Origin of the sequence: Bacillus sp. AFS055030 (assembly GCF_002574545.1) — a bacterium.
Classification (GTDB): Bacteria; Bacillota; Bacilli; order Bacillales; family Bacillaceae_G; genus Gottfriedia.
Genome location: NZ_NUGT01000082.1, coordinates 1 through 57,290 on the forward strand (window position 1 = coordinate 1; position 57,290 = coordinate 57,290).

Consider the following 57,290-nt stretch of genomic DNA (forward strand, 5'->3'; position numbering starts at 1 on the left):
TTTTCAAAGTTCACTTCATCGCTCGCAAGCGACTTTTTAATATTATCATTTTACATCATAGCCTGTCAACACTTTTAAAAATTTTTTTTAATTTGTTGAATCAGTTTATGTTGTCGTTGAAGACAAGAAATAATATACCACGTATCCAAATATAACGTCAACACAAAAATTACTTTTTTTTAATCTTTTTTATGAATTAATTAAAAAAGCTCACATGATTGCGAAAGTAAACAGTAATAATGCTTATTACTCTCCATACATTCATTAAAGAGAATTTACCTATAGCGGTAATCTATTATACACGTCATATAAGATTTTCTTCTTTTGGACCATTTCATTTTTTACTCTTTCATTTAAATTATTTGCTGATAACTCTTTCTCTAATTCATATAGTGAGCGAATTATGAGCGATTCGATCTCTAATACATGCTCCTTTTTTAGAAGTATTCCAAACATAAACCCCACTCCATTGTACTTTCGAATACTGCAATTTTAAAAAGTCCCAATTTTATTGTGCTAATACTTAAAACATTTAATCTTTCTTTTTATAGCATACAAGCTTACTTAATCTCATATCCTTTATATAAGAACTTGGACAAGAAAGAAGGCGATTTTATGCTTTTTTACTTTTACATCACTTCAAAAAGAAAACTAAAGCAATTTTCTTTAATTACTATTATTGCATTTTTCACAGCTTGCTTAGTTTATATACAAGCACCTAAAACATTTTCAACTTTTTCTACAAACAAAGGGCCAATGGCTATTTACAAAGGTGATGCCACACAAAAAAATGTAGCTCTTACTTTTGATATAAGTTGGGGCGATGAAAATGTACTTAAAGTATTAGACGTATTACGAAATCAAAACATTACGAATGCAACTTTTTTCTTATCGGCATCATGGGCAGAGAGACATCCAGAAATTGTTGAAACGCTCGTTAAGCAAGGTCACGAAATTGGGACACTTGGATATCGTTATAAAAGCTACACCCAATTAACTCCAGTTGAAATGCAAAGAGATTTAAATCATTCGGCAGAAGTATTTAATCGTCTAGGCGTAAAAGACGTGAAGTTATTTAGACCCCCAAATGGAGAATATAATAAAGAAGTTATCAAGCTTGCTGCACGGAACAACCTTTCTGTCATTCATTGGAGCATTAATACTGAGGACTGGAGAAATCCTGGAACAAATAAAATTGTGAAAAGCGTAGAAGACAATACCGACCCGGGAGACATCATATTGCTTCATGCAAGTGATTCAGCACTTCAAACACCAAAAGCTTTGCCATTAATTTGGTCCTATTTAAAAGACGAAGGATATAAAAACATAACTGTTTCTCAAATGATATCTAATACTAAAACAAATATTAAAATTGTTAAATAAAAAAGCTAAGAGAAATTCCTCTTAGCTTTTTAGTATTTTGTGTAGAGTTAATAACTGATACGTATTACAAATAAATAATGGTACTAACATTAGAATTAACCACGAAAGATCATTCTGTCTTAATGCAGGAACCCATTCAACGATTGTAACGACAATCATAAAAAATAATGCTGGGATAAACGCCCCTTTGTTCGTTTCGTTCATTTTTATATAAGAAACAATCAAGCTACCTACAAAAAGCACTATTGGAAAAATTAAATAGACAGTAAAAGCTTCTCCATTCGCATACTCTTTAAATCGAAAATATGCTAAATCAAATAACGCTAATATAATTAATATTATTTGAACAGAATTCCATAATGATTTAAATAAGCCTAATCCGAATCTATGTATTGTCAAATATGCAAAGAATCCCATCTGACTTACTGCACTGAATACTAATCCCAATATAAATAAAAATGATACTTCAACTAGTATTTTAATAAATCTACCATCTTGAATGTAACTTAAATACTCCTTATACCCATAAAGAATACCCGTTATGATTGTTGCAATTCCACCAACTAGTAAAGTTGTAAAAAATAATCGAACCAATTTCCGACTCGTCATTCGTTTCTTAATCCCCCGTTTTCACAAAGCTTCTGCTTTTCTTCTAAAATTAACGATTCATATAAAACTTTATTAACTATTTAATCAATATAAATACCCTTATAATTTATTTCATGTCTAAATATTAGCAATGGCCATACGATCACCATCGCTAACAAAAAACAAGCATACAAATTAAAAGGGTATAGTTTATTATTTATTTAATACGATTTTCTCGACTACTTGCTTAGCAATCGACGTATAGATTTTACCAGTTGGGTGGTCTTTATCATATATTGAAGGAGCAAAGTCCTCTTCATCCCAATCAGGCTGTTGTAAAGGTAATTGTCCTAAAAGAGTAGTTTGAAGCTCTTTTGCAAGCCTTTCTCCTCCACCTTTACCAAAAACATACTCTTTTTCGCCAGTTTTTTTACTTTCAAAATAACTCATATTTTCTACAACACCAATTATTTCATGATCTGTTTTTAATGCCATTACTCCCGCTCTAGCTGCAACAATTGAAGCTGTAGGATGTGGTGTCGTAACAATTATTTCCTTACAAGATGGTAACATACTATGAACATCTAATGCTACATCCCCAGTACCTGGTGGTAAATCTAGTAATAAATAATCTAAATCTCCCCATTCAACTTCTGTGAAAAACTGTTGAAGCATTTTACCAAGCATTGGACCTCTCCAAATAATTGGTGAATTATCTTCTACAAAGAATCCCATTGAAATGACCTTCACTCCAAAACGATCAACAGGAATGATACGCTCTCCTCTGATTACAGGTCTTGTCGTAATTCCCATCATATCCGGTACACTAAAGCCATAAATATCAGCATCGATTATACCTACTTTTTTACCTAATCTTGCTAAAGCAACTGCTAAGTTCACAGAAACAGTAGATTTACCTACTCCACCTTTTCCACTTGCGATTGCTAAAAATTGTACTTTTTTATTATCTAATAGTGAAAGTGTTGAGTTATCTTGGTTGTCTCCAATAAACTGACCTTTTTCTTCATCTGTAAATTCAGTAAATCGAATTCCAACTGTATCAGCGCCATTCTGCTTTAATAACTGAACAATTTGTGTTTGAATTTGCATTTGTTCTGCTGTGCCAGTTTTCAATAACGCAATTTTAACGCTTACATGTTTCTTCTCTTCTTTTATCGAAATTTCTTTAACAGCATCTAATTCTTCTAATGATTTATTTAAAAATGGTTCATTAATCGTGCCTAAAAGTGATAATACTTGTTCATTGGTAAGCATATTTACACCTCGTTATCTTAATATACTAAATAGTATAACACATGTAACATAGTAAGTCCTAAGTAAGATGAATTAGTTAGTAAAAATGAAAACCACCGATTAATTCGGCGGTTCATTTTTATCTGTATAATACCTAATAACCCCTCTATATATAGCTGCAGCAAGTTTATCTTGATATTCATCATCTCTTAACTGCTGACTTTCTTCATAATTTGATAAAAAGCCCACTTCTACAAGCGCACCTGGTACTTTAGCATATTTCATCAAGTAAACATGATTGATAATTTTCGCTAATCGATGAGTATTATTTAGACTTTCTCTTAACTCAGCTTGGACGTATTTTGCAAATCGTTCATTTTCAATTAATGAACCATAAAAGAATGTTTGTGCACCTTTTGAAGATGTTCTTGGTAAGGAGTTTAAATGAATTGATATGTATAGGTCTGCGTTCGATCCATTAATAATTTCTACCCTTTTCCTTAAATCCACGCTTTTTCTCCTACTATACCCTTTCATTCCATCCTCTGCTAGATCGTAATCTCCATCTCTTGTCATAATAACCGTTGCACCTTGACCTTGTAAATAATCCCTCAGTTTGTTTGTTATTGATAGAGCAACAACTTTTTCAATAACATCTCCACCAGAAGCACCTCCATCTGGTCCACCATGCCCAGCATCCAAAACAATCACTTTTCCGTCTAAAGGTAGTCCTCTAAAATTCCAGGTCTTTGAAGTTTTTTGTAGAAAAGGTATACTCAAAATCAAAAAAACAAAGGTTACAATGATAACGATTAAATGCCATCTTTTCATTTTTTCTCCCCCTGATTGTCCTATAAAAAATATATGGGACAACTAGGAAGAATATGACTTACTTTGATAAACGAAGTCTGTGTCTTCTTTCTCCTTTTACATATCCATCTAACCACCAATTATTTAAAAAAGACTTACATTTATCAAACGGTTCTGTTTGAATATCATCCTTGCGACCAAATACGGATGAATAAAATAAATACGCTAACCATTCAGATTCTTTAGCTGATCTTCTTTTAACATTTTCGATTGGTTCACCGTAAAAACCAAATCGGCTATATCTTGCACCCAATAAGTATGTTTCCACCGCTAACTCTAAACAATAATCTTCTCTTGCTTTTCTTTGGTTAATGTCTGCGTCTATACAGTAGGAAAATGAATCCTTTAACTGGGTTTTTAATTGCATTATTTTTAGTTCTTTTAATAAGCTCTTTTCAAATTTAATTTGCTTTTCTCTTCTTTTTTCTCGGAAATTTGTTATTAGATTCATGATGAAACCTCCCCGTAGCCATAGTCTAAGACGAAAAGGTGTGCTTCATTCAAAAACTACATACTTAATTTCTTCCATAAAAAAATAAAAACTTAAGCTAATAAAAAAAGAGGGGTCACAAAATTCCCTCCCTCTTCATTTTTAATCATTGAATGATTTCATTCTTTGTAAAAGTAAACCATCACTTTTTTCATTTTCTCCGTATACAAACTGCGGCATATGATATTTTAAATACTGACCATATTTGCTATTTGTATTTAGTACTAATTCATCTACAAAGTAGGCACCATTTACTACAGTATCCAAACATAAACTAGCAACTCCTGCATATACTCCACATGCGACTTGAAGATAGGTTGCATTTGTACCGTAATTTGCAAATGAATCTTTATTGTTCATTACATTATAGATATAGCGCTCTTTATCTTCATACACGAGTAAAACTCCAACTACGTCCTCTCCTACTAATGGAGCTGTTGAAGGATCTAGAAGCTTTTTATCAAAACCCAATATTTCGTCAGTGTTTTTTAAATTATTTCTAATTAGATTCGTTGTATGCTCATTAACACGATACACAAAACCACTTTCTATGTTAAACAATTTGCCAATAATAAATACTTCTTCATGTGGCATAAGACAGCCATAAAAGACTTTTTCGCCCAATGTTACTTTAAATTCGACAGAATAAACATCATCATACAAGAAGATTGGAATATTTTGTTTAACAAACATAGGAAAGCTTGTGACTGCCTCTTCTAGGAAGCAATCTGGGGACCAAGTGGTGTATATTGTTTCTTTTTGAGCTAGTGAAGGGTTTTCATAAAAAGAATTATCATGTTCAACAATATAACATGCAAGAGGTTTTTCGGAAGGAAATTGGTTCATTAAATCGATTGCCATCCATTGTACAATTCCAGGATTCATCCCTGAACCAATAATGGCTGTAGTATTTTTAAACTTTCGTTTATTTTCCTCGAAGATACGTAAACGTTCTTTAAGCGGGAACCCGGAACTAATACTTTCATCTTCATCTACTATTTCACTTTCTAAAGCTGTGTTGACATACTTCACACCAAACTCATTACAACAGCGCAACATTTCAACAGAATCCGCTCTAGAAACATCAACTACAATAACTGTATTACTCTCTATAAGATGTTTTTTCATTAATTCACTATTATTAACATTCATTTCATGAAACGTAACTTTTTCTATTAGGTTAGGGATAATCCTTTCAAAATAAGTTATATCTTTTTGTTTCAAATCAATTAAATGAAACTTGGCATTTTTCATTATTAGATAAATCGGATCATTTTGATCCTTTGCCGCTTTATTAAATATAGAAAGTACTGCCTTTGCTACTCCGCCAGAACTACCTAATAGGGTAATAATCGCATCTTTTTCAAACATATAAACAACTCCATAAATTGGTTTAATTTTAGCTATTACTTTACTATATGAACCAATAGAAAAAGTGTTCGGACAAGTATCCTGTCGATCTATAACCTATGTTATCTTTTTAATTGAAAAAAAGCCTAACTAATAACTAGTTAAAAGCTTCTCATTTTTCTATTTAAGTATTTTTATCGTCTGGTTCTGGTTTCTCTAAAAGTTTCTTTTGTTCTTCCATACAAAACTCTTTAAATTTTTTGCACTCTTCTATACACTCTTGTCTGCATTTTTCAATTTCTTCTTCGCGTTTCTTTTCTCTTTCAACACGTAATTCAAATTCCCTATCACGTTCTTTTTGATCGATTGGGGCAGTATCATTTTTAAGAAGTGGAACGTTTCCTCTTTCAATTGGCCCAAGCCCCATCAAAGAGCGCCATTCGTTAGGTGTTAGAGAAGCTCTTTCTACCATAACTGTAAAGGCTAATTTTGTTGTGATAGATGCAAATTCTAAATTAGATGCTTCAAAAACAATACGATTACCATTTTTTCGTTCTGCAGGGGTAAAGAATTTGCGTGTAAACTCATTATTTAGCTGGATGACTAAAGGATTAATTACGGCTTCATTGTAAGTATTCCATTCAACCTCATTAAATGTACTTTGAACAATTTTTTCGTTCGTATTAAAAAAACTATAGATTCGTCTGATTGCATCATTCGTTCTTTGTGCCTCTGGAGCATAATTACTTACGGGTACTTGTTGTAGTGTATAGATTGGCTCTGAAAAACCTGCTTTTACACCATCTCCAGTAAATTTCATATAATTGTTTACAAACTCATTCGTATTCGTAATCATATCTTCTTGATCTAGTACTTCTTTAAAGTTTAATAACCAGTATATAAAGCGGTTTTTACTTACATTTTCAACAATACTGTCATCTACCGAATCAATCACTTCTAATAACGGTAGTAAAGGATCATACGGGGGCGTGCCAAATAGATCATTACTATTAAAATCTTGTCTTAAATGAATGATATCGCTATAAGGTAAAATTAATACATTTTTCGTTTTGAATGTGAATTTTAAAAATATTAATCCCTGATTATTTTCGAGCACTTCAACTTTTGTACAAGGAATAGGAAAAATAGCGGTAGGATAACCAAAATCATTTCGCTTAATAAATGCAAACGCATTACTGTTTAAATCAAGTTGCGTTACCATCTTCTCTAAAAGTAATTGTCTAGACATAAAGGGATTTGGTTCTTGCAGTACATTATAAATCCAGGGGTCAGGGTTAATCTTGCATTCTCTATTGTTTTCTCTAACATGTGTTACTTTTAGTTTACCAATCGCATTAGCTTTAGGTCTAATACATGCCCTGATCACATCATTCTTAAATAATGTATCGCCTAATGTTAATTGGCCATCCCCTTCATCATTTAATAACTCAAAAGAACTAGTACTTGATTGAAAATTCATTTTCCCCATTATCCAATCGATTAAGCCAATATAAATCCCCCCTAACTAGATGGCCATTGGTATAATTTATTATGGTATATTATTTTATTCTTTCAAAACTCTTCTATGCTACATTTTAGAATGAATTATTAAAACTCTTTAATTTTTATCGTTTTAAGATATGAGTTTACTATTTAGTTTATTCTAGAAAGTAATCGTGCACAAAAAGACCCTCACTAAAATCATATGAGGGCTAACAAAATTTATTTTTAATATCTTTCAACTAAAAGCTGTTTTGATTCAAAGTATAAAACTTGTATAAATTTCTTTGCATTAATGCGAGTGTGTGATGATGAAGTCAAGGATGCTTGTTTCAATTCACTCATTCTTTGACGAACTGTTTCAAAATCAAAAAATTTTGAAGCATAATTTTCAAATTTAGGGTTTGCAAAATCTGTCAGTCCTATTGATGCCATATGGTTTAAAGATTGGTAAATCGCTCTCCGAACTCGTTGTTCTGATGATTTTCTTTCCCGCTCAACGTCTTCTTGAGAATTTACAATCCCTAGCTTTTTCAAACTGATATGAGTGTATATATCCTTAAGTGTAGGAAATCCTGCCTCTAGACCATAATTCGTTTCATATTCATATAGGTAATTGAGCATATCAAGTAAATCCTTGCTCCCATTTTCTCCAGCTATACCAAGTTCCGATAATAGAACCTGTCCCCAATCCGTAATCTTCTTTTTATCAGTCATCGATTTAGGTTGATTGATTGCATTTACATTGAAAACATTACTTAATGATTTTTGAATATCAAAAATCGATTGTTCTAGTCGAATACGCTCCAAGACCTTTCTAACGACTGATATTACTTCAATTTTGTTCAAAGGCTTAGTAATGTAATATTCAATTCCAAGAGAATAAGCTTCTCCAATTAATTCTTTAGACTCCACTTGGGAAATCATAATAATCTTACCTTTGAATGAAGATCCCATTCTCCTAATTGTTTCTATACCGTCCTGAAGAGGCATTAATAAATCGATAAATAAAATATCAACTTGATTGACTTCAAGCGTATTTGCATCTAAAAAATATCCGTCTTCCGCCTCACCAACAACTTCACCTAACTCTTCATCTTCTATGATCTGTGATAACATCGATCGAAAGACTTCATCATCATCCGTGATATAAAATTTCATAAATTCACCCTTTCTAAGGCGAGAGCTCCAATAGGTAGTCGAATCGTAAAAATGCATTCACTCTCTTTTTGATTGAGAACAACTTCTCCTCCCAGTTCTTCTGCCATTTCTTTAATATAGGATAAACCGATTCCCGTTGATGGGTTTCCATCTTCGCTATATTTAGAAGTAAATCCAGGTTTAAAAATAAGCTTCATATTTTTTGACGGAACTCCTGGTCCATTATCAATCACCTTACATTCAATCCAATCTTCAACTCTTTCAATTGATAAGACAACCGTCCCTTTTTGTTCTATGGCTTCAACTGCGTTCGCAACTAAATTATTAATAAATGATAGCATTAGGTAGATATGGTAGTGCGGATGCTGTCCCTTTATTTGAGAAACAAATTCAATTTTCTTTCCTAGCATACCTGCATATTTTTGATTAATCCGGATAATCATTGTTACTAAATCATTTACATTCATATATTCAGGTAAACTTTCACTTGTAATCAGTTTAGAAAGACCAGCGAAAATTCTTTGGTTATCTTTTTTTATTTCATGTACCTCTCCTGCAATCCTTAAAGATTTGCTCCCCCATTCTTCAATCGGAACTCCTAAATCTTGTTTATACTTACTCATGTCTCGATATAAATTGTAGGATTCTTTTGTGATTGTTTCGGCATTTTGTAACGTCTTTTTCAAATAAACAGACTCTACATACAAATTAGATAAATGCATAAGCATATTTTCATTTTCTTTACGTATTTGCGATTCCTTCAGTTTTAGCTCGTAAAGTTTCATCATATTGATAAATGCTAATACAAAAAAACTTCTAAACACAGCAATAATGATGATTTTGTTTAACTCTTCTATAGTAAGTGAAGCTCCTACACCATAAAGTTGAAGTATTAACTCGATTAAACTAGAGGTAATCTCAATCGTAATACCAAAAATCCCTATTAGTATCGGGTGCTGAAACCGATTTACCTTCAATAAATAAAAGAAAACAGAATATGAAACATAATATAAAAAAGTTGGAAATCTGACTGAATAAGCTGAGGCAAAATTAAAATCTGGCAATACTAACCAATCTAGCCCAACTCGGAATACGAAGACAGATATGCCTATTAAGAGTCCTATTAAAACAGAATGATACTTCCTAAAATATAATAAAGAAAAGAAAAAAATTGGGGTTCCAAAACTAACTCGAAATATATTATCAAATGGATGAAAGTTCAGTTCACCCGCTATCGGAACAATAACCATAAGTGCAATAACAATCCAAAAATCTTTACCTTGCATTCCTTTTGATCCCAAATCCGCCACTTCCTGATTTTTGCTACTAGTATATCGCCTTGTTGTTATTAACACAATGATCCTCCATACTACTAAATTTCATAAGAAAATACAGCTTGATGATACAAGCTGTATTTTTGGTTTTTATATAGTGACCAATTCTTTAGTAGCTTTAATCGGTCGATATGCAGGTTCCCACATTGCGTTTCGTACAGCTTGCTCAATATCGTCGTGTACAACACGAGCTACACCGTCAGCAACTGCTGCTTTTGCTACTTCAATCGCAACTACTTCTGAAATAGTACGTAGATTCTCGATTTGTGGTAGTAATGGTGCACCTAATTTACTTACATCGATCATTTCCGCTACAGCTTCGGCAGCCGCTGCAAACATTCCATCAGTAATAATACTAGCACGTGAAACATTTGTTCCAAGTCCTAGACCTGGGAAAATAAGCGCATTATTTGATTGACCAATTACATAAACTGTTTTGTTATAAGTTACTGGAGCAAAAGGACTTCCTGTTGCTACCAAAGCTCTTCCTTCAGTCCACTTGATTAAATCAGATGGTTTTGCCTCAGCAAGTGGTGTAGGATTTGACATCGGTAAAATGACAGGTCTTTCAACATGTGCCGCCATATCTTTAATAATCTCTTCAGTGAAAGCACCGGCAACAGTTGAAGTACCAATTAAGATCGTAGGATGAACTTCGCTTACTACGTCAGCTAGGCTTGCACCTGAATTATTTTCCTCGATTGGGCGTGCATACGGTTGTTGGAAGTCGAATAACCCTTCCATATCCTCTGCAATCAATCCATTTCGGTCAATGCACCAAAATCTACGGTTTGCTGATTCGAATGAAAGACCTTCACGTACCATTGCATCACGAACTTGATCAGCGATCCCGATACCCGCTGCTCCTGAACCAAATACAACTACACGATGTTCGCTTAATGGAATACCAGATGCCTTTACTGCTGCTAGTACGGCTGCTAGTGATACAGCTCCCGTGCCTTGAATATCATCGTTGAAAGTACAAACTTGGTGACGATACTTATCTAATATATTTCTTGCATTTTTAGAGCTAAAATCCTCCCAGTGAAGTAAAGCACTTGGGAATTTCTCTACTGCAGTTTTTACAAACTTATCAATGAACGCTTCATATCGACTGTCGCGAACGCGAGGATGACGGTTACCAACATAAAATGGATTATTTAATAGCTCTTCGCGATCAGTACCAACATCTAAAATGACTGGCAATACTCGTGCTGGATCAATACCCGCAGCAGCTGTATAAACTGCTAATTTACCAATTGCGATATTAATTCCGCCAACTCCCCAGTCACCAATTCCTAATATTCCTTCACCGTCAGTAATAACGATTAAATCAATTTCATCTGCATTTGCCCCATAATTATCAAATGCTTGCGCAATACCATCTTCTTCGTTAATAGAAAGATACAAACCACGAGGTCTTCTATATTCATTACTATAACGTTGAATTGCTAAACCAACTGTTGGCGTATAAACAACCGGAAGCATTTCAGGTAAGTGATCAGTTAATACTCGGTAAAATAATATTTCATTACGATCATGCAAAGCTGATAATGCAACATTTTTATGCAAATCAGTAGGTTGTGACGAGAATTGCTCGTAAGCTCGTTTTGCTTGCTCTTCTAGCGTTAGTACAGCTGGCGGTAATAATCCTGTTAAACCTAATTCATTTCGTTCCTCTTGAGTAAATGCAACTCCTTTATTAAGCATTGGAACACCTAATAATTCGGCACCTCGCAAGGTAGTCTCCACTTCTCCATTCGAACCTACCTTGAATTTATGCATATAAATCCCATCCCTTTTCCATATTATTTATGTTTATCTTTTTTAGTTAAGCAAAAAAGGGCTATTCGCCCTTCACTTTGTAATCATTAATTGTCAGACTGCCAAAAAGTAACCTACTTCCTACGTGCAATACTAGTAGCAGCGCTAAATTTATATACATGGCAGTATAAGCACTGCAAACAAACAAAGCAGCATAAAAAGTAAGCATTTATCAGCAGTCTGACTAAATGATTTATTGACGTTCTAAAAGAACTGCACCAGCAATACCAGGGTGAGTCATTTCAAACGGATCTAAAATTAGATCAAGCTCTTCTTCTGATAATACGTCATATTTTAAGCAAAGTTCACGTACTGGCTTTCCTGTTAGAATTGCTTCTCTCGCTATTCTTGCAGCAACTTCATAACCGATATGTGGATTAACAGCTGTTATTAGACCAACGCTCTTTTCTACATATTCCTTCATTCTGTCTTCATTAGCTTCAATTCCTTTTAAACAATTATCTGTAAATACACGGAATGCGTTATTCATAATGCTAATTGATTGAAGTAAATTAAATACTAAAACAGGTTCCATAACGTTTAATTCTAATTGCCCTGCTTCAGACGCTAAACAGATTGTATGGTCATTTCCGATTACTTGGAATGCAACTTGGTTAATAAGTTCTGCCATTACGGGATTTACTTTACCTGGCATAATTGATGATCCAGGTTGACGTGCTGGCAATGAAATTTCACCAAGACCTGCACGTGGGCCTGAAGCCATTAAACGTAAATCATTCGCAATTTTAGACATATTCATCATACATACTTTTAGAGCAGCTGATACTTCTGTGTAAGCATCAGTGTTTTGAGTAGCATCAACAAGATGCTCAGCTCCAACAAGTGATAGGCCGCTTATTTCAGCTAATTGTTTTACAACTAATTCAATATAGCGAGGATCTGCATTTAAACCTGTTCCAACCGCTGTAGCCCCCATATTTACTTCATATAAGTGCTGACGAGATTGTTCAATACGTTTTATATCACGACCAAGAACACGAGAGTATGCTTCGAATTCTTGTCCTAAACGAATTGGTACTGCATCCTGTAAGTGAGTACGGCCCATTTTAATTACATGGTCAAATTCTTTTGCCTTTAAATCAAATACATCACGCATATAATTCATTGTTTTTAATAATTTTTCTAACATATTTAAAGTCGCAATATGAATTGCAGTTGGGAATGCATCATTTGTAGACTGCGACATATTTACATGGGTATTTGGACTAATGCAGAAATAGTCACCTTTTTCTTTACCTAGTATTTCAAGCGCACGATTTGCAATTACTTCATTTGCATTCATATTCATTGATGTACCTGCTCCACCTTGGATAGGATCTACAATGAACTGATCATGCCATTTACCTTCAATAATTTCTTGAGCTGCCTCTGCAATCGCATTTCCATTTCCCTCATAAAGGCGTTTTGTTTCTACGTTAGCAAGTGCTGCTGCCTTCTTTACAATTGCTAAAGCTTTAATTAGTTCTTCGTGAATTTTATAACCAGTAATAGGGAAATTTTCAACTGCGCGTAATGTTTGGACACCATAGTAGGCATCTGCAGGAATTTCTTTTTCCCCTAAAAAATCTTTTTCAATGCGTATGTTTGGTTTAATTTCAGTAGCCGCCATTTGTTTTTTCTCCCATCTTTACGCAACTTTTGATTCTTTAACAGAATCAATATATTGTCGCGCTTTATCTTTATCGTATTCGCCTTCCCATTTCGCCATCGTAATGGCTGCTAATGAGTTTCCTAATACATTTACTGCAGAACGAACCATATCTAAAATACGATCAATACCTGCAATTAATGCGATACCTTCTAAAGGTAATCCCATTGAACCTAGTGTAGCTAGTACTACTACGAACGATGCACCAGGGACACCGGCCATACCTTTTGATGTAAGCATTAGTACAAATAACAATGTTACCTGCTCCATAAACGACATGTGAATATTGTACATCTGAGCAACAAATAATGCAGCAAGAGCTTGGTAAATCGCTGAACCAGTTAAGTTAAACGAGTACCCTGTCGGTATAACAAACGATACAATTGCTTTTGGACAACCCATTTGCTCCATTTTTTTCATAATGTTAGGTAATACTGCTTCTGAACTTGCTGTTGTAAAAGAAAGAATCAACTCTTCCTTTAAAATCTTCATTAGTGTAAAAATATTCGTCCCTGTCATTTTAGCATTAATACCTAAAATAACAATAGCAAAAAATGCCACTGTGATATAAACAGCTACAACAAGTTTACCAAGTGGTAATAGAGTACTTACTCCGAACTTTGCAACTGTTACTGCAATTAATGCAAATACCCCAAACGGAGCAGTTTTCATAACTTGATTTGTAACCCAAAACATCGCTTCTAATACACCTTCAAAAAATCCAAGAACAGGCTTTCCTTTTTCTCCAATCGCTGCTACACCTAAGCCAAACAGTACAGAGAAGAAAATAATCGGTAGTAGATCACCTTGTGCCATTGATTCAAACACATTTTTTGGGAAAATATGAACCAGTGTCTCTGCAAAGCCACTTTTTTGTGTTGCAGTTGCTGTTTGTTCATATGCTGAAATATCACCTTTTTGCAGATGACTCATATCTACTCCTTTTCCCGGATGGAATAAATTTGCTGCAAGCAATCCAATTGCTAGTGCAATCGTCGTAATGACTTCAAAATAAAGAAGTGTTTTTCCTCCAAGTTTTCCTAACTTCTTTATATCCCCTACACCTGCTACGGCAACTATAAGAGCTGAAATTACAATTGGCATAACGATCATTTTAATTAAATGAATAAAGATATCACCAATCGGTTGAATATAAGATATTGCCTTTTCATTTCCGTATACTAAAGCTCCTACAACAATACCTAATATAAGAGCAACGAAGATCTGTGTAGCTAAACCAAATTTCTTCATATAAATCCCCCTTGTTAACGCTTTCATACATTGTAATGAAATACTTAACTAATTCTATATGCAAACCTACAAAACAATACAAAAACCTACAAACACATTTAAAATAATTATAAAAAGTTTCAAAAACGCTAAATAATTGACAATTTTATACAATGGGAAGACCTACTGAAAAGAAGTGCATGTAAAAACGCGGTATTCAAAAATAAAAACGGACAGACAACAATTATAAAGAAAAGGAAGTAAGCTGAGAGGGAGGGATTAAAATTTGTGGAATTCAAATAGAAAAAAACTCCTGTCCACAAAGTGGAGAGGAGTTTTGAACGTATAAATAAAAATTAACGTTTTGAGAACTGAGGAGCTCTACGTGCACCTTTAAGACCGTATTTTTTACGTTCTTTCATACGTGCATCACGAGTTAATAATCCAGCGCGTTTTAATGTTCCGCGGTATTCAGGATCAACTTGTAATAAAGCTCTAGAGATACCGTGACGAATTGCACCAGCTTGACCAGTGTATCCACCACCGTTAACGTTTACTAAAATATCATAGCTACCTAAAGTTTCAGTTGCAACAAGTGGTTGTTTAACAACTTCTCTTAATGCAGCGAATGGGATGTAATCTTCAAAATCACGACCGTTAATGATAACGCGTCCTTCGCCAGGAACTAAACGTACACGAGCTACTGAGCTTTTACGACGTCCTGTGCCATAGTATTGTACTTGTGCCATGTGAATGCCCTCCTTTTATAATTATCCGCGAAGTTCGTAAACTTCTGGTTTTTGTGCTTGGTGTGGATGCTCGTTACCAGCATACACGTGTAATTTTTTAATTTGAGCACGTCCAAGACGTCCTTTTGGAAGCATACCTTTAACAGCTAACTCAAGCATTTTAACTGGGTAGTTAGTACGCATTTCTAAAGCTGTACGCTCTTTTAAACCACCAGCATACATTGTATGACGGTAGTAAATTTTATCGTTTAATTTGTTTCCTGTTAATTCAACTTTCTCAGCATTGATGATGATTACGTTATCACCTGTATCAACGTGTGGTGTGAAAGTTGGTTTGTGCTTACCGCGAAGTAAAGTAGCTACTTCAGTTGCAAGACGACCTAAAGTTTTTCCTTCAGCGTCTACAACAAACCACTTACGTTCAACTTCGCTAGCTTTTGCCATATAAGTTGTGCGCATTCTAATTTTCCTCCTAATACAATATACATAAAGTAAAATTGTTTTTATTGTTTATCTTTAACACGACTGGTTCCGGGGCTAATCGTGGTTCTTAAAACAATACCGTATTTAATATTAAACTTTATACCTTCTAATGTCAAGCAAATGTTACACCAGGATTAGTTGTTATAATCAACTTTCCATAAAAATAGTCCATTAGGCGGTGAAGTCTTGCCAGCTTTGGCTCGGTCACGTGCTAATAATGCGTTTTTAACACTTTTTACATCACGCTTTCCTTGCCCCACTTCAATTAATGTTCCAACAATTATTCTCACCATATTATAAAGAAAACCATTTCCTTCAAGAGCAATGACAATCCCCTGATCAGTTTTATTAATAGTTCCTTTATATATCGTTCGTACTTTGTCCTTTACATCGGTATTTGATGCACAAAAGGAACTAAAATCATGAGTACCTAGTAAGCAATCTAATGCTTCTTGCATTTTTATAATATTTAGCTCATGAGGAAAAAAATAATGATGGTTTCTAGAGAAAACATTTTCGTCTTTTTCATTCCAAATAAAATAACGGTATTCTTTTCGAATAACGTCAAATCTCGAATGAAAATTATCATCGACGATTTCTACACATCTAACATATATATCTTTAGGCAATTGTGCATTTAATGCTTTTTTCCATTGTTCTGGTTGCAGTACATATTCACTATCAAAATGAATTACTTGTCCTACTGCGTGCACTCCCGTATCTGTCCTTCCAGATGCATGGATTCTTATTGGATTACCTTTGTGCATCTTTGTTAGAACTGTCTCAATACTCGTTTGAACTGTTCTCTGATTAGGTTGTACTTGGTAGCCATTAAATAATGTGCCATCATATGAAATTATACATTTAATTCGATTCATAACGTATCTCCATTACTTACGTAAAAACAATAATAATAAAAATAATAAAAGTAATACAACTAAGCATGCTGTATCCCGTAAATGCCACTTCATAACACGAAACTTTGTTCTTCCATCTCCGCCTTGATAACCTCTGGATTCCATCGCAACTGCTAAGTCCTCAGCTCGTTTAAATGAATGAATAAATAATGGGACAAGTAAAGAAACTAATGCCTTTAACCTGTCTTTTATAGGTCCTGAAGAGAAATCCACTCCTCGAGACGATTGTGCCTTCATAATCTTTTCGGTCTCTTCCATAAGCGTTGGAATAAATCGTAGTGAAATTGACATCATTAAAGCCATTTCATGCACAGGTAGGCCAAACCTTTTAAATGGATTAAATAATGACTCAAGCCCATCTGTAATTTCGATTGGATTTGTTGTTAATGTCAGTAAAGTAGTAATTGAAACTAATAGAAAAAATCTCAAAGATATATAAATACCTTGAATAATTCCTTCTTTATGAATCTCAACCCATCCAAAATGATAAATAAGTGGTCCCTCTTTATTTGTAAAAACATGTAATAAAAATGTAAACACAGCTAACAACCAGATTGCTCTTAATCCTTTTAAATAATAATTAAGAGGTACTCTTGATAGCAATACTGATCCGATTGAAAATAAAAATAAAATACCGTATGTTATAAAATTATTTGCAAAGAAAACGATACAAATAAAAATGAACATTGTTAGAAGTTTTGCTCTAGCATCTAGACGATGAATAAGTGAATCGATTGGAATATATTTTCCGATAATTAGACTATTCATTTTGTTTCCCCATTATAAAGATTCGCAATGTAATTAGCGAGTTGTTCGATTGTTAAACTTGTAGCTTTTTCATTAATGCCTAATTTTTTATTTAGCTCTTGGTGAAATTTTAACGAAAGTGGAATTTGTAATCCTATTTCCTCTAGTTCCTTTTCATAGGAGAACACTTCTAAAGGACTTCCCTTTAAATACGTGGTCCCTTTTTGGAGCACATGGATCGTATCAGCATATCGCGCTGCATCTTCCATACTATGAGTCACCAAAATGATCGTCAGACCCTTTTCTTTATGCATCTGGTAAAACATATCCATTAAAGCCTTTTGACCACTAGGATCAAGACCAGCAGTAGGTTCATCCAAAACTAAAACTTCTGGTTCCATTGCTAAAACACCTGCAATAGCAACCCTTCTCATTTGACCACCACTTAATTCAAAAGGTGACTTCATTAAATATTCTTCACTTAAGCCTACTTTTTCAATTAAATCTTTCGCTCTTTTTTTAGCTTCATCTTCAGATACACCAAAATTCATTGGACCAAAGCAAATATCTTTCTCTATCGTTTCTTCAAATAATTGCTGCTCAGGAAACTGAAAAACTAATCCTACTTTTTTTCTTAATGACTTCAAATTCTTGTTTTTCTTATCTGAAAAAAGGGTAATATCATCTATTTTGGCAATGCCCTCTGTTGGTTGTAAGAGGCCATTTAAATGTTGAAGAAAAGTAGATTTACCTGAGCCTGTATGACCAATTACAGCATAATATGACCCATCAGGTATCGTAACATCAATATCATAAAGAGCACGATGCTCGAAAGGTGTTTTCGGCTGATAAGTATAGCCTACTTTTTCAAAAGTAATTTGCATAATTCGCTCACCAAGCTTTCTTGCTCTAGATGGTCTTGTCTCAAAGGTAAACCTTTTTCAATTAATAAACTAGAAAGGTTATTTGTAAAAGGAGATACTAATCCAAGCGACTCTAAAGAAAATTCTGTTTTTAATAGTTCTTCTGGAGTAACGCTTTGAACTAAATGACCATCATGCATAATTAAAATACGGTCTGCATGTATTGCTTCTTCTATATCATGAGTAATTGAAATAACAGTCATATTAATTTCTTTATGTAAATCACGAATGGTCTCGATTACTTCTTTTCTACCAAATGGATCTAACATCGATGTAGCCTCATCTAATATTAATATACTTGGTTGAATTGCCAAAGCACCTGCTATTGCTACTCTTTGTTTTTGACCACCCGAAAGAGAGTGTGGCTCATGAAGTACAAATTCGCTCATATTAACAATGTTTAAAACATCCTCAATTCGACGATCCATTTCTTCTTTCTCAATCCCGTGATTTTCTAATCCGAATGCAATATCATCTATTACTGTCGTACCTACAAACTGATTATCTGGATTTTGAAATACCATCGCTATTTTCTTTCGGACGTCCCAAATTGTCTGTTCTGATAAGCTAACTTCCTCATCAATCACGATTTGACCATCTTCAGGTAATATTAGCCCATTTAAAAGTTTAGCCAATGTTGATTTTCCAGAACCATTTCGACCTACAATAGCAACCCATTCATTTTCTTTTATATTAAATGATACAGAATGAACTGCATTTGTTTGTGCCTGTGGATATTTAAAAGATATGTTATCTACTTTAATACTATCTTTTCTCATTTGTTCACCTATAATTTCTCATTGTTTATAGATATATAATAGTCTAAAAGTAAACAGAAAAAAAGGGCAACGACATGTTTACAAGAAACGTCGAGCCCTTTTGTATACGAATATTAAACTAATTCGATAACAACCATTGGTGCTGCGTCTCCACGACGAGGACCAATTTTTGCGATACGAGTGTATCCACCTTGGCGCTCAGTGTAACGAGGAGCGATGTCAGCAAATAATTTTTGTAAAGCGTCTTGACCGTTTTCAGCGTTAGCAACTTCATTACGGATGTAAGCAGCAGCTAGACGACGAGCGTGTAAGTCTCCACGTTTACCTAATGTAATCATTTTTTCAACAACTGAACGTAACTCCTTCGCACGAGTTTCAGTAGTTTGAATACGTTCGTTGATAATTAAATCAGTAGCTAAGTCACGTAACATAGCTTTACGTTGTGAACTTGTACGTCCTAATTTTCTGTATCCCATTTCTAGTTCCCTCCTTTGTAAGTAGTATCAAAATTGGGTCATATAGACATGAAGAGAACGCCTCTCCCTTTATCGAAGCTACAATCAGTCTTCTTTACGTAGGCCAAGACCTAACTCTTCTAACTTATGTTTTACTTCTTCTAAAGACTTACGACCTAAGTTACGTACTTTCATCATGTCTTCTTCTGTCTTATTCGCAAGCTCTTGTACGGTATTAATACCAGCTCGCTTTAAGCAGTTATATGAACGAACAGAAAGATCAAGTTCTTCAATCGTCATTTCAAGGACTTTATCTTTTTGATCTTCTTCTTTTTCGACCATGATTTCTGCATTTTTAGCTTCGTCAGTTAAACCTACAAAAATGTTTAAGTGTTCAGTTAGAATTTTTGAACCTAGTGCAATTGCATCTTTTGGTCCAATACTTCCGTCAGTCCAAACATCAAGTGTTAACTTATCGAAATTTGAAACCTGTCCCACACGTGTATTTTCAACTTGGTATGTGACACGAGACACTGGAGTGTAAATCGAGTCGATAGGAATAACACCTATTGCTTGATCCTCTCTCTTGTTACCATCTGCAGGGATGTATCCACGTCCACGTCTAGCAGTTAGACGCATACGTAAATGAGCATCTTTAGCAAGAGTTGCAATATGAAGATCTGGATTTAGAACTTCAACATCGCTATCATGCGTAATATCGGCTGCAGTAATTGGCCCCTCACCGCGTACATCAATTTCTAATGTTTTTTCTTCGTCTGAATAAATTTTCAGAGCTAGTTTTTTAACATTAAGAATAATTGTTGTAACGTCTTCTACAACACCTTCAACTGTAGAGAACTCATGTAACACGCCATCAATTTGGATAGCTGTTACAGCGGCACCAGGAAGTGAGGATAAAAGGATACGACGTAAGGAGTTACCTAGCGTTGTACCATATCCACGCTCAAGTGGTTCAATAACGAATTTACCATATTTGGAATCGTCACTGATCTCAACCGTTTCGATTTTCGGCTTTTCGATTTCAATCATTTTTTAAACCCTCCTTCAAAACGTCGAAACCCTCGGTTAGACGATGCTAACCGAAAGTCCCTATTAGGCAGTTCCTAATTGTGCACAACAAGAGATGTCTGTTAATATTTGCCAAACATATATCATAATCCATTATAGACAATTTTAGAAAATTTATACAGACAAATTATACACGACGACGTTTTGGTGGACGGCATCCGTTATGTGGAACTGGAGTAACGTCTCTGATAGCAGTTACTTCAAGACCAGCAGCTTGAAGAGCACGGATAGCAGCCTCACGACCAGCACCCGGACCTTTAACAGTTACGTCAAGAGTTTTTAAACCGTGTTCCATAGAAGCTTTAGCAGCAGTTTCAGCAGCCATTTGTGCAGCGAATGGAGTAGATTTACGAGAACCTTTGAAACCTAATGATCCCGCACTTGACCAAGAAATTGCGTTACCATGAACATCAGTGATTGTTACGATTGTGTTATTGAAAGTTGAACGAATATGAGCTGTACCAGCTTCAATATTCTTTTTCACACGACGTTTACGTACATTTGTTTTACGTGCCATGTTGAATACCCTCCTTTACTTAAAAAATATTATTTCTTCTTGTTCGCTACTGTACGGCGTGGGCCTTTACGAGTACGAGCATTGTTTTTAGTGTTTTGACCACGAACAGGTAAGCTACGACGGTGGCGAATACCACGATATGAACCGATTTCGATAAGACGTTTAATGTTTAAAGAAACTTCACGACGAAGATCCCCTTCAACTTTCAACTTGTCGATTAATTCACGAATTTTACCTAATTCTTCTTCTGTTAAATCACGTACACGAGTGTCTTCTGAAATACCAGCTTCAGCTAAGATTTTTTCAGAAGTTGCACGACCGATTCCGTATACATAAGTTAAAGAAACAACCACGCGTTTGTCGCGAGGAATATCTACACCAGCAATACGAGCCATTCTAGTGCACCTCCTTCTTTATTAACCTTGTTTTTGTTTATGTTTTGGATTTTCACAAATTACCATTACTTTACCACGTCTGCGGATAACTTTACATTTTTCACAGATTGGTTTTACTGATGGTCTCACTTTCATGATTTCAACCTCCTTGTAGATTACGGAGTGCATATTTATTATTTAAAACGGTACGTAATACGGCCACGAGTTAAATCATATGGAGATAGTTCTACAGTAACCTTGTCACCTGGAAGAATACGAATGAAGTTCATACGAATTTTACCAGAAACGTGTGCAAGAACGACATGACCATTTTCCAATTCAACCTTGAACATCGCATTCGGAAGTGTTTCCGTAACGGTACCTTCAATTTCAATTACATCATCTTTCGCCATTAGGGCATTCTCCTTTCTTCAAATCAGTAGCTTGCTTGTAGGCAAACATACGCTTAGGAACATTAAGCCAAAAGTGCTCTGATATGTTGGAGATTTTTGGCCTACTAAAGACCTATATTATATCTATCGTTCCAAGCCAAGCTATGTTTAAGCTTTTATAACAGTATCAGTTTTGACGAAACAACAATACGTCATACACAAGGAACGACGATCTTATCGTTCAATTATTAAACTAACTCTTTTAAAAGATTATCAATGTCATTAAAAACTTTATTAATCTCTTGTTCACCTTCAATTGTTTTTACATAACCAAGATTATTGTAGAAATCAAGTAAAGGTTGAGTTTGTTTGATATTTACTTCAAGACGATTTGCAACTGTTTCTTCATTATCATCCGCACGTTGATAAAGTTCTCCGCCACATTTTGGGCAAACACCCTCTTCAACAGGTGGATTGAAAATTAAATGATAAGTTGCTCCACAATCTTTGCAAATACGACGACCTGTTAAACGTTCAATTAAAAGTTGTTGGTCTACATGAATGTTTAACACGAAGTCAATTTTACGATTCATTACTTTCAGAGTCTCTTCTAGTGCTTCAGCCTGCGCAACTGTTCTAGGAAAACCATCCAATAAAAAACCGTTTTGGCAATCATCTTTTGCTAATCGTTCACGTACAATACCAATTGTTACCTCATCGGGAACAAGATGACCTTGATCCATAAACGATTTTGCTTGAAGACCTAGTTCTGTGCCGTCTTTAATCGCTGCACGGAACATATCACCAGTAGATATATGAGGAATGCCGTATTTTTCGACAATTTTCTCAGCTTGTGTGCCTTTGCCTGCACCAGGAAGCCCCATAAGAATTAAATTCATGGTTAATCCTCCTCAAAATTAGGTGAGCAATAGGGAATTATGCATTTCCCTATGCTCGATCTTTAATAAAGCCTTTGTAGTTTCTCTTAACAAGCTGACTTTCTAATTGTTTCATTGTTTCAAGTGCAACGCCGACTACGATTAGTAAACTTGTTCCTCCAATTTGTGCTGAAGGTGGTAAGTTCGCAATTTGACCAAATACAATTGGTAATAAAGCGATGACAGCTAAGAAAATTGCTCCTACGAAAGTTAAACGATATAAGACTTTAATGATATATTCTTGAGTGCTCTTACCTGGACGAATACCCGGGATGTAGCCACCTTGCTTCTGAAGATTTTCAGCCATTTGCTCTGGGTTTGCCTGAACAAAAGTATAAAAATATGTGAAAGCAACGATCAAGATTAAATAAAATGCCATACCCCATGGATTGTTATAAGTAAAATGCTTTTCAATCCAATCAGTTACATTGTTATTTGGTAAAAACGATGCAATTGTTGATGGAGTTATTAAAAATGAAACAGCGAAGATTACCGGAATAACCCCAGCGCCATTTACTTTTAATGGCAAGTGAGTAGTTTGTCCTCCGACATAGCTATTATTACCATTGTTTCGTTTAGCATATTGGATTGGAATTTTACGATTAGCTTGTTGGATGTAAATTACAGCTACGATTACTAATAGTAAAACTAAAACCACGATACCAACTTTCACGATGTTTAAAAATAGCGCGTCACCAGCATCTTTAAATTGTTGCTGATAGACTTGGCTTACTGTAGTAGGTATAGCAGCAACTATACCTGCAAAGATGATAACTGATATACCGTTCCCTACACCTTTAGCAGTAATCTGCTCACCTAACCACAATAAGAAAGCTGTTCCAGCTGTTAGTACAATTGCTATATAAAGATAGGTTGACCAACCTGGATTTTCAATTAACATTCCGCCAGTAATATTATTCATACTGATAGATAATCCAATTGCTTCTACAAAACCAAGAATAATTGTGATGTATCTAGTCAGTTGAGTCAATTTACGTCGACCAATCTCACCTTGCTTCGACCATTCAGTTAACTTCGGAACAACGTCCATTTGAAGTAACTGAATAATGATTGAAGCAGTAATGTAAGGCATTATACCCATTGCAAAAATCGAGAACTGTTTAAGAGCTCCTCCACCAAATGTGTTTAGAATACCAAAGACGCTTGAGCTATCTTGTGATGCTAAAACATCGGCGTTGACGTTTGGAACAGGTATAAACGTTCCAATACGAAATACAATTAACATTAATAACGTAAAGAATATTTTTTTTCTAATATCTGCAATGCGCATAAAGTTGGAGATTGTCCGGAACATTTTAGATCACCTCAGCATTTCCACCAGCTGCTTCGATTGCCTCTACAGCAGAAGATGAGAACTTGTGAGCTTTAACAGTAAGTTTAACTTCTAACTTACCTTTACCTAAAATCTTAATACCAGCTAATTCTTTACGAACAATACCAGTTTCGATCAGTAACTCAGGAGTTACTTCAGTTCCGTTTTCGAAGCGATTTAACGTTTCAACATTAACGATTGCGTAATCTTTACGGTTGATGTTAGTGAAACCACGTTTTGGTAAACGACGGAATAAAGGAGTTTGACCACCTTCAAATCCAAGACGAACACCGCCACCTGAACGAGCGTTTTGTCCTTTATGACCTTTACCTGCAGTTTTACCAGTACCTGAACCAATACCACGACCGATACGTTTAGATACTTTACGAGAACCTTCTGTAGGTTTTAATTCATGAAGTTTCATTAGGGCACCTCCTTACTTATTCATGTTCAATTAAATTTCTTTTACAGATACAAGGTGAGAAACTTTGTTAATCATCCCACGCATTGCAGCGTTGTCTTCTTTAACAACAGTTTGGTTTGTTTTAGTAATACCTAAAGCACGAACTGTTGCGATTTGATCTTGTTTGCGACCAATTACACTGCGAGTAAGGGTAATTTCTAACTTTTTAGCCATCGTTATCCCTCCTTATTAACCTAGTAATTCTTCTACAGATTTACCACGTAATTTTGCAACTTCATCCGCACGTTTTAAGTTACTTAAACCTTCGATTGTAGCACGTACAATGTTAACTGGTGTGTTAGAACCAAGAGATTTAGATAAGATATCATGTACCCCAGCAAGTTCTAATACCGCACGAACAGGACCTCCAGCGATAACTCCAGTACCTTCAGAAGCAGGTTTTAAGAATACTTCACCAGCTCCAAAACGACCAGTAATTTCGTGAGGAATTGTAGTTCCAACGATTGGTACATTAATTAGATTTTTCTTAGCATCTTCAACAGCTTTACGAATAGCATCAGGTACTTCTTGAGCTTTACCAGTACCGAAACCTACATGACCGTTTTTGTCACCAACAACTACTAATGCTGCAAAGCGGAAACGACGTCCACCTTTTACAACTTTAGCAACACGGTTGATCGTAACTAAGCGTTCTTCAAGCTCTAATTTATTAGGATCAATGCGACGCATGTGTGTCCCTCCTTCTTTTATTAAAATTGTAAACCAGCTTCACGAGCAGCTTCAGCTAAAGCTTTTACGCGACCATGATATAAGTAACCACCGCGGTCGAATACAACTTCAGTAACACCTTTTTCAGTAGCACGTTTTGCAACTAAGCTACCAACTAATGTTGCTGCTTCGATATTACCAGTACCATTTAAAGTTAATTCTTTATCTAAAGTTGATGCACTTGCTAATGTTACACCATTAACATCATCAATGATTTGAGCATAGATATGGTTGTTTGAACGGTAAACGTTTAAACGTGGACGTTCTTGAGTACCAGATAATTTAGTACGAACACGAGCATGTCTTTTTTTACGTACTGCATTTTTATCAGCCTTAAAGATCATCTTGGTCACTCCTTTCTCTTATCTAGTTATAGATTACTTCGCAGTTTTACCTTCTTTACGACGAACCATTTCGCCTTCGTAACGGATACCTTTACCTTTGTAAGGTTCTGGTGGACGTACTTGACGGATGTAAGCAGCAAGAGCGCCTACACGTTCTTTGTCGATACCTTTAATACTGATTTTAGTATTTGAAGGTACTTCGATTTCAACACCTTTTTCAGGAGTGATCTCAACAGGGTGAGAATAACCAACAGCTAGAACAAGTTTGTCACCTGTTTTAGTCGCACGGTAACCTACCCCAACTAATTCAAGGTTACGAGTATAACCATTAGTTACACCTTCAACCATGTTACCTAAGATAGCACGAGTTGTACCATGAAGAGCACGGTGCTCTTTGTTATCAGTTGGACGTGCAACTGTTAATACGTTCTCGTTAACTTCGATTGTCATATCAGGGCTAAAAGTACGAGTTAACTCACCTTTAGGTCCTTTTACTGTAATAGTATTGTTGTTATTAGTAAGAGTAACTCCAGCTGGAATTACAAGTTCTTTTTTACCAACACGAGACATTCACTACACCTCCATTCTCTCTGTGTTTTATTACCAAACGTATGCTAAGATTTCGCCACCAGTTTTTGCTTGACGAGCTTCTTTATCTGTCATTACACCTTTAGATGTTGAAACAATTGCAACACCTAAACCGTTAAGTACGCGAGGTACTTCGTCAGCTTTCGCATAAACACGTAAGCCAGGTTTAGAAATTCTTTTTAATCCAGTGATAACACGTTCGTTGTTCACACCATATTTTAAGAAAATACGGATGATTCCTTGTTTATCATCTTCAATGTACTCAACGTCACGGATGAAACCTTCACGTTTTAGAATTTCAGCAACTTCTTTCTTTAGGTTAGAACCTGGGAATTCTAATTTCTCGTGACGTACCATGTTCGCATTACGAATGCGAGTAAGCATATCTGCAATAGGATCTGTCATGACCATGTTCAGATAACCTCCTTCCTAATATCTATAGAATTACCAACTAGCTTTTTTAACGCCAGGGATTTGTCCTTTATAAGCAAGTTCACGGAAACAAATACGGCAAAGTTTAAATTTACGTAATACTGAGTGTGGACGTCCGCAACGTTCGCAACGTGTATACTCTTGTACTTTAAATTTTTGAGCACGTTTTTGTTTCGCAATCATTGATTTTTTAGCCACGTTTTCGCCTCCTCTTCTTTAGCGCTGGCTTTCATTATTTTTGAAAAGGCATTCCGAATAATGTTAGCATTTCACGAGCTTCTTCATCAGTATTTGCAGTAGTTACAATAACGATGTCCATACCACGTACTTTGTTTACTTTATCATAATCGATCTCTGGGAAAATTAATTGTTCTTTAACACCTAAAGTGTAGTTTCCACGGCCATCGAATGCTTTTTTAGAGATTCCACGGAAGTCACGTACACGAGGTAATGTTACAGAAATTAATTTTTCAAAGAATTCGTACATACGCTCACCGCGTAATGTTACTTTCGCACCGATAGGCATTCCTTCACGAAGACGGAATTGAGCGATTGATTTTTTAGCTCTAGTTACAACAGGTTTTTGACCTGCGATTAAAGTTAATTCCTCAACAGCAGTATCTAATGCTTTTGAATTTGAAACAGCCTCACCAACACCCATGTTGATGACGATCTTTTCAATTTTTGGCACTTGCATAACTGATTTATAGTTAAACTTGCTCATTAGAGCAGGAGTGATTTCATTTTGATATTTCTCGACTAGGCGGTTCATTCAGTTGACCTCCTTTCATAAATTTCTATTATTTATCAAGTAATTCGCCTGATTTTTTTGCAATACGTACTTTTTTACCATCCACTAATTGGTAACCTACGCGTGTAGGTACTCCAGTTTTTGGATCTAATGCCATAACATTAGAAACATGGATTGGTGCTTCTTTCTCGATGATGCCACCTTGTGGGTTAGCTTGAGTAGGTTTTGAGTGTTTTTTAATGATGTTAACACCTTCAACTAGTACGCGGTTCTTCTTTGGAAAAGCCGCAAGGATAACGCCTTGTTTTCCTTTGTCTTTACCAGAGATAACTTGAACTTTATCACCTTTTTTTACATGCATCTTCTTCGTGCACCTCCTTAATAAGGCTTTCTGAAGTATTTATTAAAGTACATTAATTAAAGTACTTCTGGAGCTAATGATACGATTTTCATGAAGTTGCTATCACGTAATTCACGTGCAACTGGTCCGAAAATACGAGTACCACGTGGGCTCTTATCATCTTTAATGATAACAGCTGCGTTTTCATCAAATTTGATGTAAGTTCCGTCTGGACGACGAACACCGCGTTTCGTACGAACGATAACAGCTTTAACTACATCACCTTTTTTAACAACGCCACCTGGTGTTGCTTGTTTTACTGAACAAACGATGATATCACCGATGTTAGCAGTTTTACGGCCTGAACCACCTAATACTTTAATAGTAAGTAATTCACGTGCACCTGAATTGTCAGCAACTTTTAAACGAGTTTCTTGTTGGATCATGTCAAATTGACCTCCTTTCGGATTAAGAATGATATCCGATCATCTATTAGATAATAACAGCTTCTTCTACGATTTCAACTAAACGGAAACGTTTTGTAGCTGATAATGGACGAGTCTCCATGATTTTTACGATATCGCCAACTTTTGCAGTGTTTAGCTCATCGTGCGCTTTATATTTCTTAGAATATTTAACGCGTTTTCCGTATAGTTTATGTGTTTTGTAAGTTTCAACTACAACAGTAATTGTCTTATCCATCTTATCAGAAACTACACGTCCTGTGTAAACTTTACGTTGGTTACGTTCGCTCACTGTGCAAACCTCCCCTCATCATTAATTATTAGAGTTAATTTCTCTTTCACGTACTACAGTTTTCATACGAGCAATTGCTTTACGAACCTCGCGGATACGAGCAGTGTTCTCTAATTGTCCTGTAGCTAATTGGAAACGAAGGTTGAATAACTCTTCTTTAAGAGATTTCACTTTTAATTCAATTTCAGCAGTGGTAAGATCGCGAATCTCATTAGTTTTCATTAGAATCACCACCATTGTCTTCACGTTTTACAAACTTACATTTTACTGGTAATTTGTGAGCTGCTAAGCGTAGTGCTTCACGAGCTACTTCTTCAGATACACCAGCGATTTCGAACATAACTTTTCCTGGTTTAACGACTGCTACCCAACCTTCAGGAGCACCTTTACCGCTACCCATACGAACCTCAAGAGGTTTAGCTGTGTAAGGTTTAGAAGGGAAGATTTTAATCCATACTTTACCGCCACGTTTCATGTAACGAGTCATTGCACGACGCGCTGCTTCAATTTGACGGTTAGTAATCCAAGAAGCTTCAGTAGATTGTAAACCGAATTCACCGAATGCTACTTCAGTACCACCTTTGGCACGTCCGCGCATTTTTCCACGATGCTCTCTTCTATATTTAACACGTTTAGGCATTAACATAATTAATTTCCTCCTTCCTCAGAAGCTTTCTTTTTTGTAGGAAGAACTTCACCTTTGTAGATCCATACTTTTACGCCTAGTTTACCGTATGTTGTATCTGCTTCTGCAGTTGCATAATCGATATCCGCACGTAATGTATGAAGTGGCACTGTACCTTCACTATATGATTCTGCACGAGCAATATCTGCTCCGCCAAGACGACCAGAAACTTGTGTTTTAATACCTAATGCACCAGCACGCATAGCACGTTGAAGTACTTGCTTTTGAGCACGACGGAATGAAACACGGTTTTCTAATTGACGAGCGATGTTTTCAGCTACTAATTTAGCATCAAGATCTGCTCTTTTAATTTCAATGATGTTGATATGAACACGTTTGCCAGTAAGGTTGTTTAAAGCTTTACGAAGAGCTTCAACTTCCGAACCACCTTTACCGATTACCATACCTGGTTTTGCAGTGTGAACAGTAATGTTTACACGGTTAGCAGCTCTTTCGATTTCTACTTTAGATACAGCAGAATCTTTTAAACGAGTGCTGATGTACTCACGAATTTTGATGTCTTCATGTAAAAGATCAGCGTAATCTTTCTCAGCGTACCATTTAGATTCCCAATCTTTAATAATACCTACACGAAGTCCGACTGGATTTACCTTTTGACCCATCGATTATCCCTCCTTCTTCTCTGATACCACGATTGTAATGTGGCTTGTGCGTTTGTTGATTGCGCTAGCACGTCCTTGTGCACGAGGGCGGAAACGTTTTAAAGTAGCACCTTCATCAACGAATACTTTTTCGATGTATAAGTTATTAACATCCATATCATAGTTATGCTCTGCGTTAGCAATAGCAGATTTTAATAATTTTTCTACAACAGGAGAAGCAGTTTTCGGCGTATGTCGAAGGATTGCGATCGCTTCGCCAACTTGTTTACCTCGGATTAAATCGACTACAAGACGAACTTTACGAGGAGCGATTCGAACTGTTCTCAGTACAGCTTTAGCTTGCATTGGAGTGCCTCCTCTCATTATCTTCTAGTTTTTTTGTCATCCGCATCGTGACCTTTGTAAGTACGAGTTGGAGCAAATTCACCAAGTTTGTGACCTACCATATCTTCCGATACATATACAGGTACGTGTTTACGACCATCGTATACTGCAATAGTATGTCCGATAAATTGTGGGAAAATAGTCGAACGACGTGACCAAGTTTTAACAACTTGCTTAGAGTCAGTTTCGTTTAATTTCTCAACTTTAGCTAATAAGTGATCATCAATAAATGGACCTTTTTTCAGGCTGCGTCCCATTGTGGTACCTCCCTTCGTGATTGACCTACGGTTCTAGTGAACCGTAGCACAATCGCGTTATTTTTTACGACGACGAACGATAAATTTGTCTGACGCTTTGTTTTTCTTACGAGTTTTATAACCAAGAGTTGGTTTACCCCATGGAGACATTGGTGATTTACGTCCGATTGGAGAGCGTCCTTCACCACCACCGTGTGGGTGATCAACTGGGTTCATTACAGATCCACGTACAGTTGGGCGTTTACCCATCCAACGAGAACGACCTGCTTTACCGATGTTAATAAGTTCGTGATGTTCGTTACCAACTTGACCTACTGTCGCGCGGCAAGTTGCTAATACCATACGTACTTCACCAGAATTTAAACGAACTAGTACATAACGATCTTCTTTACCTAATACTTGTGCAGAAGTACCAGCTGAACGTACTAATTGTCCTCCACGACCTGGTTTTAACTCGATGTTGTGGATTGTAGTACCTACTGGAATGTTAGCAAGTGGTAAAGCGTTACCTACTTTAATATCTGCTTCAGGACCTGAAACGATTTCCATTCCTACTACTAAGTTTTTAGGAGCTAGGATGTAACGTTTTTCTCCATCAGCGTAGTTAATTAACGCAATGTTTGCAGAACGGTTTGGATCGTACTCGATTGTAGCAACGCGTCCTGGTATACCATCTTTATCTCGTTTGAAATCGATGATACGGTATTGACGTTTGTGTCCACCACCTTGGTGACGAACAGTAATTTTACCTTGGTTGTTACGGCCAGCTTTTTTATTAAGTGGAGCTAATAAAGATTTTTCTGGTTTGTCAGTAGTGATCTCAGCAAAATCATTAGTAGTCATACCACGGCGACCGTTAGTGGTTGGTTTATACTTTTTGATTCCCATCGTAATTTCCCTCCTTTTCTAGTAGTTAATATTAAACGCCTTCGAATAATGTAATTTCTTGGCTATCAGCAGTTAATTTAACGATTGCTTTTCTACGACGGTTTGTGTAACCAGCATGTTTACCCATACGTTTAAACTTACCTTTGTAGTTCATTACGTTAACTTTTTCTACTTTAACACCGAAGATTGCTTCAACAGCATCTTTAACTTCAGTTTTATTAGCTCTTACATCTACTTCGAAAGTATATTTTTTTTCAGCGATTGCTTCCATAGAAGCTTCAGTGATAACTGGGCGTTTGATAATATCACGAGGATCCTTCATTACGCAAGCACCTCCTCTACTTTTTCCACCGCAGCTTTAGTCATGATTAATGAATCATGATGTAAAACGTCGATTACGTTTACTTCATTTGCTGCAAGAACTGTGATTCCAGGGATATTGCGAGCAGATAAAGCCACGTTTTCATTTAGGTCAGCTGTTACGATTAAAACTTTCTTAGCAACTGATAAGCCAGTTAAAACAGTAACCATATCTTTTGTTTTTGGTGCGTTTAACGTTAAATCTTCAAGAACTAACATGTTTTGTTCTAATACTTTAGTAGATAAAGCAGATTTAATCGCTAAGCGACGTACCTTTTTAGGTAATTTATAAGAATATGATCTTGGAGTTGGACCGAATACGATACCACCACCACGCCATTGTGGAGAACGAATTGAACCTTGACGAGCACGGCCAGTTCCTTTTTGTCTCCATGGTTTACGACCACCACCACGTACTTCAGAACGTGTTTTAACTTTGTGAGTACCTTGACGTAAAGATGCACGTTGCATCATTACAGCATCAAATAAAGCATGTTCGTTTGGAGCGATTCCGAATACAGCATCAGCTAATTCGATTTCTCCTACTTGAGCACCTGTTTGATTAAACATAGTAACTTTAGGCATTTTATTTCCTCCTTTCTTCTAAATTAATTATTTAGATTTAACCGCAGTACGGATAGTTACGTAAGATTTTTTAGAACCTGGTACATTACCTTTTACTAATAGTAAGTTACGTTCAACGTCAACTTTAACGATTTGTAGGTTTTGTACTGTTACTTTTTCTCCACCCATTTGACCAGGTAAAGCTTTGTTTTTGAATACACGGTTCGGAGCAACAGGACCCATTGAACCTGGACGACGGTGGTAACGAGAACCGTGAGACATTGGTCCACGAGATTGTCCGTGGCGCTTGATGCTACCTTGGAATCCTTTACCTTTTGAAGTTCCAGTTACATCAACGATGTCACCATTTGCAAAAATATCTACTTTGACTTCTTGACCAACTTCATAAGCTGAAACGTCAGCGTTGCGAAGTTCACGAACGAAGCGCTTAGGTGCAGTGTTTGCCTTAGCAGAGTGCCCTTTTTCTGGTTTGTTAGCTAATTTTTCACGTTTGTCAGCGAAACCGATTTGGATAGCTTCGTAGCCATCAGTTTCAGTAGTTTTCTTTTGTAAAACCACGTTTGGAGTAGCTTCGATTACAGTTACTGGAATTAACTCGCCATTTTCAGCAAATACTTGTGTCATACCGATCTTTTTCCCTAAGATTCCTTTAGTCATAAGTCACACCTCCTGAATTTATATATAATGTTATTAAAGTTTGATTTCAATATCAACGCCAGATGGTAAATCTAGTCTCATTAATGAATCAACTGTTTGAGGAGTTGGATTCACGATATCGATTAAACGTTTGTGAGTGCGCATTTCGAATTGCTCACGAGAATCTTTGTATTTATGAACCGCACGAAGGATCGTGTAAACTGATTTCTCAGTTGGTAACGGAATCGGACCAGATACAGAAGCACCAGAACGTTTCGCTGTTTCAACGATTTTCTCTGCAGATTGATCTAAAATACGGTGATCATAAGCTTTTAAACGAATACGAATTTTTTCTTTTGCCATAATTTTCCCTCCTTTTTCGCCTATTTAAATAATAGACATACTCCATGGAAATTTCCTTACACTCGCCATGGCAAAGCGGCCGGGTGTATCAGCAACCTTCCACTTCTACGCAGTCAAAGACCAACATCATCTATTATACATAAAAAATAATGCTATTGCAAGCATTTGTTATAAGTTTAAATAAATAATGTTCTCGTCGTCTTCAGTACTTAGTTATTATATTATCTTCAATTATTAAAATCAAGCAAGAATCGGTATTAATACATATTTTAAATATTTCCAGTTTACTTATAAAAAAAGCTTAGAAGAATAGATCTTCTAAGCTTTTTAAGTTTAATTATTCAACGATTGTAGCAACTACGCCAGCGCCTACAGTACGTCCACCCTCACGGATAGAGAACTTAGTTCCTTCTTCAACAGCGATTGCGTTGATTAATTCAACAGTCATTTCGATGTTGTCGCCAGGCATAACCATTTCAACGCCTTCTGGTAATTGGATGATTCCAGTTACGTCAGTTGTACGGAAATAGAATTGTGGACGGTAGTTAGCGAAGAATGGAGTGTGACGTCCACCTTCTTCTTTAGATAAAACGTAAACTTCAGCTTTGAACTTAGTGTGTTGTTTAACTGAACCTGGTTTAGCTAAAACTTGACCACGTTGGATATCGTCACGAGCAACCCCACGAAGAAGTGCACCGATGTTATCTCCAGCTTCTGCTTGGTCAAGAAGTTTACGGAACATTTCAACACCTGTTACAGTAGTTGATTTTGGCTCTTCAACAAGACCGATGATTTCTACTACGTCACCAACTTTAACGATACCACGCTCAACACGACCAGTAGCAACTGTACCACGACCAGTGATTGAGAATACATCCTCAACTGGCATTAAGAAAGGCTTGTCAGTTTCACGAGTTGGAGTTGGAATGTAAGTATCAACTTCAGCCATTAATTCATGAATTTTAGCTTCCCACTCAGCATCTCCTTCAAGAGCTTTAAGAGCAGAACCTTTGATTACTGGAATGTCATCGCCAGGGAATTCGTATTCTGATAATAGATCACGGATTTCCATTTCAACTAATTCAAGTAACTCTTCGTCGTCAACCATGTCACATTTGTTCATGAATACTACGATGTAAGGTACACCTACTTGACGAGATAAAAGAATGTGCTCACGAGTTTGAGGCATTGGACCATCAGCAGCAGATACTACTAAGATACCGCCGTCCATTTGAGCAGCACCAGTGATCATGTTTTTAACATAGTCAGCGTGACCTGGGCAGTCAACGTGTGCATAGTGACGAGTTTCTGTTTCGTACTCAACGTGTGCAGTAGAGATTGTGATACCACGTTCTCTTTCTTCTGGTGCACCATCGATTTGATCGTAAGCGCGAGCTTCAGCTCCACCTACTTTAGCTAATACAGTTGTAATAGCAGCAGTTAATGTAGTTTTACCATGGTCAACGTGTCCGATTGTACCAATGTTAACGTGTGGTTTAGAACGTTCGAATTTAGCTTTAGCCATTCTAAAAAGCCTCCTTATAATGTAAGAAAATTATTTTTTAGTTTATATGATTATGCTATAAAGGGTAACTTGTACCCCTTATAGCTAACATCTAACATAAATAGTTATACATGATGAGAACTAAATAATCAATTACTCACCTTTAAATTTTTTAACGATTTCTTCAGAAATTGATTTTGGTACATCTTCGTAATGGTCAAATACCATTGAGAACGTTCCACGACCTTGAGTGTTAGAACGTAATGAAGTTGCATAACCAAACATTTCTGAAAGTGGTACCATAGCACGTACAACTTGAGCGTTACCGCGTGCTTCCATACCTTCAACGCGTCCACGACGAGAAGTAACATCACCCATGATATCTCCTAAGTATTCCTCAGGGATAACAACTTCTACTTTCATGATTGGTTCAAGTAGAACTGGGTTACATTTCTTAACAGCGTTTTTAAGAGCTAATGAAGCAGCTACTTTAAACGCCATCTCGTTTGAGTCAACATCATGGTATGATCCATCGAATAATTTCGCTTTAATGTCGATTAGTGGGAAACCAGCTAATACACCATTTTTAAGAGAATCTTCAAGACCTGCAGCTACAGCTGGGATGTATTCACGAGGAACAACACCACCAACGATTGCGTTTTCAAACTCGAAGCCTTTTCCTTCTTCGTTTGGTGAGAATTCAATCCAAACGTGTCCGAATTGTCCACGTCCACCTGATTGACGAACGAATTTACCTTCTACTTGTGCAGAAGAACGGAAAGTTTCACGGTATGCTACTTGAGGAGCACCAACGTTAGCTTCTACTTTGAATTCACGACGCATACGGTCAACGATGATATCAAGGTGAAGTTCACCCATACCAGCGATGATTGTTTGACCAGTTTCTTGGTCAGTATGTGCACGGAATGTTGGATCTTCTTCAGTTAATTTAACTAATGCTTGACCCATTTTATCTTGGTCAGCTTTAGATTTTGGTTCGATTGCAATTGAGATAACTGGCTCTGGGAACTCCATTGACTCAAGAATTACTAAATTCTTTTCATCACATAAAGTATCTCCAGTTGTAGTGTCTTTAAGACCTACAGCAGCAGCAATATCTCCAGCGTATACTTTCGAAATCTCTTGACGAGAGTTAGCATGCATTTGTAGGATACGTCCTACACGCTCACGCTTACCTTTTGTAGAGTTTTGAACGTATGAACCAGATTCTAACGTACCAGCGTATACACGGAAGAACGTTAATTTACCAACGTAAGGGTCAGTCATAATTTTGAATGCTAATGCAGCGAAAGGCTCATCATCACTTGATGGAACTACTTTCTCTTCATCAGTATCAGGTAATGTACCTTTGATTGCTGGTACATCTAATGGTGATGGTAAGTAATCAATTACTGCATCAAGCATTAATTGAACACCTTTGTTTTTGAAAGCAGAACCACATACTACTGGGTAGAATTGAACTGAACATGTAGCTGTACGAATAGCAGCTTTTAATTCAGGAATTGTGATTTCTTCACCTTCAAGATATTTCATCATTAATTCTTCATCAAGCTCAGCTACTGCTTCGATTAAACGTCCGCGGTATTCTTCAGCTTGTTCTTTATATTCTTCTGGAATTTCGATCGTTTCAATGTCAGTTCCTAAGTCATTGTTATACTTAATAGCTTTCATTTCAACTAGGTCAATAATACCCCAGAAATTATCTTCAGCACCCATCGCTAATTGGATTGGGTGTGCGTTAGCTTGTAAACGCTCATGTAACGTACCTACAGAGTATAAGAAATCCGCGCCGATTTTATCCATTTTATTAACGAATACTACACGTGGAACTCCGTAAGTAGTTGCTTGGCGCCAAACTGTTTCAGTTTGAGGCTCAACACCAGATTGAGCATCAAGTACTGCTACTGCACCATCAAGTACACGTAGAGAACGTTCAACCTCTACAGTGAAGTCTACGTGACCTGGAGTATCAATGATATTTACACGGTGGTTATTCCACTGAGCTGTTGTCGCAGCAGATGTGATAGTGATACCACGCTCTTGCTCTTGCTCCATCCAGTCCATTTGTGAAGCTCCTTCATGAGTTTCACCAATTTTGTGAATACGACCTGTGTAATAAAGGATACGCTCAGTTGTTGTTGTTTTACCAGCATCAATGTGAGCCATGATCCCGATATTACGAGTGTTATTTAAGGAGAACTCTCTTGTCATCAGGGTTCTTTCTCCCTTCCAGTATTAGTTAGGATTTTTTTAGTACAAGAAAAAGTTATTCCTGTACACATTTCATGTTATTAAGTTAAGCAAGCACTACAAGCAAGGAACTATTGTGTCATCCTAAGTTATGTAATCCGACGTTCACCTATTTAATCTAGCAAGCTAAATTAAAAATAGGTGAACGACTTAACCAACATTCATTATGTGCAGAAATAACTAAATTGCTTTTAATCTTACCAACGGTAGTGAGCAAACGCTTTGTTCGCTTCTGCCATTTTGTGTGTATCTTCACGTTTCTTAACTGCAGCACCTGAGTTGTTAGCTGCATCAAGAATTTCGTTAGCTAAACGCTCTTCCATCGTTTTTTCTCCACGAAGACGAGCATAGTTTACTAACCAACGAAGACCTAGAGTAGTACGACGCTCTGGACGTACCTCAACTGGTACTTGGTAGTTAGAACCACCAACACGACGAGCTCTAACTTCTAGAACTGGCATGATATTTTTAAGAGCTGCTTCGAATACTTCCATTGGTTCTTTACCAGAACGTTCTTGGATTAATTCAAAAGCTCCGTATAAGATAGCTTGAGATTTTCCTCTCTTACCGTCAATCATCATTTTGTTGATTAAACGAGAAACTAATTTTGAATTGTAAATTGGATCTGGCAATACATCTCTTTTTGCAACAGGACCTTTACGTGGCATGTGTTTTCCTCCTTTCGACTAATCTTATCTATTACTTCTTAGCTGCTTTTGGTCTCTTAGTTCCGTATTTAGAACGACCTTGCATACGCTTGTCAACACCTGCAGTATCTAACGCACCACGAACGATATGGTAACGTACCCCCGGTAAGTCTTTTACACGTCCACCACGGATAAGAACAACACTGTGCTCTTGTAAGTTGTGTCCGATACCTGGGATATAAGCAGTTACCTCGATTTGGTTAGTTAAACGCACACGAGCATATTTACGTAAAGCTGAGTTTGGTTTCTTTGGAGTCATTGTACCAACACGAGTACAAACACCACGTTTTTGTGGAGCTGATAAATCAGTTGATTTTTTCTTTAATGAGTTGAAACCTTTATTTAATGCTGGTGATTTTGATTTCCATACTTTAGAAGTACGTCCATTACGCACTAACTGGTTAATAGTAGGCATGAGTTTTCCTCCCTTCAAATATTTATAAGACCACACATCCAGGTGGTTCATAATAAGTTGAAAACAAAGTTTTTGCAAGAAGGAAGAAACCTTCCTTCTCACAAAAACAGTTTTAACTGTATATTCCTAAATTAGCCCCGGATCTAACCTGCTTAGATTAGCAGTGCTATTGTCTAGGAGCAACCTTGAATATAATATCATTTTTTATCAAATGATGTCAACTCAAGTTATAAAATATTTTAAGATTATTTTTCAACTAATACTTCTTCGTTCATTTCAACTGATTCAGTCAAATCTTTAACAAGATCAACTTTACGGTATCTGTTCATACCAGTACCAGCTGGAACCAACTTACCTATAATAACATTCTCTTTTAATCCTAGCAACTCATCACGTTTTCCTTTAATCGCAGCGTCTGTTAATACACGCGTTGTTTCTTGGAATGATGCAGCAGAAAGGAATGAGTCTGTTTCTAATGATGCTTTTGTAATACCTAGTAATAATGGGCGTGCAGTAGCTGGTTGTTTACCTGCATATAAAGCTTCTTTATTTGCTTCAGTGAACTGGTGAAGTTCTAATAATGTACCAGGTAATAATTCAGTTTCACCTGCATCCATTACACGAACTTTCTTCAGCATTTGACGTACCATTACCTCTACGTGTTTGTCACCAATTTCTACCCCTTGCATACGGTATACTTTTTGTACTTCACGTAGTAGGTACTCTTGAACAGCATTTGTACCTTTTACTTTTAGAAGTTCTTTAGGATCAATTGAACCTTCAGTCATTACTTGACCGCGATCAATCGTTTCACCTTCTTGAACTTTTAGTCTAGCGCCATAAGGAACTGGGTAATTTCTAGTTTCTACTGAACCTTGAACAATAATTTCTTGTTTATCTTTAGCGTCAGTAGAAATTGAAATAATACCATCAATTTCAGAAATAACCGCTTGACCTTTAGGGTTACGTGCTTCAAATAGCTCTTGAATACGAGGTAAACCTTGAGTAATATCGTCTCCTGCTACCCCACCTGTATGGAATGTACGCATCGTTAACTGTGTACCTGGTTCACCGATTGATTGTGCAGCGATAATACCTACTGCCTCACCAACCTCAACTTCAGCACCTGTAGCTAAGTTACGGCCATAACATTTTTTACATACTCCATGGTTAGTATTACATGTGAACGCAGAACGGATATTTACTTCTTCAATACCAGCATCGATAATTTCACGAGCTAAGTCTTCTGTAATTAAATCGTTCTCTTGAGCAAGTAATACACCTGTTTCTGGGTGGCGAATAGTTGAACGTAAATGACGACCAACTAAACGATCATATAATCCCTCAATAATTTCGTTACCTTCTTTAATTGCTTTAACGTGTAAGCCACGGTCAGTACCACAGTCATCTTGACGAACGATTACATCTTGTGCAACGTCAACTAGACGACGAGTTAAGTAACCTGAATCGGCTGTTTTTAGTGCTGTATCGGCAAGACCTTTACGTGCACCGTGTGTAGAGATGAAGTATTCAAGTACCGTTAGACCTTCACGGAATGAAGATTTAATTGGTAACTCGATGATACGACCAGCCGGGTTGGCCATCAGACCACGCATACCAGCAAGCTGAGTAAAGTTAGATGCGTTACCACGGGCACCAGAGTCACTCATCATAAAGATTGGGTTGCGTTTATTTAGGGAAGCCATCAGTTTGCCCTGAATAACATCCTTTGCATCACTCCAAATTGCGATTACACGGTCGTAACGCTCATCTTCTGTGATTAAGCCACGACGGAATTGTTTTAGAACTTTATCTACCTTTTCTTGAGCTTCAGCAATGATTAGCTGTTTCTCAGGTAATACGATGATGTCAGATACACCAACTGTAATACCAGCTTTAGTAGAATATCTAAATCCAAGATCTTTCATGCGGTCTAGCATTTTTGATGTTTCAGTAATTTTGAAACGTTTAAATACTTCTGCAATGATGTTTCCAAGTATTTTCTTTTTGAAAGGAGCAATTTCTTCTCTGCTTTCAATAATTTCTTTAATATTTGAACCTTTAGCAACAAAATACATCTTCGGAGTTTCCTTCTCAAGGTTACTCTGAGTTGGTTCATTAATATATGGGAACGACTTAGGTAAGATTTCATTAAAGATTAACTTACCAACCGTTGTAATTAATAATGAATTATTTTGTTCTTCGGTAAATGTTTCGTTATTTAACGAATTAGCAGCAACAGCAACACGAGAATGTAAATGTACATAACCATTTTGGTATGCAATTAACGCCTCATTGATATCTTTAAATACCATACCTTCACCGACTGCGCCTGCACGCTCAAGAGTTAAGTAATAGTTACCTAATACCATATCTTGTGATGGTGTAACTACTGGTTTACCATCTTTCGGGTTCAGGATGTTTTGTGCTGCAAGCATTAGGATACGAGCCTCAGCTTGTGCTTCACTTGATAACGGTACGTGAACAGCCATTTGGTCACCATCGAAATCGGCATTGTATGCAGTACATACCAGTGGATGCAGACGGATTGCACGACCTTCTACTAATGTAGGTTCGAACGCTTGGATACCAAGTCTGTGTAGAGTTGGGGCACGGTTTAGTAACACCGGATGCTCACGGATAACGGATTCTAATACATCCCAAATCTCAGGGTGTAATCGCTCAATTTTACGTTTTGCAGATTTAATGTTATGTGCTAGACCACGCTCTACTAATTCTTTCATCACGAATGGTTTGAATAATTCAATTGCCATTTCTTTTGGTAATCCACATTGGTACATCTGTAAGTTTGGTCCTACAACGATAACCGAACGACCAGAGTAGTCAACACGTTTACCAAGTAAGTTTTGACGGAAACGTCCTTGCTTACCTTTTAGCATGTGAGAAAGAGATTTCAATGGACGGTTACCTGGTCCTGTAACTGGACGGCCACGACGACCATTGTCAATTAACGCATCAACTGCTTCTTGAAGCATACGTTTTTCGTTTTGTACGATGATGCTTGGTGCGCCAAGGTCTAATAAACGTTTTAAACGGTTGTTACGGTTAATTACACGACGATATAAATCGTTTAGATCTGAAGTTGCAAAACGTCCACCATCTAATTGAACCATTGGTCGTAATTCAGGTGGGATTACTGGTAGCACATCTAAGATCATCCAAGAAGGCTCATTACCAGAGTTACGGAATGCTTCTAAAACTTCTAAACGTTTAATTGCTCTTGTACGACGTTGACCTTGAGCAGTTTTTAATTCTTCTTTAAGTGAATCTACATCTTTTTCAAGATTAATATCACTTAATAATTTTTTAATTGCTTCAGCACCCATAGATGCTTGGAAAGTTTGACCGTAACGCTCACGATAAGCGCGGAATTCTTTCTCAGAAAGCAATTGTTTCTTTTCTAAAGGAGTATCTCCAGCTTCTGTTACTACATAAGAAGCAAAGTAGATTACTTCTTCCAGAGCACGAGGGGACATGTCTAAAACAAGTCCCATTCGGCTTGGAATACCTTTGAAATACCATATATGTGATACTGGTGCAGCTAATTCAATGTGACCCATACGTTCACGACGTACTTTTGCACGAGTTACTTCAACTCCACAACGATCACATACTACACCTTTATAACGTACACGTTTATATTTCCCGCAGTGACATTCCCAATCTTTCGTAGGACCGAAAATGCGTTCACAGAAAAGACCATCTTTTTCAGGTTTTAATGTACGGTAGTTAATTGTTTCAGGTTTTTTAATTTCCCCGTATGACCACGAGCGAATTTTGTCAGGCGATGCAAGTCCGATCTTCATATACTCGAAATTATTTACATCTATCAAGGGGCCTACCTCCCTTTCTGTCCTAAGGTTTTACCCTGTATAATACTTATTCTTTTACGTATTCCATATCCATCGCTAAATGTTCTGAAGCTTGATCATCATCATCTTCAGTATCACGCATTTCAATTTCTTCGTCTGTAGCAGACATCATCTTAACGTCCATACCAAGTGACTGTAATTCTTTAATTAATACTTTGAATGATTCAGGAACACCTGGTTCTGGTACATTTTCACCTTTAACAATTGCTTCGTATGTTTTCACACGTCCAACAACGTCATCAGATTTAACTGTTAAGATTTCTTGTAATGTGTAAGCAGCACCGTATGCTTCAAGTGCCCAAACCTCCATCTCACCAAAACGTTGTCCACCAAATTGTGCTTTACCACCAAGTGGTTGTTGCGTAACAAGTGAGTAAGGTCCTGTTGAACGAGCATGTAGCTTATCGTCAACCATGTGTGCAAGTTTAATCATATACATGACACCAACAGATACACGGTTATCGAATGGCTCTCCTGTACGTCCATCATAAAGTACAGTTTTCGCATCACGTGCCATACCAGCTTCTTCAATTGTTCCCCAAACATCTTCTTCACGCGCTCCATCAAATACAGGAGAAGCTACATGAATGCCAAGATATCTTGCAGCCATACCTAAGTGTAGCTCTAATACTTGACCGATGTTCATACGAGAAGGTACCCCTAATGGATTTAACATGATATCAACTGGCGTTCCATCCGGTAAGAATGGCATATCTTCTTCTGGTAAAATTCGAGAGATAACCCCTTTATTACCATGTCGTCCAGCCATTTTATCCCCTTCAGAGATTTTACGTTTCTGAACGATATATACACGAACAAGTTGGTTTACTCCTGGTGGTAATTCATCACCGTTTTCACGAGTGAATACTTTCACATCAAGAATAATTCCGCCTCCACCGTGTGGAACGCGTAAAGATGTATCACGAACTTCACGAGCTTTTTCACCGAAGATTGCATGTAGAAGGCGTTCTTCAGCAGTTAATTCAGTTACACCTTTAGGCGTTACTTTACCAACTAATAAGTCTCCGTCTTTTACTTCTGCACCAATTCGGATAATACCACGCTCATCAAGATTTTTAAGTGCATCTTCACCAACGTTTGGAATATCACGAGTGATCTCTTCAGGTCCTAATTTTGTATCACGAGCTTCTGATTCATATTCTTCAATATGAACTGAAGTGTAAACATCTTCTTTAACAAGACGGCGACTCATAATGATCGCATCCTCGTAGTTGTAACCATCCCATGTCATGAATGCTACTAACACGTTACGTCCTAGTGCTAATTCACCTTTTTCCATTGAAGGTCCATCTGCAAGAATTTCACCTCTTACTACTTCGTCACCAACACTTACGATCGGGCGTTGGTTATAACAAGTACCTTGGTTAGAACGCACGAATTTTAACATACGATATTTATCAAGGTCACCTTTAACTTTTTGTCCATCTACTTCTGAGTAGCGACGTACCCAAACTTCTTTCGCTTCAACACGTTCAACGATACCTGGGTGTTTACAAATTACTGCAGCACCTGAGTCTTTTGCTGATACGTATTCCATACCTGTACCTACGATTGGAGATTCAGGGTTTAATAATGGTACTGCTTGACGTTGCATGTTTGCTCCCATTAGGGCACGGTTTGAGTCATCGTTCTCTAAGAAAGGAATACATGCTGTCGCAGCTGATACTACTTGTTTTGGAGATACATCCATATAGTCAATACGCTCACGTTTTACAACAGTGTTGTCACCACGGAAACGAGCAACTACATCTTCATCTAAGAAACTACCATCTTCACCTAAACGAGCATTCGCTTGGGCAACTACATAGTTATCTTCTTCGTCAGCAGTTAAATAGTCAATTTTATCAGTTAGACGTCCAGTTTCAGGGTCTACACGACGATATGGGGTTTCAATGAAACCAAATTGATTTACTTTTGCATAAGAAGATAATGAGTTAATTAATCCGATGTTTGGTCCCTCAGGCGTTTCAATCGGACACATACGACCATAGTGAGAGTAATGAACGTCACGCACTTCAAATCCTGCACGTTCACGTGTTAAACCACCTGGTCCAAGTGCTGATAGTCTTCGTTTATGAGTTAATTCAGCAAGAGGATTTGTTTGGTCCATGAATTGAGATAACTGCGAGCTACCAAAGAATTCTTTAATTGAAGCAATTACAGGGCGAATATTAATTAATGCCTGTGGAGTAACTGCGTTCGTATCTTGAATTGACATACGTTCACGTACTACACGTTCCATACGAGATAGACCGATACGGAATTGGTTTTGAAGTAATTCACCAACTGAACGTAAACGACGATTACCTAAATGGTCAATATCGTCAGTGTCACCTACGTTATGTAGCAGGTTAAAGAAGTAAGAAATTGAAGCAATAATGTCTGCAGGTGAAATGTTTTTCACACTTTTGCTTACATTCGCATTTCCAATAACTTGAATAACTTGTTCACCATCTTCTACAGGAGCGTAAATTTTAATAGATTGTAAAGTAATCTCATCTTCTAATACGCCACCAGCAGGGTGAGCAACCTTTTCACCAATATTCTTTTCTAAGAATGGAAGAATACGGTCTAACGTACGGCGATCAAGAGTTGTCCCTTTTTCTACAATAATTTCACCAGTTTCTGGATCCACTAATGTTTCTGCAATACGTTGGTTAAACAGTCTATTTTTAATGTGTAATTTTTTATTTATTTTGTAGCGTCCAACGCTAGCTAAGTCATAACGCTTCGGATCAAAGAAGCGAGTAATTAATAGGTTTTTAGCGTTTTCTACTGTAGGTGGTTCACCCGGACGTAATCTTTCATAGATTTCAAGAAGCGCCTTTTCGGTGCTATCTGTATTATCTTTTTCAAGTGTATTACGTAGGTATTCATTTTCGCCTAATAAGTCTAGAATCTCTTGGTCTGTACCAAACCCAAGCGAACGTAGTAGTACCGTTACAGGTAATTTTCTTGTACGGTCAATACGTACATAAACTACATCCTTCGCGTCCGTTTCGTACTCTAACCAAGCACCACGATTCGGAATAACTGTAGCCGTAAAACCTTTTTTACCATTTTTGTCGATCTTTCCACTATAGTACACACTTGGAGAACGTACTAATTGTGAAACGATTACACGTTCAGCACCATTAATAATGAATGTGCCTGTGTCCGTCATCAGTGGGAAATCCCCCATGAAAACGTCTTGCTCCTTAACTTCGCCAGTTTCCTTATTTAATAGGCGAACTTTCACTCGAAGTGGAGCAGCGTAGTTTACGTCACGCTCTTTCGATTCTTCTACAACATACTTCGGCTCACCTAGGCTGTAATCAATGAACTCTAATGATAGATTACCTGTGAAATCCTCAATTGGTGAAATGTCTTGGAACATTTCTCTCAAACCTTCATCTAAAAACCATTGGTAAGATGCTGTTTGAATTTCAATTAAGTTAGGTAACTCTAAAACTTCACTGATACGAGCATAACTTCTGCGTTGGCGGTGTCGTCCATATTGAACTAGTTGACCTGTCAACATATTCACCCCTTAAATCAAGAGTATTTAAAACAAAAAAATAGTAACAAATAAGCAGAAATAACCCCTTACTTGTTAAACAAAAAATAAAATGGTTTCAAAATGAAAACCATTTATTAAACTCAACGACAGTCATTTTACTATCATTTCCAAAGAATATAGAAATATACTCACTTTCAAAAAAAATCATTTTTGAAAATAAATATATATTGGCATTTAATAATACTATCACAAGCAAAAAATACAGTCAATCTTTTTTGCTTTTTATGATATAATATCCTTTATCTTTTTTTACTACTTCAACCTCATCAAAAGTTTCTTCCAATAAAGCAAGAGCAGATGGCGCTCCTTGCTTCTTTTGTATAACAACCCAAAGCTCTCCACCCGAGACCAATCTTTCATGAGCACCTTTTAAAATTTCATGAACAACACTTTTTCCAGCACGAATTGGAGGATTTGTTAAAATAGCAGCATATTCACCACTTACGTTTTCATAGATGCTACTTTCATAGATTTTTACATTTTCTATTTTATTTACATCCGCATTTTCTTTCGCCAATTCAATCGCCCTTAAATTCACATCAACCATTTCAACTATTCGATTAGAATCATCTTTTGCAATCGATAATCCTATTGGACCGTAACCACATCCAACATCTAAAATATCACCTTCAACTTGGGGGAATGTGAACGCGTTGATTAAAACACGTGATCCAAAATCAACTTCATTCTTAGAAAAAACACCAGAATCAGAATGGAATTTCAACTCATTTCCTCTCAGAGTAAACGAAAATATCTTTTTATCAGTTTTACTATTCGGTTGATTTGTAAAATAATGATCTGCCATAAAAAAAATCCTTCTTCCATATATATACTTATCAACAGTCTTCCCAAAAATAATTCCATATGTACAAAAAAAGCTCGCATAAATGCGAGCTTTCTTAAAAACTTTTAGAAATTACTTAACTTCTACGTTAGCGCCAACTTCTTCAAGTTTAGCTTTCATTTCTTCAGCTTCTTCTTTGCTGATTCCTTCTTTAATTGCTTTAGGAGTGTTGTCAACTAATTCTTTAGCTTCTTTTAATCCTAAACCAGTTAATTCACGAACAACTTTGATTACTTTGATTTTTTGGTCGCCAGGGCTTGCTAATACTAAATCAAATTCAGTTTTCTCAGCAGCAGCTTCTACAGCGCCACCTACCATAGCTACAGGAGCAGCAGCAGTTACGCCGAACTCTTCTTCGATTGCTTTTACTAAGTCATTTAATTCTAATACAGTCATATTTTTAACTGCTTCAATGATTTGTTCTTTAGTCATTGTTAATTTCCTCCTTGTTTATACCTTTAAATTATATATTTTAAGCGATCTTGGCATTATGCGCCTTGTTCTTCTTTTTGTTCTGCAACTGCTTTAGTTGCAAGAGCGAAGTTGCGGATTGGTGCTTGTAGCACGCTAAGCAACATAGAAAGTAAACCTTCGCGAGATGGAAGTTCAGCAAGAGCCTTAACTTCTTCAACAGTAGCAACGTTTCCTTCGATTACACCAGCTTTGATTTCTAAAGCTTCATGTTTTTTAGCGAAATCGTTGATTACTTTAGCAGGAGCGATTACATCCTCCATGCTAAACGCGATTGCGTTTGGACCAGTTAATGATTCGTTTAAACCAGCTAAGCCAGCCTCTTCAGCAGCACGACGAGTTAAAGTGTTTTTGTAAACTTTGAACTCAACGCCAGCTTCACGTAATTGCTTACGTAATTCAGTTACTTCAGCAACGTTTAAACCACGGTAGTCAACAACAACTGTTGCTTTGCTATCACGTAATTTAGCAGATACTTCAGATACAATTTGTTTTTTAGCTTCTAATACTGCGCTCATTTATTACACCTCCTGTGGATTTTAGTGTGTATACCGCAAAAGTGTAACCATAGCAAAACCTCCACGAACTTTTCGAAAAAAAGACATGGAGGTTGTATATGCACGAATTTATCAGTTATACACCTCGGTAGGATATTAAGCTATAGCACCTACTGTCTACGGTAGTCTATTTAATTAGCAAGACAATCTCCATTATAGAGAGTTCTTGTCGAATTGTCAACTTTGTTTTTTTATCTTAGAAACTAGCTGTGTCTACTTTGATACCAGGGCCCATAGTTGAAGTGATTGCTACGTTCTTCATGTATGTTCCTTTAGCAGCAGCAGGTTTAACTTTTAACATAGTTTCAAAGATTGTTGTAAAGTTTTCTACTAACTTTTCGTTTTCGAAAGATACTTTACCGATTGGCACGTGAATGTTACCAGCTTTATCAACACGGTATTCAACTTTACCAGCTTTAATTTCGTTAACAGCTTTTGTTACGTCAAATGTAACTGTACCTGTTTTAGGGTTTGGCATTAAACCTTTAGGTCCTAATACACGTCCTAATTTACCAACTTCAGCCATCATATCTGGAGTTGCTACTACTACATCAAAATCGAACCAACCTTGTTGGATTTTGTTAATCATGTCAGCATCGCCTACGAAATCAGCACCAGCAGCTTCAGCTTCTTTAGCTTTTTCACCTTTAGCGAATACTAATACACGTTGTACTTTACCAGTACCGTGTGGAAGAACTACTGCACCACGAATTTGTTGGTCAGCTTTCTTTGGATCTACTCCTAAACGGAATGCTACTTCAACTGTTGCATCAAAGTTAACAGTTGCAGTCTTTTTAACAAGTTCTACAGCTTCGTTTACTGGGTAAACAGCTGTACGATCTACTAATTTAATAGCTTCTTGGTATTTTTTACCTTTGTTAGCCATGTTTTATTCCTCCTAATGTGGTTTTAACGGATTTTCCTCCCACGAATAAAGGTTGCGATAAAACACATCAAATGATGTTCGCAACCTCCTCAATCACACCTTATTGAAGATGGGATTAGTCTTCAATAACGATACCCATACTACGTGCAGTACCTTCTACCATACGCATAGCAGCTTCAACAGAAGCAGCATTTAAGTCAGGCATTTTTTGTTCAGCAATCTCACGCACTTTATCGCGTTTAACTGTTGCTACTTTTTTACGATTTGGTTCACCAGAACCAGACTCGATACCAGCCGCTACTTTAAGAAGCACAGCAGCAGGAGGAGTTTTCGTAATAAATGTAAACGAACGATCTTCGAATACAGTGATTTCAACAGGAATAATTAGACCAGCTTGGTCAGCTGTACGAGCGTTGAACTCTTTACAGAATCCCATGATGTTAACACCTGCTTGTCCTAGTGCAGGACCAACTGGTGGTGCTGGGTTTGCTTTCCCTGCAGGAATTTGCAATTTTACCATTTTAATTACTTTTTTAGCCACGAGACACACCTCCTTAAGTCCGTGATGTGGTAATAGGGTTTTACACCCTCCCACTCATATCGTTTTGCATTTACATGCATATTCTTATACAGAAGTTAATATCATCATTTCGATGCATATTGACCTTTAAAAGTCTAACATTTTAAAATTAAAAATGCAAGGTCTTGTATTATAATTTTTCAACAAGATGTAAATCCAGTTCAACTGGCGTTTCTTTATTAAAGAATTCTACTAACACAGTCACTTTTTTCTTTTCGAAGTCGATTTCCTTAATCGATCCAGTGTAATTAGCAAATGGACCTTCTTTTAATCGAACCACTTCATTAATATCTAAATCAAAATCAATTATTTGTTCATCTAGACCCATATGTTTTAGAATATGTGTAATTTCTTCTTCTAACAGTGGAGTTGGTTTTGAACCAGATCCAGCCGAGCCAACGAAACCAGTTACTCCCGGTGTATTACGAACAACATACCAAGAATCATCAGTCATCACTAGTTCAACTAGTACATAACCTGGAAATACTTTACGTTTTGTTACTTTCTCTTTACCGTTCTTCATTTCTACTTCTGATTCTTCTGGAACTATTACACGGAAAATTTTATCCTGCATTCCCATTGTTTCTACACGTTTTTCTAAATTTGCTTTTACTTTATTCTCATATCCTGAGTAAGTATGAACTACATACCATCTTTTTTCCATGTTAGAGGACTACTCGTCCTTCCCTCCCCGGTCAACTTTCTTTGCAAATTAAAAAACCCGTCACCGGGCTTTTTTTTAAACATTATCACTCATTATAGCACAATTAGTTTTAACTTATTCAAGAATAAGTCGAATTAGTTTAGAAAGTCCTGTGTCAACTACAGCAAAGAATACTACAAAGAATAAAACTGTAGCTAAAACTGTAACTGTTGAATTAACTAATTCTTTACGTTTAGGCCATGAAACTTTTTTCATTTCACTTTTTACTTCGCGAAAAAACTTACCGATACGACCCACAGATGCAACCCCCATATATACTAGTTTAGAGATTTACGAAACGTCCGCCTTGTCCAAAAAAGTGCTAAATCTTTAGTTTAAATAATGAATAAGGACATTCGCAATTATCATTTATCTTACTTCATTTATTTTGTTTCTTTATGTGTGGTATGCTCATTGCATGTTTTACAAAACTTTTTCATCTCCAAACGTTCTACAGAAGAGGAATTCTTCATCGTGGAGTAATTTCTATTATTGCAATTAGCGCACGAAAGGACAACTTTTTTTCTCATGGTGACACCAACCTAATTCATCTATAATTATCCATTAAAAATGTACCATGCGAACTATAAACTGTCAAATTCATTTCTAACCATTGTATTCCTATCTATTATTGAGATATAAAGGAATTTCTTGATCTTACTAAACTGACAGTTCTCTTATTTCCATATATCTTTCAAGCTTTCGTTTCACTCTTTGTAATGCATTATCAATCGATTTCACATGTCTATTTAACTCTTCTGATATTTCTTGGTAAGATCGACCATCTAAATAGAGTGATAATACTTTCCTTTCTAAATCGCTTAATAATTCAGACATTTTAAGCTCTATGTCCACATTTTCTTCTTGGTTGATAACAAGTTCCTCTGGGTCCATGTTTTTTGTTTCTGTTAAAACATCCAGTAAAGTACGATCAGATTCCTCATCATAAATAGGCTTGTCCAATGAAACATAAGAATTTAACGGGATGTGCTTTTGTCTAGTAGCTGTTTTAATCGCTGTAATAATTTGTCTTGTTATGCATAATTCTGCAAACGCCTTGAAGGACGAGAGCTTGTCTTCTTTATAATCACGAATTGCTTTGTATAATCCAATCATACCTTCTTGTATGATGTCTTCACGGTCTGCTCCTATTAGGAAATAAGACCTAGATTTTGCTTTAACGAAATTTCGGTACTTTTGGATTAAAAATGTTAGTGCCTCTTGATCACCTTCTCGAACATATTCGAGAATTACCTCATCTTCTAAAGGTCCATACTCTATCATTAGCTTCAATTCCTGTTCAACGTTCAAAATTAGCACCTCCGACCAAACAATTTAATTAAATTATACAGCACAAAGAAGAAGGAAACAATAAGTCATCGTTCCCCTCTTCGCCATTTTTCTAAAATTTCTGTTTGTTCGGAATTTAAAGTCTTGCTAATTGTCAGTCTTTGATCAGGTATTTCACTAATTCGACTACTTATCATTTTTTTATTTTGAGTAACCGATCGATATAGTTCCATCGCAGGTATACGAAATGCACCTTGTCCAAATATTTGCCATTGCTCAGTAAAGTCAGATGTCGCAACATAAATATGATGGTTAACATGACGAAGCTCAATTGCAAGTTTTTCAATTTTTTCATCAGCCGTCTGATTTTTTCGAGTAAAAATCACTTCAATCTTTGAATTCTTGTCGATCTTTTCGATTCCATTAACAAAATGAGCATCAAATACAACAATTATATGCATCCCTGTATATGCCTTATACTCAGCGAGTTGAGTAATTAGATAATCACGTGATTTGTCAAAGTCAATTTCTCGAAGTTTCCTAAGATTCGGCCAAGCTCCAATCATGTTATAACCATCTACAATAAGTATCTCTTTCTTTTTACGATCCAAGCGGGTGTCTCTTACGATGTATTTCATACATTAATAAACTAGCCGCAACAGACGCATTTAACGATGTAACTTTACCGACCATTGGTAGCTTAATTAGGAAATCACATTTTTCCTTTAAGATCCTGCTCATACCTTTACCTTCGCTACCAATAATTAACCCAAGAGAAATTTGGCCATCCATGTTACGATAGTCATCAGCACCTTTTGCATCTGTGCCAAAAATCCATACTCCTCTTTCTTTTAATTCATCTACAGTTCTTGCTAAGTTTGTTACTCGAGCTACTGGAATGTATTCGATCGCTCCAGTTGAAGCTTTTGCAACCGCTGAAGTTAAACCTACCGCTCTTCTCTTTGGAATAATAATTCCATGAGCACCAACTGCATCTGCAGTTCTCATAATTGAGCCTAAATTATGAGGGTCTTCAATCTCATCAAGAATTAAGAAGAACGGTTGTTCATTTCGACTACTAGCAACTTCAAATAAATCATCAATTTCCACATATTCATATGCAGCTACTTGCGCTACGACACCTTGGTGATTTCCTTTAACCATTCCATCTAATTTCTTGTTTGGTGCAGTTTGAACAATCACTTTGTTTTGGTTAGCTAATTCTAAAAGTTTATGGATTTGACCTTTATTTGCACCTTCGCTAACCCAAATTTTATTTATATCTCGACCTGAACGTATTGCTTCCATAACTGGATTACGTCCAATAATAAATTCCTCAGACATATTATGCTCCTTTATCATTCTCAATATATTGAATTGCAAAATGTACAATTGTATTGAGTCTTTCTTCATTTTTTAATAAATAATGGTATCCAATTAACGCTTCCATTGCGGTTGCATATCGATATGTTTGTACATCAGTATTTTTTGGTACAGTTCCTGACTTTGCATTACGACCCCTTTTAACAACTGCAACTTCTTCTTCTGACAATATTTCAGTATATAGCATTTCTCTAATTACTTTAGCTTGTCCTTTCGCAGAAACAAATCTTGTTGCTGCTCGGTGTAGTTGATTAGGTCTTACTGTTCCTTTTTCAAGGAGGTGATGACGTACATAAATTTCATATACAGCATCACCTATATAAGCAAGTGCTAAACTGTTTAGTTGTTTAGCATCAATATTTTGGTTACTTTCGATCATGAAATTATCCTCTTTTCCAGCGAATACCTTGAGGAGTATCTTCAATGATAATATTCATTTCTTTTAATTGGTCACGAATTTGGTCCGCTAATGCAAAATCACGATTTTTTCGTGCATCTGTTCGTTTTTGAATTAATGCTTCGATTTCATCATCTAGCATTGCTTGTTCTTCAACTAACGTAATGCCTAGTACATTTGATAATTCATCAAAAGTTGCTATTAATTGATTTAATACATTTGTAGACGTATGTGTCTGTAGTAAATATTGATTTGCCAATTTAGCTAACTGATATAAAACTGAAATGGCATTAGCCGTATTAAAGTCATCATCCATTACTTTTGTGAAGATTGTTTTTTCATCTGCTATTTCTTTTAACCACTTATTGTCATCTTCTGTTAAATTCGTACTGCTTTCTAAACGATGCTTACTATTTTGGTAAGCTGTTTTAATACGTTCAAAACCATTTTTAGCCTCTTGTAAAAGTTCCTCGCTATAGTTAATTGGATGACGGTAATGCACTGATAGCATGAAGAAACGTAATAACATCGGATCAATGACTTTAATTATGTCATGTACTAATACAAAGTTCCCTAATGATTTAGACATTTTTTCGTTATCAATATTGATGTATCCATTATGCATCCAATAATTTGAAAAAGTTTTCCCACTTAAAGCTTCTGACTGAGCGATCTCATTCTCATGGTGTGGGAATGATAAGTCTTGACCACCTGCATGAATATCGATAGTTTCTCCAAGATATTTCTTTGCCATTGCTGAGCACTCAATATGCCATCCTGGTCTACCTTTCCCCCACGGACTTTCCCAAGAAATTTCACCTGGCTTTGCTGCCTTCCATAAAGCAAAGTCTAATGGATCTACTTTCTTTTCACCAACTTCAATTCTTTCACCAATTCGAAGGTCTTCAATTGATTGGTGTGAAAGTTTACCATAACCATCAAATTCCTTCGTTTTGAAATAAACATCACCTTCGGATTCATATGCATAACCTTTTTTTACTAACTCATCGATGAACTCGATTATAATGTCCATATTATCCATTACGCGCGGATGATTCGTTGCTGTTTTGCAGCCTAGCGCTTGAACATCTTCAAAATATGCATTAATAAAACGATCTGCTATAGTTGGGACATCTGAACCTAATTCATTTGCTGCTTTGATTAACTTATCATCAACATCTGTGAAATTTGAAACATAATTTACTTCGTATCCACGATATTCAAAATAACGTCTTACTGTATCAAAAACAATTGCAGGTCTTGCATTACCAATGTGTATATAATTATATACTGTTGGTCCACATACATACATTTTGACCTTGCCTTCTTCTATAGGCTTAAATTCTTCTTTATTCCTTGTTAATGTATTATAAATTTGAATTGCCATAAGTGTTACTTCCTTTCAGATATTCTCATTAGGCTTCTTAGCTCTTCTAATTCCGCTTCTAGTTGTAGTAATCGATCTGCTACTGGGTCAGGTAGATCAGAGTGATCAAATTGATTATTTACTCTAATTCCATCTTGAACAACTATCTTTCCAGGTATACCAACAACCGTAGTATTATTTGGAACATCCTTTAGTACAACTGAGTTTGCACCGATTTTTGCATTTTCTCCGATTGTGATTGACCCTAGAACCTTTGCCCCCGTAGCTACAAGTACACCATTCAATAAGGTTGGATGTCTCTTACCTTTCTCCTTCCCGGTTCCACCTAATGTTACTCCTTGATAAATCGTAACATCATCACCTATTTCACATGTTTCTCCAATTACGACTCCCGCTCCGTGATCGATAAAAAACCGTCTACCAATTTTCGCACCTGGGTGAATCTCGATACCAGTTAAAAAACGCGCAAACTGTGAAATACTTCTTGCAATAAAGTGCCATTTTTTTCGATAGAAATAATGCGCAAATCGATAAAGCCATAAAGCATGTAAACCAGCATACGTAAGAATAACTTCTAAATAGCTAGTAGCGGCTGGGTCGCGTTCAAATATCGTCGCTACATCTTCCTTCATGTACTTTAGCATCTTCATTTCCCCTTAAAGAATTTATTAAGAATTTGATTTTTTTCTCTATAAAAATAAAAAGCGTCCCTGTGTACATAAAATACACAGAGACGCTTTACGCGCGGTTCCACTCTGTTTAGATAAAATAAATTATCTCAACTCATGTAATATAACGGTTTCCACCGCCTTAGCCTACTAAAACGTATTTTTCGGCTAAGGACTCAAGGGGGCACTTCCATGATTATCGTTAAAATCACTTCCACCAATGTGATTCTCTCTAGGTAACGAGTAATCATTTACTTTTCCCTTTCAACATTTTACCTATATGAATATTACTTATATATATTACAAATTAATCAAAATGTTAACCAATTATTTGTTGTAAACGAGCAATAACTTTTTCTTTTCCTAATAAAGTCATAGCTGCTGGTAATTCTGGACCATGACATTGACCAGTTGTTGCAACACGGATTGGCATAAATAACTTTTTACCTTTTTGTCCAGTTGACTTTTGAACTGATTTCATTGCAGCTTTAATCGAATCAACTGTAAATTCTTCAGAAGCTTTTAGTTCTTCAACTAATGCTGAAAGTACTTCCTTTACTTGCTCTTCAGAAATAACAGCTTGCTCTTCTTCACCGAATGTTAAGACCTCTTTGAAGAATAAGCTTGATAGTTCTACAATTTCGGCTCCAAAACTCATTTGGTCTTGATATAAAGCTACTAAATTTGTAACCCATAGATTTTCATCTGCAGTGCGTTCTTCACTTACAAAACCAGCTTTAATTAGATGTGGTAATGCAATTTCTACAACTTTTTCTAATGGTTGTTCTTTAATATATCGATTATTAATCCAAGTTAATTTTTGCTTATCAAACATAGCTGGCGCAGAACTTAAACGGCTAGGATCGAAAATTTTAATAAATTCATCCTTGCTGAAAATCTCTTCCTCGCCAACTGGTGACCAACCAAGAAGAGCAATAAAGTTAAATAATGCTTCTGGTAAGTAACCAAGATTTTGATATTGCTCAATAAATTGTAATACAGATTCGTCACGTTTTGAAAGCTTTTTACGGTTTTCGTTCACAATTACAGCCATATGACCAAAATCTGGAGCATCCCAATTTAATGCACGATATACCATTAATTGTTTAGGCGTATTAGAAATATGCTCTTCACCGCGTAGTACGTGACTAATCTTCATTAATGCATCGTCAACTACTACAGCGTAGTTATAAGTAGCGATTCCGTTCTTTTTAACAAGAACCCAGTCTCCGATATCTTTTGATTCAAATTTAATATTTCCACGAACGATATCTTCCCATTCATACGTTTCGTTTGCTGGTACTGCAAAACGAATAGTATACTCTGCACCTGCTGCCTCTTTTACAGCTCTTTCTTCAGCTGTTAAATGACGACACTTCCCGCTATAACGTGTAGTTGGATGACCAGCCGCTAATTGTGCTTCACGTTCCGCTGCAAGCTCTTCCTCTGTACAATAGCACTTGTATGCATGACCATTCTCAATTAATTCATTGGCATATTGTTTGTACAAGTCTAGTCTTTCTAATTGACGATAAGGACCGTATTCGCCACCTTTATCCGGACCTTCATCCCAATCGATCCCTAACCAGTGTAAATATTTCGCTTGACTTTCTTCGCCACCTTCAACATTACGTTCAATATCAGTATCTTCAATACGTAATACCATATCACCATTAAAATGCTTAGCAAATAAATATACATATAATGCTGTACGGGCATTTCCAATATGTAAATGACCTGTCGGACTAGGTGCATAACGAACTCTTACTCTATTTGACATTTATAGACACTCTCCACTGAATAATTAATATACTTTATTAGTTTAAGCCTTCTTTTGTAACAATACAACCGCTTGGGATGCAATTCCTTCTTTTCTTCCTGTAAAACCTAATTTTTCAGTTGTTGTTGCTTTTACATTAATACAATCAGATGTCGTTTCAAGCAGTTCTGCAATTCGCTCTCTCATTAATTCGATATATGGAGCCATTTTAGGCGCTTGAGCAATAATCGTACAATCCGCGTTAACTAACTCATAGCCTTTATCCTTAACAAGATGGAATACGTGTTGAAGTAGTTTTGCTGAATCAGCATCTTTAAAAGCTGGATCTGTATCCGGAAAATGTCTACCTATATCTCCTTCACCAATAGCCCCTAGCAATGCATCCGAAATTGTATGAAGAAGAACATCTGCATCAGAATGACCTAATAAACCTAATTCGTA

The 57,290-nt window shown here is 36.4% G+C and carries 70 protein-coding genes and 2 other annotated features (1 of these 72 running past the window's edge); of the genes, 1 reads left to right on the plus strand and 69 read right to left on the minus strand.

Translation table 11 applies throughout. The features are described 5' to 3' along the window. Positions 1-279: 279 nt before the first annotated feature. Positions 280-456 carry a hypothetical protein gene (locus CN925_RS21430; protein ID WP_180233024.1) on the minus strand — a complete coding sequence of 59 codons (177 nt, stop codon included), beginning with the start codon at positions 454-456 and terminating at the stop codon, positions 280-282. Positions 457-615: 159 nt separating this feature from the next. Here CN925_RS21430 and pdaB point away from each other — a divergent pair, with 159 nt between their 5' ends. Then, complete coding sequence (gene pdaB, locus CN925_RS19180) at positions 616-1,383, plus strand: polysaccharide deacetylase family sporulation protein PdaB (RefSeq protein WP_098848428.1); 768 nt, start codon at positions 616-618, stop codon at positions 1,381-1,383. 21 nt (positions 1,384-1,404) lie between these two features. On the opposite strand, the gene CN925_RS19185 is transcribed toward pdaB, so the two are convergent. From CN925_RS19185 to ispF, 68 genes are all read right to left on the minus strand, one after another. Further along, a complete protein-coding gene (locus tag CN925_RS19185; RefSeq protein WP_098848429.1) occupies positions 1,405-1,992 on the minus strand; it encodes a KinB-signaling pathway activation protein in 588 nt (195 codons plus the stop codon). A gap of 192 nt (positions 1,993-2,184) precedes the next feature. Continuing rightward, positions 2,185-3,246, minus strand: a complete 1,062-nt coding sequence (locus CN925_RS19190) for an Mrp/NBP35 family ATP-binding protein (protein ID WP_098848430.1) — start codon at positions 3,244-3,246, stop codon at positions 2,185-2,187. A gap of 99 nt (positions 3,247-3,345) precedes the next feature. After that, positions 3,346-4,056 (minus strand): N-acetylmuramoyl-L-alanine amidase CwlD, encoded by a 711-nt coding sequence (gene cwlD, locus CN925_RS19195; RefSeq protein WP_098848431.1) that lies wholly within the window; start codon positions 4,054-4,056, stop codon positions 3,346-3,348. Between the two features lie 58 nt (positions 4,057-4,114). Then, a complete protein-coding gene (locus CN925_RS19200) occupies positions 4,115-4,546 on the minus strand; it encodes a DUF2521 family protein (protein ID WP_098848432.1) in 432 nt (143 codons plus the stop codon). A 141-nt stretch (positions 4,547-4,687) separates the two neighbouring features. Continuing rightward, a complete protein-coding gene (locus tag CN925_RS19205; protein ID WP_098848433.1) occupies positions 4,688-5,956 on the minus strand; it encodes a saccharopine dehydrogenase family protein in 1,269 nt (422 codons plus the stop codon). Positions 5,957-6,119: 163 nt separating this feature from the next. Then, positions 6,120-7,415 carry a phage portal protein gene (locus tag CN925_RS19210; RefSeq protein ID WP_180233025.1) on the minus strand — a complete coding sequence of 432 codons (1,296 nt, stop codon included), beginning with the start codon at positions 7,413-7,415 and terminating at the stop codon, positions 6,120-6,122. A 248-nt stretch (positions 7,416-7,663) separates the two neighbouring features. Continuing rightward, positions 7,664-8,596 (minus strand): response regulator, encoded by a 933-nt coding sequence (locus CN925_RS19215; RefSeq protein WP_098848435.1) that lies wholly within the window; start codon positions 8,594-8,596, stop codon positions 7,664-7,666. Beyond that, positions 8,593-9,882, minus strand: coding sequence for an ATP-binding protein (locus tag CN925_RS19220; protein ID WP_098848477.1), 1,290 nt, complete (start codon positions 9,880-9,882; stop codon positions 8,593-8,595). Before CN925_RS19220 ends, CN925_RS19215 begins: the two co-directional genes overlap by 4 nt. Before the next feature lie 138 nt (positions 9,883-10,020). After that, on the minus strand, positions 10,021-11,715 hold the full coding sequence (locus CN925_RS19225) for an NAD-dependent malic enzyme (RefSeq protein WP_098848436.1): 1,695 nt from the start codon (positions 11,713-11,715) through the stop codon (positions 10,021-10,023). Positions 11,716-11,947: 232 nt separating this feature from the next. Continuing rightward, positions 11,948-13,384 carry an aspartate ammonia-lyase gene (gene aspA, locus CN925_RS19230; RefSeq protein ID WP_098848437.1) on the minus strand — a complete coding sequence of 479 codons (1,437 nt, stop codon included), beginning with the start codon at positions 13,382-13,384 and terminating at the stop codon, positions 11,948-11,950. Positions 13,385-13,402: 18 nt separating this feature from the next. Continuing rightward, entirely contained in the window at positions 13,403-14,674 is a 1,272-nt protein-coding gene (locus CN925_RS19235) for a cation:dicarboxylate symporter family transporter (protein ID WP_098848438.1), read from the minus strand. Between the two features lie 335 nt (positions 14,675-15,009). Further along, positions 15,010-15,402 carry a 30S ribosomal protein S9 gene (gene rpsI, locus CN925_RS19240; RefSeq protein WP_056467505.1) on the minus strand — a complete coding sequence of 131 codons (393 nt, stop codon included), beginning with the start codon at positions 15,400-15,402 and terminating at the stop codon, positions 15,010-15,012. Positions 15,403-15,423: 21 nt separating this feature from the next. Next, entirely contained in the window at positions 15,424-15,861 is a 438-nt protein-coding gene (gene rplM, locus CN925_RS19245; protein WP_088014592.1) for a 50S ribosomal protein L13, read from the minus strand. A 158-nt stretch (positions 15,862-16,019) separates the two neighbouring features. After that, entirely contained in the window at positions 16,020-16,763 is a 744-nt protein-coding gene (gene truA, locus CN925_RS19250) for a tRNA pseudouridine(38-40) synthase TruA (protein WP_098848439.1), read from the minus strand. A gap of 12 nt (positions 16,764-16,775) precedes the next feature. Beyond that, entirely contained in the window at positions 16,776-17,570 is a 795-nt protein-coding gene (gene cbiQ / locus CN925_RS19255; protein WP_098848440.1) for a cobalt ECF transporter T component CbiQ, read from the minus strand. Further along, positions 17,567-18,433, minus strand: coding sequence for an energy-coupling factor ABC transporter ATP-binding protein (locus CN925_RS19260; protein ID WP_098848441.1), 867 nt, complete (start codon positions 18,431-18,433; stop codon positions 17,567-17,569). Before CN925_RS19260 ends, cbiQ begins: the two co-directional genes overlap by 4 nt. Continuing rightward, positions 18,409-19,251: an energy-coupling factor ABC transporter ATP-binding protein gene (locus CN925_RS19265; protein WP_098848442.1), complete on the minus strand. Its 843-nt coding sequence runs from the start codon at positions 19,249-19,251 to the stop codon at positions 18,409-18,411. The genes CN925_RS19260 and CN925_RS19265 overlap by 25 nt, the downstream gene beginning before the upstream one ends. A gap of 113 nt (positions 19,252-19,364) precedes the next feature. Then, entirely contained in the window at positions 19,365-19,727 is a 363-nt protein-coding gene (rplQ, locus tag CN925_RS19270) for a 50S ribosomal protein L17 (protein WP_056467487.1), read from the minus strand. Between the two features lie 84 nt (positions 19,728-19,811). Then, positions 19,812-20,756 (minus strand): DNA-directed RNA polymerase subunit alpha, encoded by a 945-nt coding sequence (locus CN925_RS19275; RefSeq protein WP_056467484.1) that lies wholly within the window; start codon positions 20,754-20,756, stop codon positions 19,812-19,814. 166 nt (positions 20,757-20,922) lie between these two features. After that, a complete protein-coding gene (rpsK, locus tag CN925_RS19280) occupies positions 20,923-21,312 on the minus strand; it encodes a 30S ribosomal protein S11 (RefSeq protein WP_056467481.1) in 390 nt (129 codons plus the stop codon). Between the two features lie 29 nt (positions 21,313-21,341). After that, a complete protein-coding gene (rpsM, locus tag CN925_RS19285; RefSeq protein WP_056467478.1) occupies positions 21,342-21,707 on the minus strand; it encodes a 30S ribosomal protein S13 in 366 nt (121 codons plus the stop codon). A 21-nt stretch (positions 21,708-21,728) separates the two neighbouring features. Further along, complete coding sequence (rpmJ, locus tag CN925_RS19290) at positions 21,729-21,842, minus strand: 50S ribosomal protein L36 (protein WP_000868344.1); 114 nt, start codon at positions 21,840-21,842, stop codon at positions 21,729-21,731. A 38-nt stretch (positions 21,843-21,880) separates the two neighbouring features. Continuing rightward, positions 21,881-22,099, minus strand: coding sequence for a translation initiation factor IF-1 (gene infA / locus CN925_RS19295; protein ID WP_056467475.1), 219 nt, complete (start codon positions 22,097-22,099; stop codon positions 21,881-21,883). A gap of 227 nt (positions 22,100-22,326) precedes the next feature. After that, positions 22,327-22,977 carry an adenylate kinase gene (locus CN925_RS19300; protein ID WP_098848443.1) on the minus strand — a complete coding sequence of 217 codons (651 nt, stop codon included), beginning with the start codon at positions 22,975-22,977 and terminating at the stop codon, positions 22,327-22,329. Between the two features lie 49 nt (positions 22,978-23,026). After that, positions 23,027-24,331 carry a preprotein translocase subunit SecY gene (secY, locus tag CN925_RS19305; RefSeq protein ID WP_098848444.1) on the minus strand — a complete coding sequence of 435 codons (1,305 nt, stop codon included), beginning with the start codon at positions 24,329-24,331 and terminating at the stop codon, positions 23,027-23,029. Position 24,332: 1 nt separating this feature from the next. Then, positions 24,333-24,773 (minus strand): 50S ribosomal protein L15, encoded by a 441-nt coding sequence (gene rplO, locus CN925_RS19310; protein WP_056467467.1) that lies wholly within the window; start codon positions 24,771-24,773, stop codon positions 24,333-24,335. A gap of 30 nt (positions 24,774-24,803) precedes the next feature. Beyond that, positions 24,804-24,986 (minus strand): 50S ribosomal protein L30, encoded by a 183-nt coding sequence (gene rpmD, locus CN925_RS19315; RefSeq protein WP_088003827.1) that lies wholly within the window; start codon positions 24,984-24,986, stop codon positions 24,804-24,806. Positions 24,987-25,001: 15 nt separating this feature from the next. Continuing rightward, positions 25,002-25,502 (minus strand): 30S ribosomal protein S5, encoded by a 501-nt coding sequence (rpsE, locus tag CN925_RS19320; RefSeq protein WP_098848445.1) that lies wholly within the window; start codon positions 25,500-25,502, stop codon positions 25,002-25,004. A 20-nt stretch (positions 25,503-25,522) separates the two neighbouring features. Next, a complete protein-coding gene (gene rplR / locus CN925_RS19325) occupies positions 25,523-25,885 on the minus strand; it encodes a 50S ribosomal protein L18 (protein WP_098848446.1) in 363 nt (120 codons plus the stop codon). Positions 25,886-25,918: 33 nt separating this feature from the next. Beyond that, positions 25,919-26,455, minus strand: a complete 537-nt coding sequence (gene rplF, locus CN925_RS19330) for a 50S ribosomal protein L6 (protein ID WP_098848447.1) — start codon at positions 26,453-26,455, stop codon at positions 25,919-25,921. A gap of 30 nt (positions 26,456-26,485) precedes the next feature. Further along, complete coding sequence (rpsH, locus tag CN925_RS19335) at positions 26,486-26,884, minus strand: 30S ribosomal protein S8 (RefSeq protein WP_056467453.1); 399 nt, start codon at positions 26,882-26,884, stop codon at positions 26,486-26,488. Between the two features lie 33 nt (positions 26,885-26,917). After that, entirely contained in the window at positions 26,918-27,103 is a 186-nt protein-coding gene (locus tag CN925_RS19340; protein WP_056467450.1) for a type Z 30S ribosomal protein S14, read from the minus strand. A gap of 34 nt (positions 27,104-27,137) precedes the next feature. Beyond that, complete coding sequence (gene rplE, locus CN925_RS19345; protein WP_098848448.1) at positions 27,138-27,677, minus strand: 50S ribosomal protein L5; 540 nt, start codon at positions 27,675-27,677, stop codon at positions 27,138-27,140. Positions 27,678-27,705: 28 nt separating this feature from the next. Continuing rightward, positions 27,706-28,017 carry a 50S ribosomal protein L24 gene (rplX, locus tag CN925_RS19350; protein ID WP_098121861.1) on the minus strand — a complete coding sequence of 104 codons (312 nt, stop codon included), beginning with the start codon at positions 28,015-28,017 and terminating at the stop codon, positions 27,706-27,708. 56 nt (positions 28,018-28,073) lie between these two features. Next, a complete protein-coding gene (rplN, locus tag CN925_RS19355; protein ID WP_088014602.1) occupies positions 28,074-28,442 on the minus strand; it encodes a 50S ribosomal protein L14 in 369 nt (122 codons plus the stop codon). A gap of 46 nt (positions 28,443-28,488) precedes the next feature. Next, entirely contained in the window at positions 28,489-28,752 is a 264-nt protein-coding gene (gene rpsQ, locus CN925_RS19360) for a 30S ribosomal protein S17 (protein WP_056467437.1), read from the minus strand. 21 nt (positions 28,753-28,773) lie between these two features. After that, positions 28,774-28,974: a 50S ribosomal protein L29 gene (gene rpmC, locus CN925_RS19365; RefSeq protein ID WP_056467434.1), complete on the minus strand. Its 201-nt coding sequence runs from the start codon at positions 28,972-28,974 to the stop codon at positions 28,774-28,776. Further along, positions 28,964-29,398 carry a 50S ribosomal protein L16 gene (gene rplP / locus CN925_RS19370; protein WP_098848449.1) on the minus strand — a complete coding sequence of 145 codons (435 nt, stop codon included), beginning with the start codon at positions 29,396-29,398 and terminating at the stop codon, positions 28,964-28,966. Before rplP ends, rpmC begins: the two co-directional genes overlap by 11 nt. 2 nt (positions 29,399-29,400) lie before the next feature. Beyond that, positions 29,401-30,060, minus strand: a complete 660-nt coding sequence (rpsC, locus tag CN925_RS19375; protein WP_088014603.1) for a 30S ribosomal protein S3 — start codon at positions 30,058-30,060, stop codon at positions 29,401-29,403. Between the two features lie 3 nt (positions 30,061-30,063). Further along, positions 30,064-30,405 (minus strand): 50S ribosomal protein L22, encoded by a 342-nt coding sequence (rplV, locus tag CN925_RS19380; protein ID WP_056467425.1) that lies wholly within the window; start codon positions 30,403-30,405, stop codon positions 30,064-30,066. Between the two features lie 17 nt (positions 30,406-30,422). Continuing rightward, the gene (rpsS, locus tag CN925_RS19385; RefSeq protein ID WP_069033610.1) at positions 30,423-30,701 is read right to left on the minus strand and encodes a 30S ribosomal protein S19; all 279 of its coding nucleotides are present in this window, start codon (positions 30,699-30,701) and stop codon (positions 30,423-30,425) included. 57 nt (positions 30,702-30,758) lie between these two features. Beyond that, a complete protein-coding gene (gene rplB, locus CN925_RS19390; RefSeq protein ID WP_088014604.1) occupies positions 30,759-31,589 on the minus strand; it encodes a 50S ribosomal protein L2 in 831 nt (276 codons plus the stop codon). Positions 31,590-31,620: 31 nt separating this feature from the next. Next, positions 31,621-31,911, minus strand: a complete 291-nt coding sequence (gene rplW / locus CN925_RS19395) for a 50S ribosomal protein L23 (protein WP_056467416.1) — start codon at positions 31,909-31,911, stop codon at positions 31,621-31,623. After that, entirely contained in the window at positions 31,911-32,534 is a 624-nt protein-coding gene (rplD, locus tag CN925_RS19400) for a 50S ribosomal protein L4 (protein WP_098848450.1), read from the minus strand. The genes rplW and rplD overlap by 1 nt, the downstream gene beginning before the upstream one ends. Positions 32,535-32,561: 27 nt before the next feature. Next, positions 32,562-33,191 (minus strand): 50S ribosomal protein L3, encoded by a 630-nt coding sequence (rplC, locus tag CN925_RS19405; RefSeq protein ID WP_056467410.1) that lies wholly within the window; start codon positions 33,189-33,191, stop codon positions 32,562-32,564. A 33-nt stretch (positions 33,192-33,224) separates the two neighbouring features. After that, positions 33,225-33,533, minus strand: a complete 309-nt coding sequence (gene rpsJ / locus CN925_RS19410) for a 30S ribosomal protein S10 (protein WP_056467407.1) — start codon at positions 33,531-33,533, stop codon at positions 33,225-33,227. A gap of 337 nt (positions 33,534-33,870) precedes the next feature. Next, on the minus strand, positions 33,871-35,058 hold the full coding sequence (tuf, locus tag CN925_RS19415) for an elongation factor Tu (protein WP_098848451.1): 1,188 nt from the start codon (positions 35,056-35,058) through the stop codon (positions 33,871-33,873). A 132-nt stretch (positions 35,059-35,190) separates the two neighbouring features. Further along, positions 35,191-37,269 carry an elongation factor G gene (fusA, locus tag CN925_RS19420; protein WP_098848452.1) on the minus strand — a complete coding sequence of 693 codons (2,079 nt, stop codon included), beginning with the start codon at positions 37,267-37,269 and terminating at the stop codon, positions 35,191-35,193. A gap of 236 nt (positions 37,270-37,505) precedes the next feature. Continuing rightward, the gene (rpsG, locus tag CN925_RS19425) at positions 37,506-37,976 is read right to left on the minus strand and encodes a 30S ribosomal protein S7 (RefSeq protein ID WP_088014608.1); all 471 of its coding nucleotides are present in this window, start codon (positions 37,974-37,976) and stop codon (positions 37,506-37,508) included. A gap of 31 nt (positions 37,977-38,007) precedes the next feature. Further along, positions 38,008-38,430, minus strand: coding sequence for a 30S ribosomal protein S12 (gene rpsL, locus CN925_RS19430; RefSeq protein WP_056467392.1), 423 nt, complete (start codon positions 38,428-38,430; stop codon positions 38,008-38,010). Between the two features lie 245 nt (positions 38,431-38,675). Beyond that, positions 38,676-42,284, minus strand: a complete 3,609-nt coding sequence (gene rpoC, locus CN925_RS19435) for a DNA-directed RNA polymerase subunit beta' (RefSeq protein WP_098848453.1) — start codon at positions 42,282-42,284, stop codon at positions 38,676-38,678. Between the two features lie 46 nt (positions 42,285-42,330). Continuing rightward, positions 42,331-45,861 carry a DNA-directed RNA polymerase subunit beta gene (rpoB, locus tag CN925_RS19440; protein ID WP_098848454.1) on the minus strand — a complete coding sequence of 1,177 codons (3,531 nt, stop codon included), beginning with the start codon at positions 45,859-45,861 and terminating at the stop codon, positions 42,331-42,333. 247 nt (positions 45,862-46,108) lie between these two features. Then, entirely contained in the window at positions 46,109-46,708 is a 600-nt protein-coding gene (locus CN925_RS19445; RefSeq protein WP_098848455.1) for a class I SAM-dependent methyltransferase, read from the minus strand. 111 nt (positions 46,709-46,819) lie between these two features. After that, positions 46,820-47,179 (minus strand): 50S ribosomal protein L7/L12, encoded by a 360-nt coding sequence (gene rplL / locus CN925_RS19450; RefSeq protein ID WP_098848456.1) that lies wholly within the window; start codon positions 47,177-47,179, stop codon positions 46,820-46,822. 56 nt (positions 47,180-47,235) lie between these two features. Then, positions 47,236-47,736, minus strand: a complete 501-nt coding sequence (rplJ, locus tag CN925_RS19455; RefSeq protein ID WP_098848457.1) for a 50S ribosomal protein L10 — start codon at positions 47,734-47,736, stop codon at positions 47,236-47,238. A 43-nt stretch (positions 47,737-47,779) separates the two neighbouring features. Further along, positions 47,780-47,916, minus strand: a sequence feature (ribosomal protein L10 leader region). A 55-nt stretch (positions 47,917-47,971) separates the two neighbouring features. Next, positions 47,972-48,661 carry a 50S ribosomal protein L1 gene (gene rplA, locus CN925_RS19460; RefSeq protein ID WP_098848458.1) on the minus strand — a complete coding sequence of 230 codons (690 nt, stop codon included), beginning with the start codon at positions 48,659-48,661 and terminating at the stop codon, positions 47,972-47,974. 115 nt (positions 48,662-48,776) lie between these two features. Further along, complete coding sequence (gene rplK / locus CN925_RS19465) at positions 48,777-49,202, minus strand: 50S ribosomal protein L11 (protein WP_056467373.1); 426 nt, start codon at positions 49,200-49,202, stop codon at positions 48,777-48,779. A 169-nt stretch (positions 49,203-49,371) separates the two neighbouring features. After that, positions 49,372-49,905, minus strand: coding sequence for a transcription termination/antitermination protein NusG (gene nusG / locus CN925_RS19470; protein ID WP_098848460.1), 534 nt, complete (start codon positions 49,903-49,905; stop codon positions 49,372-49,374). Positions 49,906-50,019: 114 nt separating this feature from the next. Continuing rightward, positions 50,020-50,202: a preprotein translocase subunit SecE gene (secE, locus tag CN925_RS19475; RefSeq protein WP_098848461.1), complete on the minus strand. Its 183-nt coding sequence runs from the start codon at positions 50,200-50,202 to the stop codon at positions 50,020-50,022. Positions 50,203-50,327: 125 nt separating this feature from the next. Next, positions 50,328-50,474, minus strand: coding sequence for a 50S ribosomal protein L33 (rpmG, locus tag CN925_RS19480; protein WP_082459366.1), 147 nt, complete (start codon positions 50,472-50,474; stop codon positions 50,328-50,330). A 130-nt stretch (positions 50,475-50,604) separates the two neighbouring features. Continuing rightward, positions 50,605-51,255 carry an RNA polymerase sporulation sigma factor SigH gene (gene sigH / locus CN925_RS19485; protein WP_056467364.1) on the minus strand — a complete coding sequence of 217 codons (651 nt, stop codon included), beginning with the start codon at positions 51,253-51,255 and terminating at the stop codon, positions 50,605-50,607. Between the two features lie 65 nt (positions 51,256-51,320). Continuing rightward, entirely contained in the window at positions 51,321-51,800 is a 480-nt protein-coding gene (locus CN925_RS19490) for an NYN domain-containing protein (RefSeq protein WP_483295215.1), read from the minus strand. 34 nt (positions 51,801-51,834) lie between these two features. Further along, a complete protein-coding gene (rlmB, locus tag CN925_RS19495; RefSeq protein WP_088014618.1) occupies positions 51,835-52,578 on the minus strand; it encodes a 23S rRNA (guanosine(2251)-2'-O)-methyltransferase RlmB in 744 nt (247 codons plus the stop codon). 1 nt (position 52,579) lies between these two features. Next, entirely contained in the window at positions 52,580-52,996 is a 417-nt protein-coding gene (locus CN925_RS19500) for a Mini-ribonuclease 3 (RefSeq protein ID WP_098848463.1), read from the minus strand. Positions 52,997-53,000: 4 nt separating this feature from the next. After that, positions 53,001-54,401, minus strand: coding sequence for a cysteine--tRNA ligase (gene cysS, locus CN925_RS19505; protein WP_098848464.1), 1,401 nt, complete (start codon positions 54,399-54,401; stop codon positions 53,001-53,003). Positions 54,402-54,406: 5 nt separating this feature from the next. Further along, a complete protein-coding gene (gene cysE / locus CN925_RS19510; RefSeq protein WP_098848465.1) occupies positions 54,407-55,045 on the minus strand; it encodes a serine O-acetyltransferase in 639 nt (212 codons plus the stop codon). A gap of 82 nt (positions 55,046-55,127) precedes the next feature. Further along, positions 55,128-55,346 (minus strand) — a binding site (T-box leader). Between the two features lie 42 nt (positions 55,347-55,388). Beyond that, positions 55,389-56,849 carry a glutamate--tRNA ligase gene (gltX, locus tag CN925_RS19515; protein ID WP_098848466.1) on the minus strand — a complete coding sequence of 487 codons (1,461 nt, stop codon included), beginning with the start codon at positions 56,847-56,849 and terminating at the stop codon, positions 55,389-55,391. Positions 56,850-56,891: 42 nt separating this feature from the next. After that, positions 56,892-57,290, minus strand: the 3' portion of a protein-coding gene (gene ispF, locus CN925_RS19520; protein WP_098848467.1) for a 2-C-methyl-D-erythritol 2,4-cyclodiphosphate synthase. Its footprint extends 81 nt past the window's final position; 399 of the gene's 480 nt are visible here — the last part of the coding sequence; its start codon lies off the right edge, out of view; it ends in the stop codon at positions 56,892-56,894.

Coding starts and splice junctions, on each gene's coding strand:
- CN925_RS21430 (WP_180233024.1), bottom strand. CDS start 456: ATGTTTGGAATACTTCTAAAAAAGGAGCATGTATTAGAGATCGAATCG.
- pdaB (WP_098848428.1), top strand. CDS start 616: ATGCTTTTTTACTTTTACATCACTTCAAAAAGAAAACTAAAGCAATTT.
- CN925_RS19185 (WP_098848429.1), bottom strand. CDS start 1,992: ATGACGAGTCGGAAATTGGTTCGATTATTTTTTACAACTTTACTAGTT.
- CN925_RS19190 (WP_098848430.1), bottom strand. CDS start 3,246: ATGCTTACCAATGAACAAGTATTATCACTTTTAGGCACGATTAATGAA.
- cwlD (WP_098848431.1), bottom strand. CDS start 4,056: ATGAAAAGATGGCATTTAATCGTTATCATTGTAACCTTTGTTTTTTTG.
- CN925_RS19200 (WP_098848432.1), bottom strand. CDS start 4,546: ATGAATCTAATAACAAATTTCCGAGAAAAAAGAAGAGAAAAGCAAATT.
- CN925_RS19205 (WP_098848433.1), bottom strand. CDS start 5,956: ATGTTTGAAAAAGATGCGATTATTACCCTATTAGGTAGTTCTGGCGGA.
- CN925_RS19210 (WP_180233025.1), bottom strand. CDS start 7,415: ATGAATTTTCAATCAAGTACTAGTTCTTTTGAGTTATTAAATGATGAA.
- CN925_RS19215 (WP_098848435.1), bottom strand. CDS start 8,596: ATGAAATTTTATATCACGGATGATGATGAAGTCTTTCGATCGATGTTA.
- CN925_RS19220 (WP_098848477.1), bottom strand. CDS start 9,882: ATGCAAGGTAAAGATTTTTGGATTGTTATTGCACTTATGGTTATTGTT.
- CN925_RS19225 (WP_098848436.1), bottom strand. CDS start 11,715: ATGCATAAATTCAAGGTAGGTTCGAATGGAGAAGTGGAGACTACCTTG.
- aspA (WP_098848437.1), bottom strand. CDS start 13,384: ATGGCGGCTACTGAAATTAAACCAAACATACGCATTGAAAAAGATTTT.
- CN925_RS19235 (WP_098848438.1), bottom strand. CDS start 14,674: ATGAAGAAATTTGGTTTAGCTACACAGATCTTCGTTGCTCTTATATTA.
- rpsI (WP_056467505.1), bottom strand. CDS start 15,402: ATGGCACAAGTACAATACTATGGCACAGGACGTCGTAAAAGCTCAGTA.
- rplM (WP_088014592.1), bottom strand. CDS start 15,861: ATGCGCACAACTTATATGGCAAAAGCTAGCGAAGTTGAACGTAAGTGG.
- truA (WP_098848439.1), bottom strand. CDS start 16,763: ATGAATCGAATTAAATGTATAATTTCATATGATGGCACATTATTTAAT.
- cbiQ (WP_098848440.1), bottom strand. CDS start 17,570: ATGAATAGTCTAATTATCGGAAAATATATTCCAATCGATTCACTTATT.
- CN925_RS19260 (WP_098848441.1), bottom strand. CDS start 18,433: ATGCAAATTACTTTTGAAAAAGTAGGCTATACTTATCAGCCGAAAACA.
- CN925_RS19265 (WP_098848442.1), bottom strand. CDS start 19,251: ATGAGAAAAGATAGTATTAAAGTAGATAACATATCTTTTAAATATCCA.
- rplQ (WP_056467487.1), bottom strand. CDS start 19,727: ATGGGATACAGAAAATTAGGACGTACAAGTTCACAACGTAAAGCTATG.
- CN925_RS19275 (WP_056467484.1), bottom strand. CDS start 20,756: ATGATTGAAATCGAAAAGCCGAAAATCGAAACGGTTGAGATCAGTGAC.
- rpsK (WP_056467481.1), bottom strand. CDS start 21,312: ATGGCACGTAAAACAAATGTACGTAAACGTCGTGTGAAAAAGAATATT.
- rpsM (WP_056467478.1), bottom strand. CDS start 21,707: ATGGCTCGTATTGCTGGTGTAGATATTCCTCGCGACAAACGCGTGGTT.
- rpmJ (WP_000868344.1), bottom strand. CDS start 21,842: ATGAAAGTGAGACCATCAGTAAAACCAATCTGTGAAAAATGTAAAGTT.
- infA (WP_056467475.1), bottom strand. CDS start 22,099: ATGGCGAAAGATGATGTAATTGAAATTGAAGGTACCGTTACGGAAACA.
- CN925_RS19300 (WP_098848443.1), bottom strand. CDS start 22,977: ATGAATTTAATTCTTATGGGGCTTCCTGGTGCAGGCAAAGGCACACAA.
- secY (WP_098848444.1), bottom strand. CDS start 24,331: ATGTTCCGGACAATCTCCAACTTTATGCGCATTGCAGATATTAGAAAA.
- rplO (WP_056467467.1), bottom strand. CDS start 24,773: ATGAAACTTCATGAATTAAAACCTACAGAAGGTTCTCGTAAAGTATCT.
- rpmD (WP_088003827.1), bottom strand. CDS start 24,986: ATGGCTAAAAAGTTAGAAATTACCCTTACTCGCAGTGTAATTGGTCGC.
- rpsE (WP_098848445.1), bottom strand. CDS start 25,502: ATGCGTCGCATTGATCCTAATAAATTAGAGCTTGAAGAACGCTTAGTT.
- rplR (WP_098848446.1), bottom strand. CDS start 25,885: ATGATCTTTAAGGCTGATAAAAATGCAGTACGTAAAAAAAGACATGCT.
- rplF (WP_098848447.1), bottom strand. CDS start 26,455: ATGTCTCGTGTTGGTAAAAAAGAACTTGTAATTCCAGCTGGAGTTACT.
- rpsH (WP_056467453.1), bottom strand. CDS start 26,884: ATGGTCATGACAGATCCTATTGCAGATATGCTTACTCGCATTCGTAAT.
- rplE (WP_098848448.1), bottom strand. CDS start 27,677: ATGAACCGCCTAGTCGAGAAATATCAAAATGAAATCACTCCTGCTCTA.
- rplX (WP_098121861.1), bottom strand. CDS start 28,017: ATGCATGTAAAAAAAGGTGATAAAGTTCAAGTTATCTCTGGTAAAGAC.
- rplN (WP_088014602.1), bottom strand. CDS start 28,442: ATGATCCAACAAGAAACTCGTTTAAAAGTTGCTGACAATTCAGGTGCA.
- rpmC (WP_056467434.1), bottom strand. CDS start 28,974: ATGAAAACTAATGAGATTCGCGATCTTACCACTGCTGAAATTGAATTA.
- rplP (WP_098848449.1), bottom strand. CDS start 29,398: ATGTTAATGCCTAAACGTGTTAAATATAGAAGAGAGCATCGTGGAAAA.
- rpsC (WP_088014603.1), bottom strand. CDS start 30,060: ATGGGTCAAAAGGTAAATCCAGTCGGACTTCGTGTAGGTATTATTAAA.
- rplV (WP_056467425.1), bottom strand. CDS start 30,405: ATGCAAGCTAAAGCTGTACTGAGAACAGTTCGAATCGCTCCTCGTAAA.
- rpsS (WP_069033610.1), bottom strand. CDS start 30,701: ATGGGACGCAGCCTGAAAAAAGGTCCATTTATTGATGATCACTTATTA.
- rplB (WP_088014604.1), bottom strand. CDS start 31,589: ATGGGAATCAAAAAGTATAAACCAACCACTAACGGTCGCCGTGGTATG.
- rplW (WP_056467416.1), bottom strand. CDS start 31,911: ATGAAGGATCCTCGTGATATTATCAAACGCCCAGTTATCACTGAAGCT.
- rplD (WP_098848450.1), bottom strand. CDS start 32,534: ATGCCTAAAGTTACTATGTTTAATCAAACAGGTGCTCAAGTAGGAGAA.
- rplC (WP_056467410.1), bottom strand. CDS start 33,191: ATGACTAAAGGAATCTTAGGGAAAAAGATCGGTATGACACAAGTATTT.
- rpsJ (WP_056467407.1), bottom strand. CDS start 33,533: ATGGCAAAAGAAAAAATTCGTATTCGTTTAAAAGCTTATGATCACCGT.
- tuf (WP_098848451.1), bottom strand. CDS start 35,058: ATGGCTAAAGCTAAATTCGAACGTTCTAAACCACACGTTAACATTGGT.
- fusA (WP_098848452.1), bottom strand. CDS start 37,269: ATGACAAGAGAGTTCTCCTTAAATAACACTCGTAATATCGGGATCATG.
- rpsG (WP_088014608.1), bottom strand. CDS start 37,976: ATGCCACGTAAAGGTCCTGTTGCAAAAAGAGATGTATTGCCAGATCCA.
- rpsL (WP_056467392.1), bottom strand. CDS start 38,430: ATGCCTACTATTAACCAGTTAGTGCGTAATGGACGTACTTCTAAAGTA.
- CN925_RS19445 (WP_098848455.1), bottom strand. CDS start 46,708: ATGGCAGATCATTATTTTACAAATCAACCGAATAGTAAAACTGATAAA.
- rplL (WP_098848456.1), bottom strand. CDS start 47,179: ATGACTAAAGAACAAATCATTGAAGCAGTTAAAAATATGACTGTATTA.
- rplJ (WP_098848457.1), bottom strand. CDS start 47,736: ATGAGCGCAGTATTAGAAGCTAAAAAACAAATTGTATCTGAAGTATCT.
- rplA (WP_098848458.1), bottom strand. CDS start 48,661: ATGGCTAACAAAGGTAAAAAATACCAAGAAGCTATTAAATTAGTAGAT.
- nusG (WP_098848460.1), bottom strand. CDS start 49,905: ATGGAAAAAAGATGGTATGTAGTTCATACTTACTCAGGATATGAGAAT.
- rpmG (WP_082459366.1), bottom strand. CDS start 50,474: ATGAGAAAAAAAGTTGTCCTTTCGTGCGCTAATTGCAATAATAGAAAT.
- CN925_RS19490 (WP_483295215.1), bottom strand. CDS start 51,800: ATGATTGGAGCTTGGCCGAATCTTAGGAAACTTCGAGAAATTGACTTT.
- rlmB (WP_088014618.1), bottom strand. CDS start 52,578: ATGTCTGAGGAATTTATTATTGGACGTAATCCAGTTATGGAAGCAATA.
- CN925_RS19500 (WP_098848463.1), bottom strand. CDS start 52,996: ATGATCGAAAGTAACCAAAATATTGATGCTAAACAACTAAACAGTTTA.
- cysS (WP_098848464.1), bottom strand. CDS start 54,401: ATGGCAATTCAAATTTATAATACATTAACAAGGAATAAAGAAGAATTT.
- cysE (WP_098848465.1), bottom strand. CDS start 55,045: ATGCTAAAGTACATGAAGGAAGATGTAGCGACGATATTTGAACGCGAC.
- gltX (WP_098848466.1), bottom strand. CDS start 56,849: ATGTCAAATAGAGTAAGAGTTCGTTATGCACCTAGTCCGACAGGTCAT.